Source organism: Gellertiella sp. DMC107 (assembly GCF_056313605.1).
Map to the genome: position 1 here is coordinate 280,320 of NZ_JBQUZZ010000006.1, position 57,671 is coordinate 337,990.

The following is a 57,671-nucleotide window of genomic DNA, read 5'->3' on the forward strand; positions in this document are numbered from 1 at the left end:
AATCGGTGCTGACCATGCATATCGAGGAGCAGACGAGCTGGGTGCAGAATTTCAACCCGTTCGACCTGGGCGGACGCCGGCAGAGCACCATGGATTTCATCTATGAGCCGCTGGTGATCTTCAATCCCGACGATGGCGGCAAGCCGGTCTATCGTCTGGCCACCGCCTTCAAGTTTTCGGACGACCTGAAGTCCATCACCTACACGCTGCGCCCGGACGTGAAATGGTCGGACGGCCAGCCCTTCACCTCGGCCGACGTCAAGTTCACCATGGACCTGATGCTGAAGAACCCGGCCGTGGATACGGCAGGTCTCGCCGACATGGTGGCCTCGGTGGAAGCCCCCTCGCCGACGGAAGTGGTGATTGCGCTGAAGGACGTGAATTCCGAGTTCCCGGAGGCCCTTTCGGATCTGGCCGTGGTGCCGGAACATATCTGGAAGGACGTTTCCGATCCGCTCGCCTTCAAGAACGACAAGCCCGTGGGCACCGGCCCCATGACCGAAATCCGGCGGTTCACGCCGCAGGTCTACGAACAGTGCCGCAACCCCAATTACTGGGATGCCGCCAACCTGCATGTGGATTGCCTGCGCCTGCCGCAGATTTCCGGCAACGACCAGATGCTGGCCCAGCTGCCGGAAGGCAATCTGGACTGGATCGGCTCCTTCATTCCCGAAATCGACAAGACGTTCGTGGCGCTCGATCCCGAGCATAACGGCTACTGGCAGCCGCCGGCGGAAACCGTTGCCTTCCAGATGAACCTGAAGAGCCAGAACCCGGTGCTGGCGGCGGCCTTCAACGATCTGCAGTTCCGCCGCGCCTTCAGCCTGGCCATGGACCGCACCGCCATGGTGAAGGTGGCCGGTTTCGGCTATCCGGTGGAGAACCTGCATGCCAGCGGCCTGCCGCCACGCTTCGAGGCCTGGCGCAACACGGATGCGGAAGGCGACCGCGACCAGTGGATGGTCTATGACGTCGAGAAGGCCAATGCCCTGCTGGACGAGGCGGGCTACAAGAAGGGCGGCGACGGCCTGCGCACCACGCCGAAGGGCGAACCGATCGCCTTCACCATCATCATCCCGAATGGCTGGACGGACTGGATCGACGATGCACAGATCGCCGCCGAAGGGCTGCGCGCGATCGGCCTGAATGTTTCGGTCAACACGCCGGAATACGAACAGTGGCAGAAGATGCTGCTGGATGGCAGCTTCGAGGTGGCGCTGAACTCGCGCGCCGATGGGTCCACGCCCTTCCGCGGCTACTACCAGTCCATGTCGACCGCCTTTGCCGGCAAGATCACCAGCGCGGCGTCCCGCTACACCAATCCCAAGCTCGACGAACTCTTCAATGCCTATCGCAAGGCGACATCGGAAGAGGAGCGCAAGAAGCTCTTCGGCGAGATCCAGGTCATCGTTGCCGACGACATGCCCATGGTGCCCGTCTTCAACGGTCCCACCTGGTACCAGTATTCCTCGAAGCGCTTCACCGGCTGGGTCACCGACAAGGAACCGGTGATGAACCCGGAAAACCACGACAACAACCGCATGCGCCTCATGCACCTTCTCCGCCTGAAGCCCGCCGCCTGAGCGGGGAAGGACCTCGATCCGATGCGCCTGTCTTCCAAACGCCTCGGCGTCTACGGCATCGCCTTCGCCTTTGCGATCGTGATGAATTTCACGCTGCCCCGGCTGATGCCGGGGTCGCCCGTCGATGCCATGATTGCCCAGCTGGGGTCGCGCGCGACCCCGGCTGCCATTGAAGCCATCCGCGCCCGCTTCGGCGCGGTGGAACAGCCCGTTCTCTGGCAGTTCGTCGATTATCTGAAGGGGCTCGCCACGCTCGATCTCGGCCAGTCGGTCAAATATTATCCGGCCACCGTCACCGAGGTGCTCGGGCGCTCCGCGCTCTGGACCCTGTTCCTCGTCACGACCGCCATTCTCTTCTCCCTCGCCGTCGGCGTGGTGCTGGGCGCCGTGGCGGCCTGGCGGCGCGGCGGCCGCTTCGACACGATCGTCTCGCCGCTGTCAGTGGTGATGATCGCGGTGCCGCCCGTCATCATCGCGCTCACGGCGCTCTTCCTGTTCGGCGTCACGCTGCGCTGGTTTCCGGTCGGCTATGCCTATGATCCGAACCTCGATCCCGGCCTCGATCCGCATTTCATCGGCAGCGTGTTCTACCATGCGATCCTGCCGGTGCTGACGCTGTCGCCCTATCTGATCGGCGAGTTCCAGACGACCATGCGGTCCTCGATGATTTCGGTGCTCGGGGAGGATTACGTCACCATGGGCCGGGCGAAGGGGCTGAAGCCTGCCGCCGTGCTCTTCGGCTACGGCGCGCGCAACGCGCTGCTGCCGGTGCTGACCAATCTGGCGCTGATGCTCGGCGCGGTCTTCGGCGGCTCGATCGTCACGGAAATCGTCTTCAACTATCCGGGCCTCGGCCTGACGCTCTACACCGCCAGCGTCGCCCGCGACTATCCTGTCATCCAGGGGCAGCTTCTCCTGATGACGCTCGCCACGCTCGGCGCCAACCTGATCGTCGACATTCTCTATGCCTATGTCGATCCGCGGCTGAGGGAGCGCGGCTGATGTCCCTGATCAAGCTTTTCCTGCACCAGAAAAAGGCCCTGACCGGCCTCGTCATCATCGTCGCGCTCTGCCTCATGGCGCTTCTCGCGCCCATTCTCGCGCCGGGCTCTCCCTCGGCCCGCGTCGGCCGCTCGCATCAGCCTCCCACCGTTGAACATGTCATGGGCACCACGAAGATGGGTCGTGATGTCTATACCCAGTTCGTCTGGGGCGCGCGCAATTCGCTGTCCGTCGGCTTTGCCACGGGTGTTGCGATCACTGTGCTCGGCACGGTCATCGGCCTCGTGGCGGGCTATGCGGGCGGCCGCACCGATGCGGCGCTGGATCTCGTGACCAATGCGGTGCTTGTCATCCCCAACCTGCCGCTGCTGATCCTGCTCGCCTCCTTTTCCGGCACGGTCGGACCGGGCATCATCATGGTCATCATCGCCCTCACCTCCTGGCCCTGGGGCGCCCGCATGACCCGGTCGCAGACGCTGACGCTGAAGGAGCGGGATTTCATCACCGCCGCGCGGATGGTAGGCGAGCCGGCCTGGCGCATCCTCTTCGTCGAGCTCGTGCCGAACCTCATGCCGCTGATCGGCATCAACCTCGTCGGCAGCATCATCTATGCCATCGTCGCACAGACGACGCTCGAATATCTGGGCTTCGGCGATCCGTTGCAGGTCAGCTGGGGCACCATGCTCTACAATGCGCAGAATTCCTCCGCCATCATCCTCGGCGCCTGGTGGGATATCGGCGCACCCGCCGCCGGCATTGCGCTGACCGGCCTTGGCCTTGCCCTCATCAACTTCACATTCGACGAGGTGGCAAACCCGCAATTGAGGTCCGGCCCCGCGCTGGGCCGCTGGCTTCGCCTCACCCGCCGGCGCAACCGCATGCTGGAGACCCGCGCATGACCGATACGCTGATCGATATCCGCAATCTCGAGGTCGATTACCTGCTCGACCGCGGCGCGTTCCACGCCGTGAAATCCGTGAGCTTTTCCATCGCAAAGGGCGAGATCTTCGGCCTCGCCGGCGAAAGCGGCTGCGGCAAGAGCACGATTGCCTATGCCATTACCCGGCTCGCCAAGCCGCCGGCCTGGGTGTCGGGCGGGGAAATCCTCTTCGAGGGCGAGGACCTGCTGAAAATGCCGGAAAGCCGGCTTCTCGACATCCGCTGGAAGCGCATCGGCATGGTGTTCCAGAGCGCGATGAACTCCCTCAACCCGCTGATGCGGGTGGAGGACCAGTTCCACGACGTGCTGAAACGGCATGACGGGTTCACCCGCGAGCAATCCCGCGAGCGCGCGGAAGACATGTTCCGCCTCGTCGGCATCGCGCCGCACCGCATCCATGATTATCCGCACCAGTTTTCCGGCGGCATGCGCCAGCGCATCGTCATCGCCATCTGCCTGGCGCTGAAGCCCGACCTGATCATCATGGACGAGCCGACCACCGCGCTCGACGTGGTGGTGCAGCGGGAAATCATGGAACAGGTGCTGGATCTGCAGGCGCTCTACGGCTTTTCCGTGCTGTTCATCACCCATGACCTGCATCTGATGTCCCAGACCTGCCATCGCATCGGCGTCATGCTGAAGGGCGAGCTGGTGGAAGTGGGCGATGTCCGGCAGGTCAGCCGCCATCCCCGTCACGATTATACGCGCAAGCTGTGGAACGCGATCCCGCATCTGCCGGCCTCCGCCCGGCAAGGATGGTTCGCATGAACGCCCGTCCCCTCACCCTCGACGAACCGGCCGAAGCCCTGATCGAACTGCGCAACGTCGAGCGCCGCTTCGGGGCGGTGGAGGCGCTGCGCGGCATTTCCATCACGCTCCGGCCCGGGCGGGCGCTCGCGCTCGTCGGCGAAAGCGGCTGCGGCAAGACCACCTGTGCCCGCATCATCGCCCGCATGGATCATCCGAGCGAAGGCGCCTTGCTCTACCGGGGCGCCGACTGCACCCGCAAGGGCACCGCCGACGAGGAAAAGGCCTATCGCCGCGCCGTGCAGATGGTGTTCCAGGACCCGTTTTCCTCGCTCAATCCGGTCTTCTCGATCGATCATCACCTCACCCGGCCGCTCCTTCTCAACGGTCATGCCGCCAGCAGGCGGCAATCGGCCGAGGCCGTCGAGGCGCTGCTTGCCGATGTGGGGCTCGATCCAGCCCTGACCCGCGGGAAGTTTCCGCACGAGCTTTCCGGCGGGCAACGCCAGCGGGTCAACATCGCCCGGGCGCTGGCCGTGCAGCCCGCGGTGCTGGTCGCGGACGAGCCCACCTCCATGCTCGACGTCTCGATCCGCCTCGGCATTCTCGAACTGCTGGCCCGGATCAAGAAGGAGCGGCAGCTCGCACTTCTCTACATCACCCACGACATCGCCACCGCCGCCCATGTGGCGGAGGAAATCGTGGTGATGTTTGCCGGACAGATGGTGGAATGGGGGGATACGACCGCCGTGACCACCGACCCGCGCCATCCCTACACGCGACTGCTGCTTTCGGCCGTGCCGGACGGCGAGCGCCCTATCCTGAGGGGCGACAGCAACCGCTTCCTGAAGATTGCGGAGGAAGTGCGGACCCTTTCCCGCCCGCGCTCCGACCGGGTGGAAGAAATCGGCCCCAACCATTGTGTCCGGATGCCCTGAGACCAAGGAGACTGTCCCGTGGACTATATCGTCAACCTCACCCCGCTGTCCGAGGATGCGGCCGTTGCGGAAAAAATGCGGCAGGCGGGAATTTCGATCCGCCGTCCGCTGGCGCCCGAGGCACGGCTCGTCACCGAGTGGATTGCCACCCGCTTCGGAAACGGATGGGCCAGCGAAATGGCGGTTTCGCTGGCGCGCCAGCCCGTGGCCGCCTTCATCGCCACCCGCAACGGGGAACTGATCGGCTTTGCCTGCCATGAATCCATCGCCCGCGGTTTCTTCGGCCCGACAGGCGTGGCGGAAGAGGCCCGCGGGCTCGGCATCGGCCATGCGCTGCTTCTCGCAAGCCTGCTCGATCTCAAGGCCATGGGCTATGCCTATGCCGTCATCGGCGATGTCGGCCCCTCCGCCTTCTACGAAAAAACGGTGGGCGCCATCCCCATTCCGGGGTCCGAAAACGGCATCTATCGCGGCCTGCTGAAGGTCTAGGATGGTTCCCGGACATGCCTGGCCTCGGTTATGCATCAGGCCCGCTGGTTGCTGGGCAGCCGGGCGACGTTCCCGCCCTCATTGGGTCAGCCGCAGCGCGCTATTGTCCATGGCCCGCTCGACCAGAGTGAGAAGACCCTTCTCGATCTCGTCAGGCGCCGATGCGGAAAGGTAGAGTTCCGGATTGGTGGCGCAGGCGGCAAGCGCGCTGGGCAGATAATCGATGCCCGTAATGTTGGGCGGCGAGGGCAGCGCCGCACCCCAGTACTCGCTGTAATTCGAATAGCTGAGCGGCAGGCCGAGGCTGTTGTCGAAGAAGATATCGCCCCGGGCCGGCACATAGCGGGTATAGACCACCGCCAACCGGGCGCCCTGATTCTTCACCGGATCGCACCAGGCGGGATTGAGCGGGGAAATCCACTGCAGACCGCCGAAAAGCCAGGATTGCGACGACTGCACGCCATCGGTGAGGAAGAGAACGGCCTTTTTCGGGCTGGAGGACGAACGGCCATCCCCGGACGGGCCGATGCTGCTGGCCAGCGTCTTCAGCGCCCGGAAATCGCTGGTATCGTAGCTGCTTGCCGAAGACAGTTCCGGGTTCGTCGCGAGCGCGGCCCGGATCATCGCCGTATCGGCGGTCGGGCCGATCACCTTGCGGATCGAATCCGCCGGAGAATAGCCGTCATTCGCCATGCCATGGGCGTCGTAATAGAGACTGTAGGCATCCGCATTCGCACCGAAGGTGTAAATGTTCAGCTTGATCAGCCTGTGCCTGGGATCGACCCGGTCGATGGCATCCAGAAGGACGTTCAGCGCCTGGAACTCCACATCCAACCGCAGCCGGATTTTCTGGGCGCGGGCGAATTGGTAGAGCGTGTCATAGGTTGCGCCCCGATAGGTCACGGTGAAATCGGGGCTGTGGCAGGCAAATGCGCAGTTTGTCGATCCCTCCGTTCCATTCTGGACGATGACGGCCTCCGACATTCTCTGCTGGTCCGCCTCCGAGGCCGCGAGCAGCATGGAGGATGTCTTGTCGATGACGACGCTGAGTTCGTAATGCTCGTCGCTGGTGGAAACGATCGAATGGGCAGCAAAAGACACCCGGTCGACGCCCAGCAGCTGGACGAAAAAAGGTTCGACCGAGGCGCTGGCGTCAATCGAAAGGCCATTGGAATCGATCGCCGCGAAATCCACCTTGTCCAGCTGGTAGGCATCCGACTCGGCATCGCGCGCCTGCAGGCTGGTGGTGGCCACTCCGATCGCCGCGGAAATGTTTCCATCGTCCATCTCGGAAGCGGCCATCATCGCCGTCGCATCCACGTCATATTGCAGCATCTCCTTGCCGGTGACCATCTGGGACACATCGATGGCGAGGCCCACCACCCCGATCAGCGGCACCAACATCAGCAGGGTGGTTATGGCGAAATTGCCCCCCGTATCTGCCAGCAGTCTTCTGAGATGTGATATAAACATCATTCAATACACCAAATATACGGATCTTATTCTTATATTTTCATATTTGAATCTTCTTTCTTATTGGTGTGCGAACGGGCCGCCGTCAGCCCGGGAACCGCGTCGCGCGCGCTTATTTTAGATATTAGCGTTACCAGATTTTTTAAGGTTGCCCGGAAGGGCCGGCTTTAAGGCCCGTTGCCCGTTCTAGGCACCGCCGCCCGAAGGGGGCGTCGGCCGGATCTTTTCCCGCTGCAGGGCGGCCAGCACGGCCCTTTCGGATTTCAGCAGATAGGCGTCCATCTCCTCGAGCGCCCGCGCCCGGTCCCCGCTCTTCAGCGCCGCGACGAGCGACGCATTCATGGCGATGTAGGGGGCATGAAGATGGGCGCCGTCGGCAAGCTGGCCGAAGACAAGGCGCAGTTCCGCCAGCAGGAGATCGAAGCTCTGGCTGAGACGGGGGCTATCGGCCAGCGCCACCATGGCGCGGTGAAATTCCATGTTGAGGGTTGCGACGCGCTGCCAGTCATCCGCCTTTCCCGCCGCCTCCGATTGACGGGCCATTGCCTCCATCGCCGCCATGGCGGGATGGGTGGGATCGGCAACCCGGATCGCCCCCTTCTGGATGACGGCCCGGACGCGGTAGATATCCACCACATCGGAGGCATCGGGCGCGGCAACCGATACGCCGCGATTGGGCACATAGAGAAGCAGCCCCTGACTGGTGAGCAGCCGGAAGACCTCGCGCAGGCTGTTGCGCGAAATCGCAAAACGCGCCGCCATCTCGTTTTCTTGAAGCCGTTGACCGGGCTGCAGCTCGCCGGCGGTCAGCATCGCCCGCATTTCTGCGGCGACCCGGGACACCAGGGATATGTCTTCCTCGCCCGCCTGCGCTCTTGCCATGCCTTCACCCCGTCCCTTGCGCGCCGATCCATAGCAGCAAAATAGACTGCGCGTCAGCAAATGGAATATTGTTCAACAATCCATATCATGTTATCCAACAATAAATCCGGTGAAGGAGGGATGCCATGTCCGTGATCGATCTCAACAGCGACCTTGGCGAGAGCTTCGGCCCCTGGCCGATGGGCGACGATGCCGCCATGCTCTCGCTCGTCACCAGCGCCAACATTGCCTGCGGCTTTCATGCGGGCGATCCGGCAGGCATCCTGAACACGCTCAGGCTTGCGGCGGAGCGTGGCGTTTCCATCGGGGCGCATGTGGGTTATCGCGATCTCGTCGGCTTCGGCCGCCGCAACATGGACCCATCGAGCGCCGAGCTCATCGCCGATACGATCTACCAGATCGGCGCGCTGCAGGGGCTCGCGCATGCCGCCGGCACCCGCGTTTCCTACGTCAAGCCGCATGGCGCCCTCTACAACACCATTGCCTCCGATGCGCGGCAGGCCGCCGACGTGATCGCGGGCATCAAGGCCATCGATCCCGGCCTGGTGCTGATGGCCCTTTCCGGCGCGCCCATCGTCGAACAGGCGCGGGCAGCCGGGCTTACCGTCGTCTGCGAAGCCTTTGCGGACCGCGCCTACAATGCCGATGGCAGTCTGGTGAACCGGCGGCTTCCGGGCGCGGTGATCCACGATCCCGAGGCCGTGGCGGCCCGCATGCTGCGGCTCGTCCGCGAGGGCGTCATCGAGACCATCGACGGACAGGATATCCGCCTCGAGGCGCAATCGATCTGCATTCACGGCGATACGCCGGCGGCGGTCGCCATTGCCCGGCATCTGCGCCAGCAGCTTGCCGCAGAGGGCGTGACGCTTCTTCCCTTTTCCGGACGGCAGGGCTGATGGCGCGGCTTCGCCTCCTGCCCGCCGGCAGCGGGCTTCTGATGGTCGAGCTGGACGACCTGACGGCCACGCTCGCCCTCATGGATCGGCTGATCGAAACGCCGCTTGCCGGCGTGACCGAACTGGTGCCCGCCGCCCGTACGGTCATGATCGCCTATGATCCCTTTCTCACCGACCGGAAGACGATTGCCAGCGCGCTTGCCCTGCTGGACCTCAGCCGGGCCAAGCCGCGCGAGGGCCGGGAGATCGAAATTCCCGTCACCTATGACGGCGAGGATCTGGAGGATGTCGCCGCCCATCTGGGCTGGAGCGTGGACACCCTGATCCGCCGCCATACGGACGCCTCCTATACGGTCGCCTTCACCGGCTTTGCCCCGGGTTTTGCCTATATGGTCTCCGACGATCCCGCCTTCGACGTGCCGCGCCGTGCCTCGCCGCGCACCCGCATCCCGGCGGGATCGGTGGCGATTGCCGGACGCTTCGGCGGCATCTACCCGTCCGACAGCCCGGGCGGCTGGCAGCTTCTCGGCCTCACGCCGCTGAAGCTCTGGGATACGCATCGCGAGCCGCCGGCGCTGCTGCAGCCGGGAGACCGGGTGCGCTTCCGCGACACGGCACGGGACGGCTTCGTCTCCGTTCCCGAGAGCCTGCCGCCCGAAACCGCCTCCGAGCCGTCGGGCTATCCGGCCTTCAAGGTTCTCCGGGCCGACAGGCCGGCGCTCTTTCAGGACGATGGCCGGCCCGGACGGGCGGGCCAGGGCATTTCCGCCTCCGGCGCGCTGGACCGCGCCGCCCTGTATCGGGCGAACCGCGCGGTCGGCAACCCCGCCGATGCGCCGGCGCTCGAAATCACCTTCGGCGGCTTTGCGCTCCGGGCGGAAGCCCCGCTGGCGCTTGCCCTCACCGGCGCCCCTGCCCCTCTCACCCTCACCACCGAAACGGGCAGGGCCCTGCCCGCACCGCATGGCCAGGCCTTTGCGCTCGATGCGGGCGACCGGCTCACGCTTTCCGCCCCGCCGTCGGGCATGCGCAGCTATCTGGCGCTGCGCGGCGGCTATGCCGTCGAGCCGGTGATCGGCTCCGCCGCGACCGACACGCTGGCGCGCATCGGCCCCGCCCCGGTTGCGGCTGGCGACCTCCTGCGCGCCGCCCACCGTCTGGTACGCGCCGTCGATCCTGCCCCGCTTGCGGAACCCGCGCTTCCGAAGGCCGGCGACGTGGTGACGCTCGACGTTCTGGCCGGGCCGCGCACCGACTGGTTCACGGAAGCGGGCCTTGCGACGCTGACGGGCCAGGACTGGCGCGTCACGCCGCAATCGAGCCGCGTCGGCATGCGCCTTGCCGGCGAGCGGACGATCGAGCGCGCCCATGACCGCGAATTGCCCTCGGAAGGCACGGCGCTCGGCGCGATCCAGGTGCCCCATAATGGCGAGCCGGTGCTGTTCCTCGCCGATCATCCGCTGACGGGCGGCTATCCGGTCATCGGATCGGTCGCCGCGCACCATCTCGATCTCGCCGGCCAGATCCCCATCGGCGCGCTGATCCGCTTCCGCATGATCGCGCCCTTCGACCCCGCATTCATCGAAACCACCCCTTCCGGAGACACAGAGGCATGAAAAAGCTGCTGATCGCCAATCGCGGCGAAATCGCCATCCGCATCGCCCGTGCTTGCCGCGACAGGGGCGTTCTCTCGGTCGCGATCTATTCGGATGCGGATGCGGATGCCCTGCATGTGACCATGGCCGACGAGGCCTATGGGCTGGGGGCCGGCAGCGCGGCGGAGACCTATCTCTCCATCCCTGCCATCCTCGACATCGCCCGCCGTTCCGGGGCCGATGCGGTGCATCCGGGCTATGGCTTTCTCTCGGAACGGCCGGACTTTGCCCGCGCCGTGCTGGAGGTAGGCCTCGTCTGGGTCGGGCCGAAGCCCGAGGTGATCGCTGCCCTCGGCGACAAGGTGATGGCGCGGCGGATTGCCGAAAGGGTCGGCGCACCGCTGGTCAAGGGTTCTCAAGGGCCGCTCGCCTCACCGGAAGAGGCGGTCGCCTTTGCCCGCGAGGTCGGCCTTCCCATCGCCATCAAGGCCGCCTTTGGCGGTGGCGGGCGCGGCATGAAGGTGGCGCGGGAGATCGGCGAGGTGGCGGAGCTGTTCCAGTCCGCCGTGCGCGAGGCGGAACAGGCCTTCGGCCGGGGCGATTGCTATGCGGAACAATTTCTCGACAAGCCCCGCCATATCGAGGCGCAGGTTCTGGCCGACAGCCACGGCACCATCGTGGTGCTCGGAACCCGCGACTGCTCGCTGCAACGCCGGAACCAGAAGCTCGTCGAGGAGGCCCCCGCCCCCTTCATCACCGCGGAGCAGCGCGCCCGCATCCATGAGGCCGCCCGCCGCATCTGCGCCGAGGCCGGCTATGAGGGCGCAGGCACGGTGGAATTCCTGCTCTCCGGCGATGGCGTGATCTCCTTCCTGGAGGTGAATACGCGGCTTCAGGTGGAGCACCCGGTCACCGAGGAAACCACCGGCATCGATATCGTCATCGAGCAGCTCAACATTGCCGACGGCCTGCCGCTTTCCATCCGGGAAACGCCTGTTCCCCGCGGCCATTCGATCGAATTCCGCATCAATGCGGAGGATCCCGGCCGCGGCTTCCTGCCGACACCGGGGCGGATTACGCGCTTCGATGCGCCCTCCGGCCCCGGCATCCGCCTCGACAGCGGCGTGGTGGCCGGCAAGACCGTGCCCGGGCTCTACGATTCCATGATGGCGAAGCTGATCGTCACCGGCCCGGACCGGCAGACGGCGCTTGCGCGGGCCCGCCGGGCGCTTGCCGAATTCGAGATCGAGGGCGTGGCAAGCGTGCTACCCTTCCACCGCGCGGTTGCCGCCGATCCCGCCTTTACCGCCGAGGACGGCTTCCGGGTGCATACCAACTGGATCGAGACCGAATTTTCCGGACTTCCCCCCGCGCCCCGGGTGGAGGAGCCCGAGGGCGGCGTCATCCGCACCTTCATCGAAATCGACGGGAAGCGCCATGCGCTGGCATTGCCCGCCGGCCTTCTGGCCACCGCCGCACCGGCTGCGTCCTACTCCGGAAAGGTCGCGTCGGCGACACCCGGCAATGCGGTTCTGGCCCCCGTGCCCGGCACGCTGCAGACCTGGCTTGTCGAGGCTGGGGCGACGGTGTCCGAAGGGGAAGCCGTCGCGGTGGTGGAAGCGATGAAGATGGAAACCCGCGTGCTTGCGCCGAGACGCGGCACGCTTCGCCCCGCCGTTGCCGCCGGCAGCGCCGTCGCGCTCGACGAAACCCTTGCCCTGATCGACTGAACGAGGACGCCCCCATGAAACCCGACCCCATCACCGAAAGCCCCGCCGATGCGGCGGCCCGCCGCGCCGTCAAGCCGGTGATCTGCTATCCCGTCGATACGTTGCCCCGGCCGGATCTTTCCGCCTATCGGGCGCTGCGCGACGATCTGGAACTCATCGACCGGGTGGTGATCCCGCCCCGCGATGCGGCGACCTGGATGGTGCCGCAGGGCCATTTCTGCCGGCTGGTCTGCCCCGAAGGGCCGCAGGTGGGCGATCTCAACCTTTTCAACGCGAAGGACCCGACGGAGCGCTTCTACTCCGGCAAGACCCGGGCGCTGAACGGCACCCATGTGGGGCTCGGCGACCAGCTGTTCTCGAACTTCCCGCATATGCGGCCGATTGCCACCATCACCCATGACACACTCGACTGGTATGGTTTCGACGGATTCGGCGGTTCCGTGCATGACGTGATCGGCACGCGCTGCGACCCCTACACCCATAATCTCTTGAGCCATGGCGGGCAGTATCACCACTGCTGCCATTCGAACCTCACCCGCGCCTTCGCCGCCCGCACCGGCAAGCCGCTGGCGGAGGCCGAGACCTATATTCACGACGTGCTCAATCTCTTCATGTGCACCGGCTTCACGCGCGATACCGGCCAGTATTTCATGAAAGCCTCGCCGGTGCGGGCCGGCGACTATCTGGAATTCTTCGCCGAAATCGATCTCATGGGCTGCATGTCCGCCTGCCCGGGCGGCGATTGCTCCTCTGAACATTCCTCCGATGCCGCCCGCTGCTATCCGCTGGTGGCCGAGGTCTATCGCGCCAAATCCCTCCCCGCCGGCTGGACCCCGCCGCCGCTCAACGGCTACGACCGCAGCCACGGGGCGTGAAGGAAGACGGGAGGATGGAGGACCGAATGACCGGAGTGCCCTCAGACAGGTCATTATGGTTCGCCACCTCCCGGGCCTCCATAGATTCATGGAGGCCTTCATCGGCAAATTGTCGCCATGATGTTGAACCCATGGTTCAGCGGCAAGACAGGATGAATTGCTGACGGGAGATATCCGCCGCAGACGATGCAGAGGCGGGCAGTTTTGGGAGAGGCCTTGGCCTCAACCCTCTTCCCATAAAAGCGAGGAAATGCGCCATCCTTCGGCAACGAGGCAGAGCTGGATCACCTTTTTGCCGCCGCCTTCAAAGGGCAAGTTCTCGCGACGGCCATATTTCCGGTACTGCGAAAAACGGCTCGCCATCCCCCCGAAAACGGCAGTCTCGGCTCCGGTCTCCCATTCGTGAAAATCCACAAGCGTTCCATCGGAAAGCCAGGTGATCCGCGGCTTCAGGAAGGCCTCCAGCGACCAGGCCTGAACGCCATTCTGCGATCGGTAGAAGATACGGGCATCCGCCAGGAAGATTTGAGGAACCAAAGCGAGATCCGGATACCGCCCGTCACGATTATCGAAAAAGTTGTAGAAGCGCTCGGCGAGCTGGTCGATTTCATCGGAGGACGACATGGCAAAGCCCCTGTTTCGAACAGGATAACGGGCCGATCCCAAAGGAAAAGTCCAAGAATTCGCGAGGCTGCACGTCCCATGCCCTTGACCCGCCGCTCCCCTACGGGGCGCCCCTCTGTCCCAAGGCCGTCGAGACGATTTCGTACCGCCCTTCTTCATAAAAATGCTTGCTAAGCACTGCCCATCAATGCAACCTTAAGCGTGTCTTTCCGTAGCTTTGCCAATGATCGGCCCAAATACCAATGGTCTCATCCAAAGCTGTTCGTGCGGGCGCTGCCGCAAACGGCCCGTCGAGCCAGCCGATCGGCATCCATTCTACCGGGGGTATAGGACGTGAACTATATCGAAGCCGAAACAGTGGACGATCCGGATGCACCCCAACGCAGGAAACTGATCATATTTGCTGATGGCACCGGCAATGCCTTCAGCACGCAGGAATCAAATGTCTGGCGACTGTACAAGGCGCTGGATCGATCCAAGCCCGATCAGAAGGCCATTTATATCCAGGGTGTGGGCACTTCCGGAAATGCTGTCGTGGCCAAGATTGACGGCGCGACGGGGTTTGGGGTGCCTTCGAACGTACGGAAGCTCTATTCCTTTCTCTGCTGGAACTGGCGACCGGGTGACGAGATCTACCTGTTCGGCTTCAGCCGTGGCTCCTTCACCATCCGTTGCCTCGCCGGATTGGTGGCGAGCCAGGGTCTCATGCCCAGCCATTTCGAGGGAAGACCGACCACGACGGCAGATCTTAAAATGAACGCCATGGGCGCATGGCGGGCCTATCGGTCGGAGACGGCGCCGTTTCGCTGGAGCCACGTGCTGGAGGATATAAGAACCCTCAGCCCCACGGTCGCGCTTGTCCGCCATTTTCGCGACCTTGCCATTTTCGTCTGTCGCCGCCTGCGGCGCAAGCCGACCCATGCGGAAGTTCTCGAAACGATCAGCAAAAGCCAACCGGAGCGGGCACCCGGCCAGGTGCCGATACGCTTCATGGGGCTCTTCGATACGGTGGAAGCCTATGGCTTGCCGGTGGAAGAATTCCGGTCGGTGGTCAATTGGGCCATCTGGCCGATCTCGTTCAGAAACCGCCGTTGCAGCCCCATCGTGAAAACCATCCGCCATGCGCTTTCCCTCGATGACGAACGCACGACATTTCACCCGATCCGCTTCGACCAGAGCCGTGACGCGACTGTGACCGATGCCGCCTCGCCACGCACGCGCGAGGTCTGGTTTGCCGGCATGCATTCGGATGTCGGGGGTGGATATGCAGATGATTCACTGGCGCTCGTGCCGTTTTCATGGATGGTCGACGAGGCGATCCAGGCAGATTTGCGGTTCGACCCGGAAGAAATTGCCAGACTCAAGCGACAGGCATCCCCGCTGTCGCCGATCCACGATTCCCGACAGGGGCTTGCAAGTTTCTATCGCTATGACCCGCGCCGCATAACATCCGATCCGGTCCAGGATGGAGGACCGCCGGTCATCCACCACAGCGTCGCGCAGAAAATCGTGTTCGGAACCGGCGGCTATGCGCCGCTCGGGCTTCCCCCTCAGGTAAGTGCGCTGGCCGCCAATGGCGCAATCCAGAGCATTACGGGTAGCAACACCAAGCCGCTGAAAAGCACCGCCTCCTCGTTTACCCGCACACCGGATCAGGAGGCCATTCATGTGCTGCAGCTCCATCCGCCGCGGAAAGACCTCATGGAGCGCGTGAGCATATTTGTGGTCTGGCGAAGAATAACCTATGCGCTTCTGGTGCTGGTTACAGCGGTCATTGCCCTCATGCCCATGGTCGGGCCGCTTGTGGAGGGGCAATTCGATTCCATCCATCAGGCGACAGTGGCCGTCAACGTCAATGCGAGCGTGGATTCCCTCGTGGATTTCGCCGGGACCTGGGCAGGCATGGTCTTGCCGGGATTTGTGACGCCCTGGATCGACGCGCTGCGGACCTATTCCATTTCCATGGTCGTCTGCCTGGGCCTGTGGCTGGCCTTCTTTGTCATGAACATGAAGTTGCACGACCGCATCAGGGACTATGCCTACGAGGCGTGGGTTTCCCATGAGGGCTCTTCATCGCCCCTGTCTCCTTTTGCACGAGCCTTGATGGCGGTAGGCCAGCAGCTGGCAGCGCCCGCATGGAAGATCACGCATCGCATTCTCTCGCATTACATCGCCCCCACGGTATTCAGCCTGGCCTTGGTCCTGGCCCTTGGGGTGGTGTTGAGCCGGGGAGCCTTTGGCGTTCTGGAGCGCGCCGGCTCCATATGCCAGCCTGCCGTCGAAGGAAATCGGCAAAGGCTTCCGCAAGCCCTTCAGCCCGGTGAGGCGCGGGTGCTGAATGAGTTTTCCCCCGACAATCTCTGCCAGGACATGCGGACGACCTTGCTGAAAGGACAGGCCTACACTCTCTGGATTGATCCCCTGGAGCCATTTGTGGACCAGACCACCGTTTCGGAACCCGGCGGCTACACCTCGCAGTCCGCCCTGATGTTCGTCATGGGCAAGACCCTGCGCCGCCTGACGAATGCCGACTGGTTCCAGCCGGTTGGCCAGATCGGCTATGGCGCGGATGCCGTTTTTCCGCTGGAGTCAGCAGATGGTCAGCACCCCTCGCCGGCGGCCCCGTGGAAGGCTCTTCCCAGCATACAGGATACCTGGGAGGCTCTGGATGAAGCCGAAAAACAAGCCTTTCAGAAGCATCGGGATGACATCGTCAAGCAGCAGATGCTGATGGCGAAGAGGACCTTCGTCACCCATTTCATTGCTCCCTCCGATGGCCCCTTCTACCTCTATGTGAACGACCTGGTCCCCTCGCTGCCCCTTATCGGGACTTTCGACCTGTTTTACAGTAACAATACGGGCAAAGCCCGCGTGACCATCAAGCGGGATCCTCTGCCCGCGGCCGCTCTCGACCGCAGCCAAGGCCGTTAGGCCAGGACACCAAGAAAGCATGGGGGGATGCTCCACCATACTTCCTTCCTCATCCATTCCTAAATGCGTCAGCCTTGCGCCTTGTCCACCAAAGCGGCCCGGATGGCGCGGACCCATTTTTCACCTTTGCCGAGGAGGCCCCACGCAGTCATGGCTGCAGAGGCGGGAAAGGCCGCAGAAATAACCTGATGCCAGAGTCCCGGGTCTCCTGCCTGACCCGGAGCTCCGGCCGTGCCAACGGCGGAAACGAGTTTGGCAACGGGTGCGAGCTGCGGGAAAAAGATCGGCAGAATGGTTGTGACAAGCATCCCCAAAATGCCGATCAGCGTCTTGCGGCCGTCCAGCGCCTTGCCCAGCGTGCTGCCCAGCATTCCGTTGATGGGCGTGAGTTCGGGGTCCCGGGCGGAGCTGAGCGGATCGTTCTTCGCCTTCTGGCGGATCGCTTCCTCAAGAGCCTTTTTTTCGCTGTCCAGCATCGCAAGCCGCTGCTGGAGATCCAGCGGTTCCGCTCCACTCACCGCCTTATAGCTCGTCGTTGCAGGTTCTGTCGGATTGGGAGCTGGCATGGGAACCTCCTTCGGGATATCGCTTACATCCACCAGCACGTAGTAAAAGGTATCCTGGCCGTAGCGCTTCAACAGGCCGTCCACCAATGTCTTGAATTCGTTCCATTGATGCGGGGGGACCGTCTGGCATCCGAGGCTTGAGGTCGTCGTGTTGCCGCCACGGTGAAGATTGATCCAGAACCGGCTATTGGCCGAATCCGTATCTTCGCCGATTTCGTCCCGGATCACGGTGCAGTCACTGTCTTGCCGGAACGCGGGATAGGGGCCGCCTTTCCGGTTAAAGCCGTGCATGCCCGGCCGATACCGTACCGCCTGGTGCGATTTCAGCCGCGCCACCCCACGCGCGAACTTGCCGGGATCGGTGTTGCCATTGAAATTATGAACGTTGTTGGGCTCCAGCACGAAGATCGCGTCGTCATAGACACCGCGATCATTGGTGGTCTCGTTGCCCATGGTCTTGAGGTAGTAGCCGCGTATAGCCACGACTGCCACGGCATCCTTGCGGCGGTCCGCAGGGATGAGATCCGAAAAACGGGCGTATATCGCGCGCGTCACCCCGTCCTCCTGCGCAGGCCGATTGGCCGGCAATAGGCTGGACGAGGGGTTTGCAAGCAGCTCGTCGGTGGTTTGTTCTTCTTCCGGCGGAGCATTCGCGGGGATACTGAACAGTGCCTCGATCTGCGCGACGCTGAAGCGCTCCTCGTGCCCGTTCTTGGTGTCATAGACGCCCACCGAGGGGTTGCCATAGTCCCCGTGCCTGAACATGGCCGTTTCCCGCTCGCGACGGGCAATCAGCCCGTCAAGAACCTTGCCCTTGCTCTTGTTCCAGCGCTGGAATTCGGCGGCTGCGCCGTCATAGTCACCGGCGTTCAGTTTCTGCGTCAGGGTTGCATGTCCAATCGCACCGGTGTTGAAATGCCAGGACACGAGAGCATCGAACTGGTGCTGCGACAGCGCCACCTTCACCTCTGAAGCGACGCCACGCTCGTATGTATCCAGATCGTTGCGGAAAATGTTGATCGCTTCCGTAAGCGATATCTTCAGGCCGGGGCTCGGCTTGGGTGCCCCCCCCACGGCGGTGTGGCCGGCGCCGATCGTCAGCGTGCCGGTCCCATCGTCATATGTTGAAAGAACTATGGCTTCTTCGGCCAGCATCGAACAGATGCCCTGCAGGCTGACTTTCATTTCGCCCCCCGACACAAACGCACCATGATGGATTAGCAGCAGTTCATGCAGAATTCGGAGCCGGCGCTTGAGCGTCTCTCCTGCTCCTGCCGCTCATCACGATAGGCCGATTTAGAGGAAATGCAACCTTATTATGTGCAATCATTCGATTTACATCTTAAAATTATCAGCTAGCATTTGCCCTCTCGGCAAGCCAATCTCCCCGGCAATATCGGAGTTCGCCCGAGGCGTGGAAACAGTGTGATCTGTCCCCGGAGGGAAGAGCATGGCCTCGACGTCAAGACCCTTGTACGCACTCGCTCCTCTGTTACTGGCTGCTGCGATCATTCTCGTGGGGCTCAGGCAAAATGACCAGGCAGCCCTGGTTCTCGACGGGTTGAAAGCCGCCGACATCGCATGGATCACCCTGACCGTGCTGTGTGCCGGGATTGCCCTGAAAGGTATCGCTCCTGCGCCCATGTCACCCTGGAGCGGTCTTGACCGGGTCGTCGGCTGTGCGCCGGCTTTCGCGCTGGTCTTTGTCTGGCTTCAGCGCGACTTTTGGCTTGCAGCAGCATTTGCTGCCGTCTGCGCCTTTGCCCAGTTCCTTTTGATGCCCCGACTGGTTGTTCGCTTCACCGGTATTCGGCCTGCAGTGGTCACGCTGGCTGTAACGGTCGTGCTGTGGGTCCTGGTGTATGGCGCCATCACCCTCAGTCCCGTATCCCTGCCCCGTTCGCTTGGGTCAGCCACGTTAAGTTTTCTTTTCTTCGCCTTCATCGCCATCAGCCTGCAGGCTTTCGTGCGTTTTCCGTTTGCGCTTTTGCCCGTCTTCGTGCTCGTAGGGAGCAACTTCTTCCTCTATGAGAACGCGCACCATATCGAGGTTCTCGAATATGATCTCGCCAACGTGGAAACATCCACCGGTAGCGTGAGGCGCTACGTTTCGGTCCCCCAGACATTCCAGACATGGCTTCTCAGCCGAAACGATCTGGATGATTATCGCCGCCGTGGCATTCCGTACCCCGTCTTCCTCGTCGCATCGCAAGGCGGCGGCGGTTATGCGGCGGCCCATGCAAACCTGTTTCTCACCAAACTCCAATCAAAATGTCCGAACTTCGCCCAGCATCTTTTCGCAACCATTGGCGTTTCGGGCGGCGCAGTCGGCAATGCCATGTTCATGGCGAAGCTCGGGGACAAGACCAATCTGGCAGTAAGCCACGGGTGCAGCGCTGCCCAGACCGATGACCGACTGCTACAGGATGCGGCGGCGGATCATCTCTCCCCTCTTTTGGCTGCGCTTTTCTTTCGTGATTTCCCGAACAAGATCCTCTTTGGGCTGTTCGGGGGGGCGGACCGGTCTGCCGCGCTCAAGGCCTCGATCATCGATACGCTCGGGAAGGAAGCCGTTGCCGACCCGCTCTCCTGGGATCAATACTGGACAACGGACAAGGATAAGCCCGGCTGGACTCTGGGCGAAAAGCCCGCGCTGATTGCCGTCGCGACCAACGCCACCTCCGGCCGTCGTTTCGTCTTCGCGCCTTTTTCCTTCAGCGCTCCAGACGGCCGCTTCGAAGAGGTGCTCCAGAGTCTCAATACAGTGAACGAGCATGATAGCTATCAAAGCGGAGACGTTCATGTGCTGGACGCCGCGATTGCAAGCGCGAGCTTCCCGTACGTTACCCCAAGTCGCGCGCTCGGCGGGGTTTCCCTGGTCGATGGCGGCTACATCGAAAATGATGGTGCGGAGACCGCAAGGGACCTCCTGGCGGAACTACAATCCCCTAATCCTGACTTCGATGGCGCCAACATCATGCCGCTGCGCATGCCCGCTTCCTATCTGGAGCGGAACGGTATGGCGAATTGCAGCGAAGCCCGGCTGGTCTATGTGCCGGTGGATGTCATGCCGCGGGAGAGCGCGGCAGATGACGCGTGCCGCCTTGAGTTCGCGGTTCACGTCATATCCATCCGCTCAGAAGTGCCTCAGGAGCTGACGGACTCGCCGCAGAACTTCTTTCTCGATCCGGTGACCTCCCTGCTGAGCGCAAGGGCAAGACGGGGCGAAACCGCGCGCTTCTCCCTGCTTTCGCAACTCTGCGGCGCCTATAACTGCCCGCCGCAGGCAGAGGACGCCACCGTTTGGCGGCTGCACGAGAGTGTCATACGCCCGGATCAGCTGGGATTGCCGCTCGGCTGGTCCCTCTCCGCTGATCGCATTGCCGCCTTGTCTGACTGCGTCGCTCCCGATCCGAACGAGGAATTCGACATAGACGATGGCCCCTCAGGATCCGGGCAGAGCGCCATCCTTGAATGGCAAAGTCGCAAGTTTAGCACCATGAGACTAAACCCCTACATCATGGCCCAGATATTCAAGGCTCTGGACCCTGAAGGAAAGGCATCCTTTGATTCGTCAAAAACCGTGGAGGGGCGTTGCAAGGTCATATCAACAGCCACGGCTGGCATGGAGTGATGTCGCCTCCGTGAAGTCGCTTTGTGGAACGGGCGCTCACCGGATGAGTTCTGCGATCAATAGTGGAACACACCACAATCCGGGGCGAACGGCAGGCCAGACATTTGTATTTCACCTCGTTAAAGTCCTTCACGAGGCCGCTAAACGAATCAAGATGCGAGGATTGTTCCATGCCGAGAAACAGGCGCGCTCCCGAAGAAGAGCGTCGGCGGGAACTCATCGATGCGACGCTGGAATGCATCGCTGAACTCGGCATACAGGCAACGAGCCTGCGCACCGTTGCCGCGCGTGCAGGCGTGACAAACGGCCTCATCCGCCACCATTTCGAGAACAAGGCGAATCTGATCGTCGCCGCCTACCAGCGTGCAACCGCGATGATTTCAGGGCCGGGACTTGCCGTTCTCGAAAAGGCCGAGGGAACGCCCGCCGAACGGCTCTCCCTGCTGGTGAAAACCCTTCTGGGAGCCGAAGAGACCGATTACCGACACCTTGCGCTCTGGGCGACCTTCATCAGCCAGAGCCCGGTCGACCCGATGATCGCGGCGGTGCGGGAAGAAAGCTACGACGCCCTGCGGCAGGCGACGGAACGGCTGATCGCGGAGCTTCTCACAGCGCAGGGGCGCCCCTTTTCTGCCGCGGATCTGGACCGTGCGACCCTGGAGACCCATGCGGTTCTCGACGGTTTCTGGATTGCCGCCTGTCTCGAACCGGACAGGCAGAAGGCGGAAGGCCTGGCGTCCATCGCGCTCGGGGCGATCGGGAAGGTCCTGGGCGTCGCCCTCCCCTGAAGGTCCGGCGAGAGCCCGTTTTCCCCTTTCCTCTGCGCCTCCTTTTCCCTCGTCCAACCATGCGGGTTCCCGGGACCGCATTCCCTGTACCCTGAAATTTACTATGCAACTGCATAATAATGATTGCAGGCCCTCTGCATTTCCGACAGGATAGGCGTCGTGGAGGGCTGCGACGTGGGAGCGTCGCAAGACCAGAGGCCGCAACAGGCCGGGAGCCGTCCCCGACGACACCAAAAAACAACAAGGGGAATGCCGCGTGGATACCACCGATCAATCTTCCGTCTGGAGCCGGTTCTGGACCTGGCTCTGCATTGCCGCGATCTTTGCCAATTTCCTGATGGACACCATGATTGCCCCTGCCCTTCCGGCCATGGGCGAAACGCTGAACATCACGCAATCGCAGCTCGGCTTCGTCTTCACCTGCGGGCTGCTGAGTTCGGCCATCGCCCTGCCGCTCGGCGGGCGGATTGCCGATCTCTATGACCGCCATGTGGTGCTTGCAGCCATTCTTGCGCTCAGCCTGGCCGGTTCCGCCTGTGCAGCTCTTGCCCATTCCTTCGCCATGGCCGCCTTCGGCCAGGCCCTGCTTGGCACCGGGTCGGTGTTGCTGCCGCTCGGCGTCGCCATCGCCACCAGCCGCGGCGGGGGCGAGAAATCCAGCGCCATGGTGTTCGTCTCCTCCGGTGTCAGCGCCCTCGCGGGCCTGTTGATCGGCGGCTATATTCTCGAGCGCTACCCCTATCAGACGCTGTTCTGGATGGTGTTTGCCCTCAATGCCGTGCTGTTTGCGCTGGCACTGGTCGCCATGGCCCGGTCCCCGTCCAGCCGTCCGGAAGCGGCACCGGGCACCCGTCTGGATCTCGGCGGCGGGCTCGTGCTCGGCGCATCGCTTGCCCTCTTTCTCTATGCCTCCAGCCAGCTGGGGCGGGAGGGGATCTCAAGCCCGTATACGGCCTTGCCCCTTGTCCTTTCCGGGGCGCTGGCTCTCGTCTGGTGGCGTTTTTCGCTGAAGACAGCCTCGCCACTCATCGATCCCCGGCAGCTGCTGGACCCGGTTGTCGCGCGCTTTGCGCTGATCCAGCTGGCAACCGGCTTCAATGCCACGGCCGTTCTCGTGGCCATTCCGATGATCGTCACCTCGGCCGTTGCCGATGGCGGGCTGGGGCTCAGCGAGGCGGTCTCCTCCTATCTCTTCATCCCCTCAAGCATCGTGCTCTTCATCGCGCCGGTGGTCACCTTGCCCCTGCGCCGGGCGATCGGCGAGCGGGGCGTGGTGCTGACCGGCAGCACCCTGATTGCCGCGGGAACCGGCCTGCTGGTCGTCACCCATACGGTGCCCGCCCTCCTGGTCGGAACGGTTCTCGGGTCGATCGGCCTCGGCCTTCTGCTGACCCAGACCTTCGATCTTCTCGCCGTCTGGATCGAGGCGGACCGTGTGGCGAGCGTCAGCGGCTTCGTTCTGGTGCTGAAAATCATCGGCGCGGCGCTCGGCGGCCAGCTTGCCGGAAATCTGATGGAATTGCTGCCGCCGGTGACAGGCTTCCGCACCACCATCCTCATCGCCACGCTTGTCATCGTCGCCTCGCTGCCCGCCGCCATGGGCCTCAGCCGCAGCGCTGCAGCGCGTCCGTAAATGCCCGAGGCCACGCTCGATCTCGCATTCCTCACATCGGATTTGCCTATGACGTCACGCTCAGAAATTCTAAACATTCCCAACGGGCTGGGAAGTCACCATTCCCTCCAGATCTGGCGCTTCGGTATTCCGGGGGGCCGCCCGCGGGTCTATATGCAGGCCGGTTTGCACACCGAGGAACTGCCGGGACCCCTCGTCCTTTGCCATCTCAGGGGCCTTCTGACGGAAATACCGTCCGTCGACTGGCGAGGCGAAGTCATCATCGTGCCATTCGCCAATCCGATCGGTCTGGCGCAGGCAATATCCGGAAACCCGATAGGCAGGATGGAGCTGGCGTCGGGCATGAATTTCAACACCGGCTGGCCTTCGCGTCCGGCAGGCGTCGCCGAAGAAACGGGGGAGTGGCTGCATAATGCGACGGCTGTAACCGGGCTGGGGGGGACCCGGCTTGCCCTTCTCCGGGCTGCGGAAGGAGCAGATGTCGTGCTGGATCTTCACTGCTGCATGGAGCCCTCTGTTGCCTTTGCGTTCATCATGGAAGGGCAAGAAGCGGAAGCCACCCGTTTGGCTGGCGCCATGGGGCTAGACGCACTGTTCGCTTTCCCTCCCTTTGAAGGTGGGAGCTTTATGGGCGCCGCGCGCGAGATCGCCGCGGAGACCTTGATCGCCACGATCGAGCTTCGCGGCTATCAGGATATCGAGGAAAGCCGCATCGAACAGGACGCCCTCGGACTGGAAGCGTATCTGCGCGCCATCGGTGTCCTTGCGCCCCGCGGGGACGATACCGCCGGGTGGAAGGGTATCTGCACGAGTTACGATGATGCGCTTGCCTTGCCCGCTCCGCTCGGCGGAATTTTCAGGCCTCGCGCGGGCATTCGCGATATTGTGCAGGAAGGTGATCTGATTGGCGAAATTCTATTGCCCGTCTCGACGGGGGGAAAGGACCGTGTAGCGATCCTGTCCCCGTGCAGGAGTATGATCCTCTCCTTTGCTGACCCGGCGAAGATCCTCCATCCCGGCGCATCCAGCCATGTCATTCTCCCGCTGGCGCCTCTGCCTGCACCGCCGCCCAAATATTTCGACGTGCCAGACGATTGGGCCTGAAGCCGTGCGATCAAATTCGTTCCTTCGCGAGCGCTGCCGCGACAAGGGGGGACGGGCTCACGGCTTAAACGATTGCCGCGATCAACGCGCTTCATCCTGAAACGACATTGCGGTCGCAATGAACCTGGACACCGAAGGACGCGTCGGTTCGCCATTGGTTGCGATCGCCGTCTGAAGCCTGACGTCCATATCCTCCACGGGGCGAAACACCAGCTCGATGTGCGATCCGCCGGAAAGGCTCTCGGGCACGAAAGCCACACCCAGGCCGCAGGCGGCCTGATCGAGCATCGCCAGCCAGCTGTCCCGCTCCTGCCGAAGACGCGGCTGGAAGCCCGCCCGGCCGCAGGCGGCGAGAATATCGTGATACATGAAGGATCCGGTGTCTTCCGCGCAGACGATCAGCCATTCCGCGGCAAGATCGGACAGCCTCAGATCAGGCTTTCCGGCAAGCGGATGATAGGCCGGCAGCGCTGCCACGATCGCCTCCTCACCGGCAGGGCGCAGCAGCAGGCCTGACATCAGGAGCGGCGGATGGAGAAAGGCAACATCGATCGAGCCCGTCGCCAGCGCCATGGCCTGCTCGTTGGTCGCCAGCTTTTTCAGGCTGATGTCGACCCCTGGATATTGGGCGCCATACCGCCGGATGATCGCGCTCATGCCGCCCGCATCGGGCAACTCGCAATAGCCTATGGCAAGCGCGCCGGCATCGCCTCGCGCGGCGTCCTGAGCCTGCTCCACGGCCCGATTGACCTGATTGAGGGCCGCGCCGAGTTCGCGGGCAAGAATCGCCCCCGCTTCCGTAAGCACGACCTTTTGCGGAGACCGGTGCAAAAGCGTGCAGCCGATCTGCTCCTCCAGCTTGCGGATCTGATGCGAAAGCGCCGGCTGGGTCAGGTGGAGCCGAGCCGCCGCCCGGCTGAAATGCAGTTCTTCGGCAAGGACGCAGTAACTGTGGGCATATTTGAGCATAGGAAATAATAACAAATTTCTATCTTGGAAGGCAACAAAATAAATTTCCCATCAATCAACGTTCATCCTAACGTCCCGCTCGATCCGCAGAGGCTGTGCGGATGCAACAAGGGGAGGAACGAAAATGGTGACAGGGTCCGGTTTGATGGCGAGGGCAGTTGCAGTGTCGCTGGCGGTGGGTCTGTGGGTGCCGTCCGCGCAGGGTGCCGAAGACCGCGCGGCTCTGATGGCGGCCCATCGCGGCGGGGCGGTGCGACTGGTGGCCAAGTCGGCCGGCGGGACCATCGATCCGCACATCAATTATGCGCCGCTTTACTGGAATTACTTCCCCGGCATTTATGACGGCCTCGTTACCTTCCGCAAGGCGGGCGGGGCGGAAAGCCTCGATGTGGTGCCGGATCTGGCCGAAGCGCTTCCCGCAGTCGAAAATGACGGAAAGACCTTCGTGTTCACCTTGCGCGACGGCATCCTGTTCTCCAACGGCAAGGCACTCGGCACGGATGACGTGGTTGCCTCCTTCCAGCGGATCTTCAAAGTGTCCAGCCCCACGTCCGGCACCTGGTTCAACGGCATCGTGGGAGCCGATGCCTGCCTGCGCGAGCCGGCAAGCTGCACGCTCGAGGGCGGCGTGGTGGCCGACAAGGCACGCCGGACCATCACCATCAACCTGACGGCACCGGACGCCGAGTTTCTCTACAAGCTCGCCATGCCGCATGCCTCGATTCTTCCGGCGGAAACTCCGGCACGCGATGTGGGCATCGATCCCGTTCCGGGAACCGGTCCCTATGCGATCGAAAGCTACGATCCCAACCGGGCGCTGATCTGGAGCCGTAACCCGCATTTTCGGGAATGGAGCGCCGAAGCACAGCCGGACGGATTTGCAGACCGTTTCGAGCTCGATTTCGGGCTGACGGCGGATGCGCAGGTGAATGCCATCATCAACGATCAGGCCGACATCATGGTGGATCAGCCGCCTGCCACCCGGCTCTCGGAAATCGGCACCCGGTTTGCAGCGCAGGCCCACCTCAACCCGCAACTGGCCCTCTGGTATCTGCCGCTCAACGTCAACATTTCACCTTTCGACAATCTGAAAGCACGGCAGGCCGTGGCCTATGCGGTCGACCTCAAGGCCGCGGTCAATTTCTTCGGCGGACGCAACCTCGCCACGCCCACATGCCAGGTTTTGCCGCCGGATCTCGAAGGCTACCGGCCCTTCTGCCTGCACACACGCGACCCGGGTGAAAAATGGTCCGGTCCCGACCTCGAAAAGGCGAAGGAACTGGTCAAGCAATCCGGCACGCAGGGCCAACCGGTGACCATTCTGGTGGAAGACGGCGACGTCGCCCGCAACATCGGGGCCTATCTGCAAAGCGTCCTCAACGAGATCGGTTATGTTGCAACCGTCAAATCCATCTCGTCCAACATCCACTACGGCTATATCCAGAACTCCAACAACCGGGTGCAGATTTCCGTTACCCAGTGGTATGGCGACTATCCGGCGCCGAGCGATTTCCTGAACGTCCTGCTGGGGTGCGGCTCTTTCCGCAAGGGCTCGGATTCCTCACCCAATATTTCCGGCTTCTGCGACAGGCCGTTGCAGGCCAAGATCGACCAGGCGCTTGCCCTGCAAAACACAGACGCCGCGGCTGCCGGCGCGCTCTGGGCGGACATTGACCGGGAGGCGATGGAACAGGTTCCGCTCGTGCCCCTGTTCAACCCGAAACAGGTCACATTCGTGTCGAAGCGGGTTGGCAACTTCCAGTACTCGACCGCGACAAATGCCTGGGCCTACACACTCGGCTGGGTGAGGTAAGGCGCAATGGATCATGTGCACGTTCATGCGGGAGAGACGCTCGATCCTCCCGCACCGGGGCCATGGGCTGCCGCACTCGGCGCACTGTGGCGTGACCGGTCCGCGATGGCGGCGGCTGCCGTTCTGCTCATCATCGTCACGGCCTCCCTGATCGCACCGGTCTATGCGGGCTTCGTCACCGGGCTTGATCCCTTCGCCTCCCATCTGGAGGCGGAAGTCATGATCAACGGCGAAAGCGTGCCCGTCCTTGGGGCCTCTACCGAAGGGCTCGGGCTCGGCGTCGTTCCGATCGGCCCAACCTGGGATCTGCGCGCCTACTTCCTCGGCGCGGACGAACAGGGGCGCGATGTGATGGCGCGGCTGCTCTACGGCGGAAGGGCCACGCTTCTCATTGGCGGGCTTGCGACCGTACTGACGCTTGGCCTCGCAGCCCTCATCGGCATTATCGCGGGTTTCTTCGGCGGCTGGATCGATCAGGTCCTGTCCCGGCTTCTCGATATCCTCTGGGCGTTCCCGATCTACCTTCTGGCCATATCGCTGTCGATCGTTCTGCTGACGGCCCGCATCACGCTGGGGCCCTTCGTCATCGATTCCGGCAGTCTGGTGATCCCCATCACCATCATCGGCATTATCTATGTGCCCTATGTCGCCCGCCCCGTTCGCGGTCAGGTCCTTGCGCTTCGCCGCAGCGAGTTCGTCATGGCGGCGATCGGGCTTGGCGTTCCCGCCCACCGCATCCTCCTGCACGATATCCTGCCCAATGTGATGACCACCCTGATCGTGTTCGTACCGCTCATGATGGCGCTCAACATTTCCACGGAAACCGCACTTTCCTTCCTTTCGCTCGGCGTCCAGTCGCCGGGGGCCAGCTGGGGAACGATCATCCGCGACGGACAGAGCCTGCTCTACAGCCGGCCCTGGGTTTCTACAGCGCCGGGACTGATGATCATCGTGACCATCGTCGCGCTCAACATCCTCGGCGACGGCGTGCGGGACGCCTTCGACGCCCGCGCCAGATCGAGATCCTGAGGCAGTCATGGCAATCGTTCTTTTTCAGCGTCTCGCTCAAATGGCCTTCGTGATGTTCGGCATCAGCGTGATGGTCTTCCTCATCTTCTTCGCAACGCCGGGTTCCGATCCGGCAGCGCGCATTGCCGGCAAGAACGCCGCACCGGAAACGCTGGCGGCAGTGCGCCATGATTTCGGCCTCGATCAGCCCCTGCCCGTTCAATATGCGGTCATGATGAAGAAGCTTTTCGTGACCGGCGATCTGGTTTCCTTCGTGAACCGGGGGTTGAAGGTCGTGCCGGCCATCGCCGAGGCAACGCCGGTCACCCTGTCGCTGGTCTTCGGGGCGGCCCTGTTCTGGGTCGCAGGCGGGCTGGCCGTCGGGATCATGGCAGCCGCGTTCCGCGGGCGCCTTGTTGACCGCCTGCTGATGATCCTGTCGCTGACCGGTGTCGCGATCCCGGTCTTCTGGCTGGGCGAGATGGTGAACCTGATCACGCAGAACCGGCTGCACGATACGCTCCTGTTTTCATGGGTTCCCGCGCTCGGCTACGTCCCCTTCGGCAGCGATCCCGCGGGATGGGCGAAGGCCCTGCTGCTGCCATGGCTGACGCTCGCGCTTGGCTTCGTCGGCCTTTACGGCCGTGTCCTGCGCGCCAGCATCGTAGAGCTCTATCAGGAGGATTTCATCCGCACGGCCCGCGCAAAGGGCCTGTCGGAAGGCCGTATCCTGCTGCGCCATGCGCTGCGGATGTCGCTTGTGCCCTTCGTGACCATGTTCGGCCTCGACTTCGGTGCGCTGGTGGGCGGTGGCGCGCTGATGACCGAGGTGGTTTTCGGACTGAACGGCGTTGGCAAGCTGACCTACGATTCGCTCCAGAGCCTGGACCTTCCGGTCATCATGGCGAGCGTCCTTTACGCCTCGTTCTTCGTGGTGGTCGCCAATGCCATCGTCGATATCGCCTATCTGCTGCTCGATCCGCGCATGAGGAGCCATTGACATGACCCAGACGCTACTTGAGGTCCGCGATCTCTCGGTTTCCTTTGCCGGGCGCAAGGGCAGCACCGCCATTATCGAAAATCTCTCCTTTGACGTCGGCGAGCAGGAGACGCTGTGCATCGTGGGCGAGTCCGGCTCCGGCAAGACGGTGACGCTCATGAGCATGCTCGGCCTCATCGATCCGCTTTCGTCGGCGGTGAAAGGCACGGTTCTCTTCAAGGGCAAGGATCTGATGCAGGCCAGCCGGAAGGAGCTGCAGCAGATCCGGGGCCGCGATATCGCGCTCATTTCGCAGGATCCGATGACCGCGCTTACCCCGGTCCATACGATCGGATGGCAGATCGTCGAGCAGATCCGCACCCATACGGACGTTTCCGCCCGCGCCGCCAGGCTCCGCGCGGTGGAGCTCCTCGGCGAGGTGGGCATAGCCCGGCCGCAGAGTGTGGCGGACCAGTATCCCCACCAGCTGTCCGGCGGCATGCGGCAGCGGGTGGTCATTGCCATGGCGCTATCGTGCAATCCGTCGCTGCTGATTGCGGACGAACCGACAACCGCGCTCGACGTCACCGTACAGGCGCAGGTTCTCGATCTCCTGCGCCGGCTGCGGAAGGATTTCGGTACGTCCATCGTGCTCATCACCCATGACATGGGCGTGGTCGCGGAAATGGCCGACCGTATTCTGGTCATGTATGGCGGGCGCATCGTCGAACAGGGGCTGACGGACGACATCTTCCGCGATCCCTGGCACCCCTACACCTGGGGCCTGCTCGATTCCATTCCGCCCCTCGACGGACCGCGCCCGGAGCGGCTCTTTTCCATCCCCGGTGCGCCACCCCTGCCGGACCGTCGTCCGCCGGGTTGCGTGTTCAGGCCCCGATGCCGCGCCGCGCGTGCCGGGTGCCAACAGGTGCCTCCAAGGCAGGTTGCTTCGGGCCGTGAGGTTCTGTGCCTGCTGGACGCCAGCGACCGGAATGCCGCCCGTTCATCCACCTCCGTCTGCGAGGAGCAGCCCGCATGAGTGCTTTACCGGCAAGTTCACAGCCCGCCGATTTCAGACCCTTGCTCCGGGTCGAAAACCTCAGCAAGACCTTCACCATCGGGCAGACTTTCCTGCCCGGCAGCGGCCGCCGGCTCCAGGCGGTGGACGATGTTTCCTTCGACGTCTTTCCCGGCGAAACGCTGGGGCTAGTGGGCGAATCCGGTTGCGGCAAATCCACGCTCGGACGCTGCCTTATGCGCCTTTACGAGGTCAGCTCCGGCCGGATCCTGCTCGATGACGTCGATCTCGCTCCGCTCTCGCTGCGGCAGTTGCGGCCCTTGCGCCGAAAGATGCAGATGATTTTCCAGGACCCGGCCGCCTCCCTCAATCCGCGCCGGCGCGTGGGCGATCTGCTCGCCGAACCTCTCCGCGTGCACGGAATGGCCGACCAGGCCGGCATCACGCGCAGACTGCGGGACCTGATGGACATCGTCAGCCTGCCGCTTGCGTTTCTCGACCGTTATCCGCACGAATTCTCCGGCGGCCAGCGCCAGCGCATCGGCATTGCACGGGCCCTTGCACTCGAACCGAAGCTGATCGTGGCCGACGAACCGGTTTCAGCGCTTGACGTCTCCGTGCAGGCGCAGATCGTCAATCTCTTTGCCGATCTGCGGAGCCAATTGGGCCTGACCACCCTTTTCATCGCCCATGATTTGAGCGTGGTGCGTCAGGTCTGCGACCGTACGGCGGTGATGTATCTCGGCTCTATCGTGGAAACAGGCGCGTCAGACCTTCTGTTCGAGCGACCCGCCCATCCCTATACGCAGGCCCTTGTTTCGGCGGTTCCCGTTCCCCGTGTCGGTCCCGACGCCCGGCGGGATCGCATCATCCTGAGGGGAGAAATACCGAGCCCGCTCGATCCCCCCTCGGGATGCCGCTTCCATACCCGTTGCCCCGCCGTGCAAGACCGCTGCCGCATCGACCGCCCGGCCCTGAGGCGGCAGGCAAACGGGCGGCAGGTAGCCTGCCACTTCCCGATTGCGCCCTGAAACGGCCGTTTCGCTGCACCCTAGACTTCTCCCGACCGACAGGACCGATCATGTCCGGAATTCCGACCTTCTGCTTTGAACCCTTTTCATCTTCGGCGCTGCGCGACCATCCAGAGGCCACCCTCATCGTGTTTGTCGACGAAGCGATGACGCCCGCGACGGAAACGGCATCCCTGCTTGCCGGGCTGGACTGGCCGCTCCTCCGCCGCGCGGCAGGCGAAGAAGGCTTTCGCGGCAAGAGCGGGGAGTCCATGGCGCTGCTTGCCGGGCAGCGCAGGCTCGTTCTGGTCGGAACGGACGGCGGCAACCCGCACCCGTTCGAGCGGGGACGGGAGGCTGCGGAGGCCGCGGGCTATGGTGGTTCGCTGATCATCCTCTGGGACCTGCCTTCGGGGCAAGGGGGCGAAAAATCCGCCGCGGCAGAGATGGCCCTCGGCTTTCGTCTGGGATGCTATCGCTTCGACACCTACCGGACGCGCAGGAGAGACCCCACCCTGCCCGAGAACCGGGTCGTCACCATCCTCGCCCCCTTCCCCGAGGAGGCCGCCTCCGTCTACGCACTTTTCGAAGCGCCGGTGGCAGAGGGCGTCGAGCTGGCCCGTTCGCTTGTGAACGAGCCTGCCAATGTGTTGACGCCGACCGGTTTCGCCCGCCGTGTGCAGGCGCTGCGAGAAACCGGCCTGGATGTGGAGATCATCGGCGAGGCGGAACTGGAAAAACGCGGCTTCCAGGCGCTTCTCGGCGTGGGCAAGGGCTCTTGCGAGGAAAGCCACGTGGCGATCCTGCGCTGGACGGGCGCTGCCGATGCCACTTCCCCTCCGCTGGCCTTCATCGGCAAGGGTGTTTGTTTCGATGCCGGCGGGCTGTCCATCAAATCAGCCGAAGGCATGGCCGACATGAAGGGCGACATGGCGGGGGCCGCCTGCGTGACCGGCCTGATGCTGGCTCTGGCCCGCCGCAAGGCGAACGTCAATGCCATCGGTGCCATCGGGCTCGTGGAGAACATGCCGGGCGGCGGGGCACAACGACCCGGCGATATCGTGCGCTCGCTTTCGGGCCAGACGATCGAGATCATCGACACGGATTACGAAGGACGCCTCGTGCTCGCCGATCTTCTCTGGCACGTGCAGGAACGCTTTCGGCCCCGCTTCATGATCGATCTCGCCACACTCACCCATGATATCGTCGTGGGGATCGGTCTTCACCGCGCGGGTCTCTTCTGCAACGACGACGCGCTGGCCGCCCGGCTGGAGGCTGCGGCCTCTTCTTCGGGTGAGCGGGTCTGGCGCATGCCGATGGACTCCGAATTCGACGAGGCGATGGACTCGCCGATCGCCGATATGCGCAACATGGATTCGCCCCATGGCGGAGCGTGCACGGCGGCAAGCTTCATCCAGCGCTTCGTCAATGGCGTGCCGTGGGTTCACCTCGACATTTCGGGACCGGCTCACGCGCTGCCCGATCCTTCACCCGGTTCCGGTTGGGCAACCGGCTGGGGCGTCCGCCTGCTGGACAGGCTGGTGCGCACGATCGAGGCAGAGGACCGCGCTTCGGTTCCTGCCGCCACGTCCGAACCCCTCCCGGAAAAAAGGAGCATCCCATGACCTGGATCATCCCGTTACGCGCCCCAAACACGCGGCTTGCGCCGCTGCTGCTTTCGGCAGTGCTGGCCTTTGGCGGGCCCGCGACCGGCAGCGCCCATGCGACCAACACCCACACCAACGACATCCCGCCCCGCTTCCAGTGGGAAGCGAACTACGGCTATTGCGGCGAAGTGGCCATGATCAGCGCCGGACTCTATTACGGCCAGTATGCCTCCCAATACGATGTGCGGGCGCTGGCAAGCCGCAATATCGACCAGACCCGGGAGGACAGCCAGTTGCTGCTGAGCGCGAACGACCTGCATGCCGCGGCCCGTATGCGACTGAAGGCTTCGGCATGGAAGGAGGCCGACGAACCCGATGCGCGCGCCTTCCTGACCTGGGTCAAGAAGAACGTGCTCGCGGGCCATCCGGTCATTATCGGTATCTATTATAATTTCGGGACCTTCGAGAACAATCCGTCTGCACTGGCGGGAGACGAGGATTACGACCACATCGTTCCGGTCACCGGCATTTCTTCCCGCCATCCGCTTGAGAGGCCTGTGACCTATCACGGCGACGACGTGTTGACCCTCAGCGACAACGGCTTCTGGGCTCCGGACGGTCCGCCGGTCTATCTCATGGACTATGGCTTCGATGCCATGCAGGCGAGCCGGGAGGAGGCCAATTCCGAGGCGCATCCGGATTATTCGCTGGCCGGCGCCGGGCGCCATTTCGGCGTGGCCATCACCGGCATTGTCGACAAGGACGGGCAGACCCTGCCCGTTCGCCTCACGACCGACGTAAACCACGAGACGCCGGAGATGAAACAGGGCCAGAAAGACCGGCCCGCCGCCTCTGAGGTAACCCTCACGGTCAACATTTCCGGTCTCAAGCCCGGCGCAGATTACCGGCTCTACAGATATGACAGCTTCGACAACGTGCCTGAGTCCGGCTTCAACGCCCTGGCTTACAAGGCCGCAAAGTCATGGCGGATCAGGGTGGAATCCGGGTCAGCCTATACGATCAAGGAACAGATCCGGTCAGACCAGGTGGCGATCTACCGCGCCGTACCCGTGACGGCGCCCTGACCGTCAAGGCTGGAACGGAAGAGGCGGCCGCTGCCCCGTGCACGCCCGCAAGTCTCTCCGAAAGCCGGGTTCCCGAACCGGATCCCGGCGCATCCCGCTCGACAGAATTCCAGTCCATGACGGACGAAAGCCCCTAACGCCCGCCCAAGATCTACCTGCCGCAATGGCTTTTCATCCGTGCCGCCCATAGGGGCGCAGTTCGCACGGATTCTCACGAACATAGGCAATGAGATAGCGCCGCTTTTCCTGGCCGCGCACCCCGAGATCGGAGAGGTCAGGTTCGTTGATGTTAAGCACCGATGGGGCAGTCTTTGCAGCGCGGGCATATATGGAGCGCCAGGCATGCTTGATGGTATTGGACGACAGCCCGATATCAGCGGCGATCTCGGTGTCCGACAGACCTTCCAGCGCGCGCAGCAGAACCCGCTTTTCCGCATGGGAAAAGCCGAGCTGTGGCCGGGCATAGGAAAACAGGCGCGCGGTCATGGAATCGGGAAACAGCGGCTGGGCCTCGGAACGGTCACGAAGCATCGCGACCCGCGCCGGACCGTCGCCGGCCGGGAACCGTTGCACCTCGCGCATGCCCGATTGCAGCAGCGTCTGCGCTACCGGCTCCGCATCCTCCCGCAGGATTCGGGCCAGATGATACCCTTCATGCGTTTTGATATAATGCTCGATGGCCTTGGCCAGCATGGGCCGAAGCAGATAGGGATCGGTAATGTCCGGTGACTTGCCAAAGCCGACGACGAAGAGATTCAACGTCCCATTGCGATTGGCAGCAGCAATTTCGCTCCTGTCGAGATGCAGACGTGATGTCCCGGCAATGATCCCGGAAAGGACATCCATGGCAAAGGGTCGCGTCCGCGGCTTCAGATAGGCCTCCACCGTCTCGTCGCTGACAAAGAGCGAAACCCCGACGGCGCCCATCTCCCATTCGCCTGCCGCATTCATCCATTCGATGCAACCGGCATTGAGGCACTCGGCCCGCAGCATGTCCTCGAAAACCTGTTCGAGAGCCGGAAGGAGGGTTGAAAAGGCAGGATCGGCCCAGGCAAGCGACCGGGCGACCGCAGGAGCATCCTGGACCCGGGCGAGCCGCGTCCGGATATGCGCCGCTTCTGTGCGTATTGCCATGAAAACAACCTGATGAAACCTGTGATTACACTTTCAAAATATAACGCTCATGACAAGTACCGCCTGACGGGTATCGCGTGGCAAATCTCTCCCGGCCACCACCCTCAGTGTGGTGGCCGGCTCCTGACCAGCGCGTAGCCCCCGGTCGGGGCGGGTGCGTTTGCCGCTGCGGTTCTCTAGGGCTTTACAGCAGAGCCGAGGCCCGACAGGCCGAGCAGCAGGCTGTTATAGCCCTGCGTTGCACCGAGGCCGAGGCCGGGACTTGTCTTGCCATTCGACGGCGCCGGTTGTGGAAGGCCCGCCGGCGGAACCGAATTGGCCGCGGGAGACAGGACATCGCCCGCCCCCGCGCCAGCACCGCCAAAACCGCCGCCTGTTGCCGGAATTGGCACGGTCGGCTGGAGGGCCGGGTTCGGACGGCCGTCCGGCAACTGCTGCTGCAGGCCGGTCGCGCCAAGGGGATCGACCATCGATGACCCATTTCCGCCGCCGCCTGCCGGAAGCGGAACCGTCGGCTTCAGCGCCGGGTTCGGGCTGCCATCCGGCTGCGTGGTCTGGACACCGGTCTGGCCCAGCGGATCAACCTGCCCTCCGACAGCGGTTGCCGGAAGCGGCACGGTCGGCTGAAGCGCGGGACTGGAGCTGCCATCGGGCTGCGTGGTCTGCACGCCGGTCTGACCGAGTGGATCGACCCCGCCCGGTGCGGACGCCGGAGCCGGCGCCTGGCCGGGTGCGGGTCCGGAACCGGGTGCAGGGGTTTGCACGGAGCTGCCATTCGGGGTGAATTTTCCGCCGGCCTTGAAATGGGCTTCAACGACATTCTGTTCGGCATTGCCGAGGTTCCTCAAAGCCCTCTCGTAATCTGCCTGGTTCTCGGGGGTCGGGTTCGCCTGGGCGCGCGAGCCGGCTTCAGCCGCACGGCGCGCGGCTTCCTGGGCCGTGGCCCTCGCTTCGTCCACGTCCTTCTGCCCGTATTGATAGCCGGGCGGCTTTTCGGGCAGGCCACGCGGAATGTCGCCCCCCGTCGCGGGCATCTGTCCCGTCGGGTCGAGTGCAGGGTTGGGCCGTCCGTCCGGGCCGGTCGTCTGCACACCCGTCTTTGCATTCGGATCGACCGGACTGCTGCCGCCAGAATTTCCTCCGCTGCCGTTTGCAGCCGGGTTCATGCCGGTCTGCGCCTTCGGGCTGACACCGCCGCTGCCATTCGGTGTCGGCATCTTCGGCGGATTGCTGTCACTGCCGGAACGCGACCAGGTATTCAGGCGATCCTGCATGGCGGCATCGTAGTCCCGCATGGCCTTTTCATAGTCCTGGCGGTTCTGGGGGGTCGGATTGGCATCCATGCGTGCCTTTGCATCATAGGCGCGCTGTTGCGCGCCGACGGCCCGCTCATGGGCGGCCTGCGCTTCAGCGGCAGAGGCGCGCGCGCTGCCCGGGGGCGGGCCACCGGGCGGTCCCTTTCCACTGCCGGGGGGCGGGCCTCCGGGTGGTCCATTGCCACTGCCCGGGGGTGGGCCGCCGGGTGGTCCATTGCCACTGCCGGGGGGCGGGCCTCCAGGGGGTGGGCCACCGGGCGGAGGGGGTGGGCCGCCAAAGCCCCCGCCACCGCCGTTTCTTGCTTCCCAATAGGGGTCGGTGCCGTAGCGGCTGCGCAAGCCACCTTCGATGGCGCCGCCAAGGCTTGAGGCACCGTTCAACAGGAAGGTCGTGGAAATGCCGGTCAGTTGGGCCAGCATGGCGCGTGACACACAGGACTTCGCGTATTTCTTGGCCCCGTCCTTCACCTCTTTCCAGTTCTTCGGAAGATTGGGATTGCCGGTCTCGAAGGCGTTCATCCCGGCATCCATGGCAGCGGAGGAGGCCATGCAGGCAATCTGCGACAGCAGCGTCTTGATGACCAGCACGAAAGCATATTCGACCAGCGCCTGCCCCCATCCTCTCGCCCCGTAGCCGAGTGTCTCGCCCGTGCGCGGATCGATCTTCCACCACACTTCGCGGCCCGGTTCGGCTTTTGGCGGAACAAGCACATAGGCGCCGGTGGCGAGGTCCGCCCCGAGTCGCGTCGCAAAATCCGGGTCGAGGCTGGCGAGCAGCGGGTCGGACCGGTCGCGCACCAGCGTCCACCCCTCTGGTTCCCGGTCGAGCGCGGTGGCGGCATTCAGCACGTCACCGCCACCGCCACCAAGCGCCAGGGCTTCGGTCAGCGTATCGTGAACACCCTGAACCAGTCTCGCCTTGAAGGGCTCGACGGTGGAGAACGGATCCACCGCCACGCCGCTCGAGACGATGTCGAGCGCCGCCTTCGTGATGAAATCGCCGGTGTTGCGATCCCGGCCAAGCTCGTTGTGAAGGGCCACCACCATCGGCTTTTCGAGATAGACCGCATCGCCGACCGGGCTTTGCGAAAAGCGCGCGCTGACGAAACCGTCGAGCACCACCGGTACCGGCTTCATCTTGCCGAGAAGTTCGACAATGTTCCCGGGTATCTCTCCGAAGGGATCCTTGGCGATTTCGTCGAGGATCGGCTTGTTCGCCACGATCTGTTCGGCCTGTCGGGCAAGGATCTGCCCGGCGGGCGGCGCTGCCGGGAGGATCAAGGCCTCGACCTGGCCGAGCATCGCCATCGAGCGGTCGAAGCGGTTCTTTTCATCCAGCTTGAGCGTGGCGTAATCCCCCTTCGCCCGAAAGGCGGGACCGGCGATATCGAACAGGGTGCGGCGGATCTCCTCCGGCGGAAGACCGGGCCGTTCGATCGAAAAATCCAGCCATTCGGCGGTGAGTTCTCCCGCGCTGTCCACGGCAACTGCCTCGCCGGGAACGACCTGACCGGCCTCGCCCGGCAGGGACAGGGCGTCCACCACCTTGCTGATATCGCCTGCGACCGGGACGCCGATAACCGCAAAGGGATTGACGGGCGCCGGCGTGAGGTTGATATCGCCATTGTCCTTGATCGAACCCTGATTGAATTCCCGGTCGCCGATCGTGAGGGTCGGCAACCATTCCTTCTGGGTTGCCAGCGCGGCACGAAGCTTTGTCTGCAGATCGTCGGGCGTGGTTGTCGGCCAGGTCGCCGGCCATTGGGTCGGATAGTGATCGAGACGGATCATCTGCCCCACCATATCGGCTGCCCGCACGGTCTGCTCGAGGACGGTTCCCGTCAGGGCCTTGCCGCCCTTTGCCTGTTCGATGACCAGACGCACCGTCACGCGATGCCAGAGATTTTCCGGCAGGTCGGCGGGGGCAAGCGTTTCGGTGGCCACGGTCAAGGCATTGCCGAAGGCTGCGTCCGGCTCCAGCGGATCGGCCGCTTGCCAGCCGTTGTCATTGACCTCTACCCACCAGTGGTCGGCAAGGGCACGGCGAACCATTTCTTCGTCGACCTCCTTCTCGCGATCCGGAGGGAGGGTGCCGAAGGCCGACGCGAGGGCGGAAACACCCGTTGCCGTCATGTCGCGCAACCGGGTTCCGGCAACGGCCGCACGGGCCGCGCTTGCCTCGAGCGATCCAAGGATCGCATCGGGTTGCAGGTCATAGGAGGCCGCAAGCTCGTCGGGACGTTCGGCCGGGGCGGGACCGGCCGTGGCCTCCGCCGCCTGTCCGTCGGGCCATGGCTTGCGCCACCCGGCAATCAGGCGATCCATCGTCGGCGCATCGAGTGTGCCATGCGCGAGCCGCACCTCGAAGCCGGCCAGCTCGTAAAGCCGTGCAAGCAGCAGTGACTGGTCGAGACTGTTGCCCCGCTGGTCCATGAGAACGCCGACAGGTCCCCGTAGCGCCCCCTCATAGGGAACCCATCGCGTGCGGCTGCGAAGAAAACCATACAGCAAGGGCGCATCGATGCCGATCGTGTCCACCACGTCCTGCGGATCCCAACGGTCGCGCGGAATGTCCGCCAGACCGTCTTCCAGGGCCTGCAGGCTGCGCTGCATGGCAATGGCGTTGCGCGCGGCAACTTCCGTTTTGGCAGCCGTATCCAGCTCCTGCGCCGCCAGCGGGTGAAACGCAAGCAAGGCGGCAAGCGTCGCCGCCAGGCATTTCCGGCTTACCTGCACGACCGACTTCCAGCTTGTCATTCTGCTTCTCCTCATGGCGCTCTGTCCGTCATGGCCGGGCCAGTTCCACACGTGTCGTCCTGCCTTCATTCACCACGGTCTGCTCAAAGACGCGGTCTTCGCCGGGGCCAAGCACCACGCGATAGGTTCCGGCCGGAACAGGGACGGGTGCCCCGCCCACCGTTCCGGATGCAACGGTCGCCCCCGCCGCGTCGAGGACGCGGAACGGCTCGGTCACGGCCTGTTGCATGGCCTTGGCAAGACCGCCGGCATCCGCTGCATCGAGGAAGGTGCCGCCGCCCTTTTCTGCCCATTCGCGGAATGTCGTCTTCAGGTCCTCGTTGTCGATCGCAAAGCCGACGATGTTGACCCTTACATCCACGCCGGACGCCCTGAGCGTGGCAATCGCCTCTTCAGGATTGCCGCCGCAGGTCTCCTCGCCATCCGTCACGAGGACCACGAGCTTCGGTCCGCTGTTCGCGGTGAGATCGCCGGCAACGGCGGCAATGGACGCAGCGATCGGGGTCTTCGACAGATTGATCGAGCGGATCATGCCGATATTGGCGGCCATGAGGCCCGGGTCCAGCGGCGAGAGTGGCGAGCGCAGGTTGGTGTCGCAGGAATCGGGCGCAGTATCGCCGAAGACACGCAGCGCGGTCGGCGTACCCGCCGGTATGATGCCCGCCGCAAGCTGTTTCAAGATGTCCTGGGCGATCTCGATCTTCTGCCGGCCGTCAAGCCGCTGCAGCATGCTGCCGGAGGCATCGAGGATCAGCTCGAGGGCGGCCTGTCGCGGCCGCGTATCGGCGATGGCGGGGGCGGCGGGCAGGGCGGCCCCCGGAACCGGTTGGGGCGGCGCTGCCACTTCAATTGCGCCCGGTTGCGGTGGCGGCGCCTCCGACTTCGTCAGCGAGAGCGTGTAATAGGCCGGCCGCCGCAGGTAGGCAGCCACCCGTTCATAGACGACGTCCATTTCCGGCTGTGTCCGCGCCGACGCATAGACGCCACCATTGGCCGCCACCAGATCCTGCAGCAATTGTCTTTCCCGCCAGGGATGGTCGAACGCGCCGATATGCGCGGCAAAGATCCGGGTGCGGGTTTCGGCCAGCCGCTTCCAGAGCTGCGGCTGGAGATCGTAGCCGGAACTGGCCGCATCGGTAATGACAAGAATGGCCTTTGCACCCGTTCGGTCCGCCATGCCATCCATGGCGTTGAGAAGCGTGCGCTCAAGTCCGCTGGACGTGCCGCCGGGCGGCGAGCGCGACAGGGCGGCCGCTACCTCGAAGCCATGCTCGCTCCATTTTTCCATCAGGAACGGCAATTCGAACGGCATGATGTTGACCGCCTCGCGGCCGAGACGAATTCCATCCGAAAAATTGTTCAGCCCGGACAGGATGATGGGGAGGAAGCCGGCGATACTGCCACTGGCATCATAGGCGATTGCAACCGAGCGCGGCGGCTCGAACACCTTGATGCGATAGCGAAGGCCCGCCGTGACAGGCGCTTCGATCTGCTGGCGCCGCGGGCCGCTGGCAAGCATGCGCGGCACGATGATCTTTCCATCGGGACCGGTTATTTCGACAGCGGCCGCCAGCAACGGCTCGCCGGTCATGTCGAGCATGATCCGTTCGACACCGTCCGGCGCAGTGAAGTCGAACCAGTCCGTATCCGTATCGACCTGAACCGCATCGGCAACCGCCGTGGCGAGGGCAATCCTGCGCGGCGCGGTTTCACTGTCGCCATCGGTGAGGGTCGCCACAGGCGATGCCTTCACACCGTCTCCGTCACGAAAATCCGCCTGCGAAACCGGCTGGTCCATGCCCCACTCGCCATTGACGGGCAGATGCTCCGTATCGATCGGCGCTTCCGAAACCGAGAGGCGAACCGGCATTTGCAGTTTCGCGGCGGCGCTGCCGGCAGGCAGCGCGGAAAACTTCAGGAAGCGGACAGGGAGAGGCGCGGCGAGAGCGAGTGCCCTGCCAGCGCCCTCAGGTGCAGGCCGCATCACGCCGATTGCGGTGAAGGGTCCGAGCGCACTTTCCGTGCTTGCGCTCACCTCGATCTCGCCCGGACGGATTGCATCCGCGACTGGCGGCGCGTCCGTCCAGTCGATGCCGGTGACCACGGCCTGCCGGTCATCGACAAACCCGATCACGAATTCGGCGCGCTCCTCGGCCGCGACAGGAAGGGTCTGCGGCATTGACCCTTCCTTCAGCATGGCCGAGCCATCGTCATAGTCCGCTCCGATCTGGCTCGAGGACCAGACGAGATGCCCGCCATGGCTCTGTTTGCCGACGTCGATCGAAATGCCGGACGGAACACCGGGGCTCGCCACCACCTTGAACTCCCCGAGCCCGACGCGGCCCTTTCCCGCATGGCTCGTGAGCAGCGTGAGCCGCGCGGCAACCGCCTTGACCGGGGTCGGCAGGGCAAAGGCCTGCTCCATGTTCACGGGTTGCAGGTGCCCCTTCAGAACGGGCGTGAACGCTGTTCCGTCGGTGGAAAGCTCCAGCTGGAAATCCGCGAGCAACTCGTCCGGCGCCTGCGCGGAAGGGAAATAGGGATGCAGGAGGATACCCGAAACGGGTTGGGGCCCCTGCCCGCCGAGCGCAACCGTAACCGCACGCGGCCCGGCTGCAAGATCGGTGACGTAGCCATCCGACGCCATCAACCCGTCGAAGAGAAATGCCGCCGCCTGCGTCGCCGCGGGATCCGAGGGATCCTCGATCACATGGCCTCCGAAAGCGGGCGCTGCGATATCCAGCCCGCCACGCATCGATACGGGAACGAAGGAGAGGTTGGAACGGGTCTGGGGATCGACGTCGTCTCGGATCGCGACGCTGCTGGAGGCGGTGGATTGACGCCCATCCTCCGATTGCGCGCGCACGGTCAGCAGGACGGTTTCCGTTTTCCAGGAATCAGCCATCGCCACGGCCGAAACCGGAAGGTCGAGCGCCTGGCCGGGCGCAATGGATTTCGCCTCGCCGGGAAGATCGAGCAAAAGCTGATGCGCGGAGGAGCGCCCGTCAAGGCGGAGGGACAGAGCATCGCTGCCGGTGTTTTCGAGATGAAGCGTTCCGGCCGTCCTCTGGGCATGGGGCCAATAGGCGGCAAGGCGGGGTTGAGCGAATGTGAGGCTCATGACCAGCGGCAAGGGAGGAGGAACCGCATCGCCGCCGGCTGGCGGTACGAACGGATCCAGCAGGTCGAACGTCACCTTGTAGGCCGAGGGATCCCCTGCCAGCGCATTGAGCACGAGCTGGTAGGACCCGGGCTGCCAGACCGCATCGATCCTCGCTGCCTTGCCATCGGCGACGCCGGCAGGCTGATCCGGCCTTGCAAGGCCGCGCACCACGCTCCAGGCAATCTGCCGGCCTTCGGCGGGCGTGATCGTCAGGGCCGCATGAACCGGGGTCGACAGGGAAAAACGGTATCGGTCGGTGTCGCTGAGATCGGCCACTTCTCCGGATCGTTCCACGCCGAAGGCGAGCCGTTCGGCGCCGGTTTCGCTGTCATTCGGCTCTCGCTCCATTCCCGGCTGAGGCATTCCGGCAGATTCGACCGTGAGACGATAACGGGCATTCACTCCGGAAACGACGATCTGATAGGTCTGCGGAGACAGAAGCAGGCGATCGAGCACGATCGGCGCGCCATCCGCCGCGCCCTGTCGCAGGGCTCTCTGCTTGCCCTGCCCGTCCTCGACCGCGAGGCTGACGGGAGCGCCGGCCGCATCTCCCTTCCCGGCGACGACAAGGGCGATTTTCCACAGATGCGGCGCGCCGGCCGGCTGGAGCAGGAACCGGTCGGTATCGGTGCCATCGAGACGCCCGTCGATCTCTCCTTTTCCCGGAAAAGCGGCCTTTCCGGCAGATGCAAGAATATCGGCAAGACCGGGCGTGGTCGCCATGTCGTTCGGCTCCGTTTCCTGCCCCGGCAGCCGCTTGCCCGCCTGCCGCAGCAGCAGGCGATAGTCATCGGCAGGCGGCGCATCGCCGGTTACAACGGCCGCATAGTCTCCGGCCGGAAGAACGAGATTGCCCATCGAGACGCTCGATCCGGATTTGCACAGCAGGGGTACGCCGTCTGCAGCACTCAGGCAGAGCTGCCGTGCCTCTCCCGCCTTTCCTTCCAGCTGCAGTTCAAGCCGCCGGTCTGCCAGTTGCGGCGTTACGGAAAAACGATAGGCATCGACATCCGAAATCCGGCTGGCATGGCCGGACACAGCCTTTCCGGGCTTGAGGGGAAAGCCGTCCGCCGGTGTGTCGTTCGGCTCGTCTTCGGCTTGCGGCCGACGTGGCCCCTGCGGGACACGCGTCACGTGAAAATCAAAGGGAGAAGAGCCTGCCGCACCGATCTCGATCGCGACATTGCCAGCGGAAAAGCCCAGATCGTCGAAATGAAGCGGTGCCGTAACCGGACCATAGAAAGAGGTTTGCCGCTTGCCATCCTGCGATATCGCAACGGATGCGGCGGCACCGAGCGGAATATCCACATCGAAGCGGAATTGCCGGCGCGCATCGGCCTCACTGAACGGCCACTCGATATGTACCGGCTTCCCCGGTTCGGCGCGGCCCGATTTCCGGTCGGCGCCGGTCGGCGCGGCAGGCGTTGCGGCCAGAGACCACGACGTATCCGGTCCCGCATGGGAAAGACCGATGAGGTAGGTGCCTGAAGGGAGAAAGACGCGCTCCGCCTCGGCCCTGCCGGCCTGGGGTTCGGCAACGACGGTCACCAATGCGGGCCCGATCGCCCCTTCGAAATGCGGAATATAGCCGTGAATCTCCGCCCTCACCTGCGTGCCATATCCGCCGGTCAGCGTCAGGTTCCAGCTCTTGGCAGCATCGCTGTCGTACACAAACCACCGGACGAAATCCTGGTCGTCTCCGGCAAAGGCGCCTGTGACGCAGAAGGCGCCCTTGGTCTCCGCCCCCGGGGTCGTCTCGTTGTCCTCGGCATTTGCTTCCACGCAGGCAGGCGCAGCTACGTCGGCCACGGCCACGGCGTCCCCTGCTGCCGCCCGCGCAAAGGACCCGCAAGCCAGAAAAAGCGAAAGGGCAAGGCCCAGGACATCAAGACGCAAGGCCCGGCTATTCATCGGCGACAAACAGCCTGTAGGTCCGCAGGTCCGTCTCCGTCAGGAACGCGTCGTCGGCGCAGCGATTGGACTTGACTGCGGTCCACTGGCCGTTCGTCTTTTCCAGCAGGGCTTCGAGCACCCCATCCTCCGGGTCCTGCTCGCAGGGTCCCCAGACCGCCTCGCTAAGCGGTCGACCGTCGGATTTCTGCCGGGCCTTGCCGGCAAAATAGGCTTTCACGCCATCGGAGCGCAGCGTATCGACGATGAAGACGATGGGAACCTGGCTGCTGATATCCGCATTGGCCCGCCGGACCGCATCGAGAATGGCCTTTCGCTCGGGATCGTTCTTCCCGACATTGTGGACACCCTGGCGATCCTTCTCGGAAAGTTTGGAGAACCGCACCGGCGAGATCATGTCCGCCACGTCCTGGCTCGACCAGAAGGGTCCGCCCGTGCAAATCATATCCGGCGTATAGCCGCCCCGGCTGTCGAGATCGCTCCAGGTTCGATCATCCTTGAACCAGGAAAACGCAACCTGCATATCGGCCTCGCTGGTTGTTTCCGGGCAAATGCGCCGGTCGGGGCCATGCCCTTCCCCCGCCGCTGCCACCATGCGGAAGGACACGAAGGCAGCCGTCTCACCGGCGCGATCCTTGTATTTGCTGAAGGAAACGACCGAAACGGTGGGATAGTCGGATGGCGTCCGCGCAAACAAAAGCGACAGCAGCTCTTCCGGGCACGCCTCCTCACCCGCCTTCTCCAGAGCCTTCGGATCGGCGGGAACCGGAAACTGCATCCGGCAGGGTCCGGCTGCGGCGGCGCTGCCCGCCAGGGCGATCACCGCGAAGGCAAGAGCTGCGCCGCATGTCTTCAACCATGTCTTCATGTCATGTCACCTCATCATTCTGGGCCTTCGGGCCGGGCTTCATCGCCCGGACCAGGAGATCGGCAAGGAGGATCGAAACCACCGCCGATCCCGCCGCAACCGGGAGGACAGCGAGAGGCCAGGCCCCCCGCACAAGCCCGACCGCATAGAGACTGGCGAGAAGGATCGCCGGGAACGTGGCGGCAAGGAGGGCACAGCCTGCAATCGCCCGCAGACCGGCGATACCCCTCCGGGACAATTCTCCATGGAGCGTCGCGACCAGAAGGGCCGGAAGAGTGCCCAGCAGATAGGCGGGCGCCGCAAGAGCGGCCAGCCGGCTGAAACCGTCAAACCGTCCGCCGAAGGCGAGCATGAAGCCGCATGCCGCGAGCCCGGGCATGGCCAGCACCACGATCCAGAAGTGCCGGCGCCGGTCCCGCCCGTCCAGGGCGTCGAAAACCATGACCGTCGCTCCTCACGACGGTGGCTTGACATCGTCATAGCGCACACGCGTCTCCGTGCCCTGTTTTTCCGAGACGAGGCGATGCGGCAAGCCGTCGTCCTCCCCGATCCAGACCCGTTGCGGCCCGAGGTCGCCGACACCGTTCACAGGCGGCATGGAATAGGAATATTGCCTTGCCTGCACATCATCGACGGGTTCCACCGCACCGGCCGTGCAATCCCTCAGCGCGTCTGCCGTGGGCATGATGGAGGTCTGCAGGGCCTTGCGCGTCCCCTCGCCGAGGGACTGCTTCGACCAGGTATCGCCGTCCTTGCTGTAAAGATCGTTCCCCACCATGACCTGCTCGGCAATCACGGCCCCCTTCAGGCTTACGGTCTGTCGATAGCCCGGAGCCTCAGAGAGCCTCGTATAGGAATCGAAGATGGTCTTGCAGGTTTCGTCCGCAAGGGCAGGCCCGGTCAGACAGACCTGGCAGAGAAGGACAAGGCCTGACAGAACCCGGTTCATCGGTGGATCTCCTCCTGATTTTCGACCGAGTATCGGCAGAGGAGGCCAAGTTGGATACTACCTTAAAAGGTGGCACCGCTATTGGCGGAGCGCTTCGGCGAGCACGAGGGCCCTGGTTCCATCGTCCAGTCACTTGAGCGGCAGCCGGCCGGTAATGATCGAGATATTGTTGGGATTGGTGAAGCTCGGAATCACGGACAGAGCGCTCGTGTTTGTACCGGACTACATCAAGCGATCGAGATTGGGCGCCAGCCCCTTTTCGATCGCTCGTTCAATATATCCTGGTTCCGATCCGTCGATGCACAGCACCACCACGGGCCGGTCAGGGCGCTTGTAGCGGCGCCCGTTCACGACGATCTCAAGATCATTTTTGACGGAGGTGTTCATGGATAGCTCCTTATGCTGCCGCAAGGATTGCTTCGCGGCTGCCGATAAAGTTGCGGCCGCGCTCGCCCAAAAGGGCGTCGTTGATAGCGCTTCGCCAGCTTTCGCGGGTCACGCCATAGTCCGTCGCTTTGGTAGACACCCCTAAGCTCGCCAGAAATGCGTCGAGATCACTCGCGCCACGGAGAAGGTCGCTTCCGAAGATGCGTTTGAGAGCGGCATCACAATCCGCGTTTTTCCCGATGACACTGCGCAGGATCATCGGCAAGGTGAAGGAACACGCGACCCCATGGACCGTGCCGTGGTGGAGCGTGAGGAAATAGGAAAGCGAGTGCGCAAGCGCGGTCTTGGTATTCGAGAAGGCAAGGCCCGCAAGGAGGCTCGCCTGGGACATCCGGGACCTGAGATCGAGATCATCGGGACGTCGCAGCAATTCGGGCAGAACCGTCATGATCTCATGCGCGGCGAAAACGGCGTGGCTTGACGAAACCGGGTTGGCATTCACGTTCCAGATGCTTTCCAAGGCATGCGACAAGGCGTCGAGCCCAGTGCTCAACGTCAGCCCGCGCGGGATGCCGAGGGTAAGTTCCGGATCAAGAATGGCGTGTTCGGGATAAAGTCTCTCGTGGGCGAGTGAATATTTCTGCTTCGCGTCGGTATCCCACACAGTGGCCCAGCAGGTCACCTCGCTTCCGGTGCCGGACGTCGTTGGTACGGCAATGATCGGCAGACTGAGCAGAGAGTCTGCACCAGCACCTCCCTGGATATAGGCCTGGACACGGGCGAAATCATTGCCGGAAGCGGCCAACACCTTGGCTGTATCGATGACCGAGCCGCCGCCAATTGCAACGATCACCTGCGGTGCCTCCTCGGCCGCCCCGAATGCGGCGCACGCGGCGCGCAAGCCCCGGAAGCTCGGATTAGGCTCGACGTCTCGCACCAGAACCGATGGACGGCCTGCCTCTTTTGTGACGCGATCCACCAGTGCATCGAATGCAGGATGGTCGTTGTAAGTCAGCAGGCAGTACCTGCGCCCGGCAAGCTTTTCGCCGATCCTGGACAGGGATCCGGCTCCAAAAGTGACGCGGACCGGGTTGGCGTATTTCCATGATTGCGACATCGCATTCCTCCGAACTTGTCTTCCTGAGGCCATAAGGGCGCCGCTCGTGCCATTTGTCCAATTGATAGTTTATTTATTTTCCATTCAATAAACCTATGGACAGCGCGCGCGGATCAGGGGAAGATGAACATCTTCATTTTGGTAGGAGCATGCAGGTGGCCATTGTTTTCACGCACCTCCGGTCATTTCATGCGGTAGCCGAACACCGCGGATTTACAGCCGCTGCGAACGCGCTGCGTGTGAGCCAACCGACAGTTACGACCCAGGTCAGGGAGCTTGAAGAGCGCTATGGCGTGGAGTTGTTTCTCCGGCAGGCCCGTCGTGTAGAACTGTCGGAGACAGGGCGCGCGCTCTATGAAATAAGCACGCGCATCTTGAAGTTGCACGAAGAAGCCGAAGATCTTCTTTCTAGCAGCGGTCAACTCACGAGAGGGCAATTGAAGATTGCCGCCGTGGGGCCATTTCACGCAACAGAAATGATCGCACGGTTTGTAGCGCGTTATCCCCTCTTTAAGGTCAGCATGCTGCTGGGCAATTCCGATCTCACGCTCTCGCGAATTCTCGATCTTGAAGCCGATGTCGCGGTATTGGCCCATCTCATAGACGACCCCAGGGTGCACACCGTACCCTTTAGTACGCATGAGGTCGTGGTTTTTGTAAACTGCGACCATCCTTGGTATGATCGAGACGCGATCAACATCAAGGAGATTGAAGGGCAGGCGCTCATTCTTCGTGAACAAGGCTCTACAACCCGCCGTGCGCTGGAGAAAAGTGCCGAAGCTGCGGGCGTGGCCCTGCACCCGTTCCTGGAAATCGGCAGTCGCGAAGGCGTGTGGAAAGCGGTCGAACGAGGGCTCGGTATCGGCGTCGTCGCCGATTTTGAGTTTGTTTCTCACCCCCGCCTGAAAACCATTCGCATTTCCGATTGCGCCGTGAGGACGGAGTATAGGCTTGCCTGCCTTCAGGAGCGACGTTCCTCGCGCAAGATCAATGCTTTTCTGGAGGCAGTGCTGTAAGAAATGCCTCTAGGTTCACCGTGCCGCCGATCCGCTGTTCCGGACCTTATCGCGGATCGGTTTCCCTGGGGCCGGAAAGTGCATCCAGCTTTGTTTTCCTGAGTGAAAGCGGGCTCTATACTGCAATCGGCGAGTACGCCAGTGTCACAACAGCGCGATACTCAAGTCGGATTGATTTCCGTGTGTCGCGAAATGAATTCAACCAGATACCGCCCCCCCTCGGACAAATCCGATTGGGCGTAGAACCCGATATCGATGCGAATTGACGCCGGCAAATCCGACGATTTGTCGAGAGGTCGGCAACCCTCTGGCACCGTCGCCGCAATCATCGGAGCGACACCAATGCCCACCCGCACTGCGGTGGCCGCAGCCACCAGAGTGGAGGCGATACAGGCCGTATTCCACTTGATGTTTCGTTGGGACAAGGCGGCGATGATCAGCAAGTTCCAGGGGCAGCTGTCTTCAAACAGGATCACCGGCAGGGGTTTCCCTGCATCCACCAGAATGTCCGATCGCACAGTCCAGACCAGATATTCGGTCCAGATGAGCAGCGGCTTTCTGGCGAGGCAACTGATATCGCAAACGACAATATCCAGCTTGCCGGACTCGAACAGATCCGCCAGACGGCGGTTGGGCTCTATAATGATGTCGATCTCGACCTTGGGATTCTGATCCCGGAAATCGCGCAGTATATCGATCAGGCGCGTTGCAGCGAAATCTTCGACAACGCCGAGGCGGATGCGCCCCTCGATTAACTTCCCGGTCAGCCGCCGCTCGGCCTCGTCGCTGAGAAGGACGATCTGCCGGGCATAGGCCAGCAGGGTCTGTCCATGTGCGTTGAGTTCCAGACCCTTGGAAGACCTGGTAAAAAGTGTCACACCTGCAAGTTGTTCGAGCTTGCGAATTTGCATGCTTACGGCAGCCTGCGTCCGGTGCAGTTTTGCAGCAGCGCCGTTCACCGTCCCGATTTCCGCAACCGTCATAAAGGCGCGGAGCAGGTAGGAATCAAGGTCGAGCATCCGAGAATCGCATTACCGTTGCCGTCTTCCAACTGGTGTAGCCGGAAGCGTGGGTGAAGGCGATCCCATCAACGACCGCGATATACAATGAGCGATCTTTCAGCCTTCTGCAATACAGCACGGTCGATCAGCGATATTGCCGGGATCGTCCCGCATTTTCCTCAAGAATGAAACAAACCCAGACCAACCACGGTATCGAAGCCGACAAGACGGTCAAGGACCACGATCTTTAAGGCGGTGATGCCGGTCAGTACCGTGGCAGCCGCCGCCATTGTCGGATCGGATGCGGCCCGCATGTTGATGGCCAACGTAACCAGCAGGTTTGTTGTCGCGGTATTGCTGAAAACAGGCTGATCGACACGTCAGATCCGAAGGTCAATGCGATTGCATGGTCTTCACCAGCTCAGAGGACAGCGCTTCGGGAAGGGGATGATTCTCGCTGGGCTATAAAGTTTTCTAAATGTGGACGGCAGGCATCGACCCTAGGGCAAAAGTCCTGTTCTAAGGGGGCATCAGAAATCCTTATACCCACTCTCGAATTTTCGAGGTTCCAAGGCGCGCATGCGCTGTTGATGATGCTGGCGACAGCATGAGACTGGGAGCCTGTCTTGACTATTGACCGCGATTTTCTGGAAGACTTGAGAAGGCGCTTCGGCAACGCGGCGGGCGGAGAAATGGAAGATCCGCACTTTCGCAGCGTGGCCGCGAGCGTTTTCAAGGATGGCGATAGCCGGAAATGGCCGTTTGCCGATCCCGCAACCTTCCTGGACGCACGCTTCATCGAGAACGGCTTGCGACCGGACGTCCTGAACGGGCTGGACGTCGCCCTGATCGGCGTACCCATGGATCTCGGCGTCACCAATCGGGCCGGCGCCCGGCTGGGGCCCCGCGCGGTCCGGGCGGTCGAGCGGATCGGACCCTATGAACATGTTCTGCGTGTCGCCCCGATGGGAGCCCTGCAGGTCGCAGATGTCGGCGACGTTCCGATGCGGAGCCGCTTCGGATTGGCCGAGTGCCATGCCGACATTGAAGCCTGTTACCGGATGATCGCCAGCACAGGCGTTATCCCCCTTTCCGTCGGCGGGGACCATTCCGTCTCTGGCGCTATCCTCAAGGGCTTCGCGGCAAGCCAGCCAGTCGGCATGATTCACATCGACGCCCACTGTGACACTGCCGGACCCTATGAAGGCTCGAAGTTTCACCACGGCGCACCGTTCCGCGAGGCGGTTCTTGCAGGCGTGCTTGATCCCAAACGCGCGATCCAGATCGGCATTCGCGGAGGCGGCGAGTATCTCTGGGAATTTTCCTTTGCCTCGGGAATGACCGTGATCCACGCAGAAGAGGTGGCGAAGATGGGCCTTGAGGCCGTGATCGCCAAGGCCCTGCAGGTGGTCGGCAACGGCCCGACCTATCTGAGCTTCGACGTGGATAGCCTTGACCCAGCCTACGCTCCCGGCACCGGCACGCCCGAGGTCGGCGGCCTTCAGCCAAGGGAAGTGCTGACCCTTCTCCGCGGATTCTGGGGAATAAACCTCGTCGGCGGCGACGTTGTGGAAATCGCCCCACAATATGACAGCACCAGCAACACCGCGCAGATCGCCGCTCAGGTGCTGTTCGAGCTTCTCTGCCTTGCCACGGCCAGCCCGGCAGTCCGCGCAAACAGGCCTGTGAATTCCGCTGAAAAAGGCTGCCGGTAGCAGGCGCGCCGCTTACCAAGCTCGATCGAACAACATATCAAAACAAGGGGAACGACATGCGTGTTTCGAGAAGTCTACGCCACATCGTCACAACGGCAATTGCCATGTTTGCCGTCATGGGTGCAGCCGCACAGGCCGATGATCTTACAGATATCAAAGCCGCCGGCGAAATCAACGTCGGCATTTTCTCCGATTTTCCGCCCTTCTCCTCCGCAAGTGCCGATATGAGCATCAAGGGATATGACGTCGACGTCGCGCAGAAGATCGCCGACGGTTTCGGAGTCAAACTCAATCTCGTCAGCGTTACCGGTCAGAATCGTATCGCCTATCTCAATGACAAGCGGGTCGATTTGCTGATGAGCGTCGGTTTCTCGAAAGAGCGCGCCGAGGTTATCGACTTTGCCGCCCCCTACGCGCCCTACTACATTGCCGTTATCGGTCCGCAAGCGCTAGAGGTGACCGGTAAGGACGATCTTGGCGGCAAGACAGTGGCGGTGAACCGGGGAACGCTCGAAGATACGTCGCTCACGGAAGCGGCTCCCAAATCGACGGTGATCCAGCGTTTCGAGAACTATAATGCGGTCATTCAGGCGTTTATTTCCGGGCAGACGCAGCTGATGGTGGTCGGCAACGATGTGGGCTCGCAGGTGCTGGCCCGCCAGGATGCCCTCAAGCCGGAGCAGAAATTCCAGCTTCTGAGCTCGCCCTCTCATATTGCGGTGCGCAAGGGCGAGGATGGTCTGAAGAGAGCCGTCAACGACAGCATCGCTGCCATGATATCCGACGGCTCGCTCGACGCGAGCTCGAAGAACTGGCTGAAAACGCCGCTGGATCTCGACACCCTGAAGGATTGAAAGCAAACGCTCGGCCGCCCCCACAGGGCCGGCCCGAACGGTCTATCCCTCCCCCTTCCGATCGAACAGGACGACGATGAGATACAGCCTGGACTTCAACTGGCTCTGGGGCGGAATGGGGGACCTGGTCCATGGTGCGGGCGTCACGATATTTCTGACGGCCTGCACCGTGGGGTTTGGGATTATCCTGAGTATTTTCGGCGCGGCCGCGCGCCGGGGGCGCTTCATCTGGCTTGGAAAGGCTGTGGGTCTGTATGTGGAAATCATGCGCAACACACCGTTCCTCGTGCAATTGTTTTTCATTTTCTTCGGTTTGCCCAGCATCGGCATTCTGCTCAATCCGATAACCGCTGCCATCCTGGCCATGACCCTCAATATGGCCGCCTACACCATTGAAGTCATAGGCGCCGGGCTGGATGCGATCCCCAGGGGACAGAGAGAGGCCGCCTTAGCGCTGGGATTGAAGCCGCTGGTGGTGTTCTTCAAAATCATCCTGCCTCAGGCGCTCGCCGTCATTTATCCAGCGCTCACAAGTCAGATCATTATCATGATGCTGGAATCGGCGGTCGTTTCGCAGATCTCCGTCCGCGAACTGGCCCAGGAGGCGGATCTTCTCCAGGCGCGGACTTTCCGATCCTTCGAGACCTATCTGGTGGTCACCCTGATTTATCTTGCGATGTCGGCCGTGCTTCGCCGGCTGCTGATCGAGGGGAAGCGCCGTTACCTGGGAGCCGGACTCTCGTGATCGAATTCACCTTCTGGGACATTCTCCGCAATTTGCTTTTTGCGACACGCTGGACCGTGCTGCTGTCGATAACCGCATTTGCGGGCGGCTCGACCGTGGGTGTGGCCATTCTCCTTGCACGGATCTCGAAGAAGACCTGGTTACGCAGCATGGGATCGGGCTATATCGCGCTGTTTCAGGGAACACCGCTGCTCATGCAGTTGTTCCTGATGTTCTTTGGCCTGCCAATGCTGGGTTTCAGGATCGAGGCCTGGACTGCCGCCGTCTGCGGCCTGACCCTTTATGCAAGCGCCTATCTGGCGGAAATCTGGCGAGGCGGTGTCGACTCCTTACCGCGCGGACAATGGGATGCCGGGGCCAGCCTTGGCCTGCACCGGTTGCTGCAACTTCGCCTGGTCATCCTTCCGCAGGCGTTCCGGATCACTCGCGCCCCGACCGTCGGCTTCCTTGTCCAGCTCGTCAAGAGTACTGCGCTGGCATCGATTTTGGGTTTCGAAGAGGTGCTGAAGACAGCAAATGCGATCAACAATGCGACTTTCGAACCCTTCAAGGTGTATGGCCTTGTCGCTCTGATCTTCTTCGCTCTCTGCTATCCGTTGACGCAGTATGCGAGATGGCTGGAAAAAAACACCCGGTTTGGCTGAGCTTTCGGAGCTCAGCCAAATCGATTATCTGCCAGCAGAAAACGATCGTTTCTCGACAAAGCCACGAGACCTTCCGCATACTGTCGAAACTGCGGCGCATGCTCTTGCTCGTCCGTGAAGGGACATCCCCGTCACGGCAGGTGAAGAGGGTTGGACCAGGCGATTTTCCCGGCGGCATCGATGGCAACGACCCGGCACCAGTCGCCTGCAAACTTCTTGAGCGGAAACTGAGCGCGCGTCATGTCCGTGCCCCATTGCTTTTCATTGCGCGACCCCCGGCCAACGACGGAGATTTGATGAATCGGAGAGGTTTCAACGAAAATTGTGCCGTCCTCGATCCGCATATCCAGCAGTCGGGGTCCCTGAGATGAATAGTAATTGCCGCGCTTGAGTGCCGCGACAAGGGCATCGGGCTCGTTGGCTTCGGCTTTCACCATTACCCAGCCACCGAACGCATCTCTCTCCTGATCCTCTCCGGCAACAAAATGCGCGTCATCGCAAGCAAGCGCATGGATGCGACGCCCTGCATTAAGGAGAGCATCGAGAAAATAGGAACCGCCGCCGCGCGCGTTGAGCACATGGCTGGTGTGATTGTACACCTCAAGCGCATGCGCACCGGGAAGGGATGCGGCATCGGCGATCGACAGCGCATACCATTCAGGATGGGGAATGGCCACAAAAGCGCCGGCATCCAGGCAGCGCTTTGCGATTTCCGGTCCGGTCTCGTTCACACCATTGGGCGCAAAATCCAGCGGCAGCCCCACAGCGAGGATATGCCATATTTCGCCATGCTCGGTGGCCGGGGCATGACATTCCGCGCCAATGATGGTCGTGAAGTCTGCCGTTCTGAACGGCCGTGTATCTGCGAGCGGATAATTGTAATGCGCCTGGAAGTGATCCGAAAGGCAGAGGAAATCATAGCCCCGCTCTCTGTAGCGCTTGCAGACTTCCTCGGGATCGAGTTTTCCATCCGAAAGCGAGGAGTGCGTGTGGAGATTGCCCCGATAGAACTGGCCGGGCGCTGCGAAAGCCTCAATTTGCATGCATTCTAGTCCTTTGCGAGAGTTGTTCCGACGCCATCGAAAACGCGGCGAGCAGCTTTTTCGTGTAGTCCGACGTGGGATTTTCCAGCACCGTTTGTGTGGAACCGTAGTCGCGGATGCAGCCGCGCTCCAGAACGAGAATATCGTCTGACATCTCCGCGACGACAGGCAGATCGTGAGAGATGAAGAGATAGGCCGTACCGTGTTCCCGCTGCAGGCGCTTCATAGCCTTGAGCACCGAAGACTGAACCGTAACGTCCAGAGCCGAGGTAACCTCGTCACAGAGCACGAGGTCAGGTTTTCCGGCGAAAGCCCGGGCAATGGCGACGCGTTGCTGTTGCCCGCCGGAAAGCTGGCGGGGTGAACGGGAGAGGAAGCTGGCGTTGAGGTCCAGTTCTTCAAGAAGCGCCACGGCCTGGTCACGGGCCTCGGTCCGCGTCAATCCGAAGAAGAACTGCAGGGGTCGGGTAATGATCTGTTCGACCGTATGCTGCGGATTGAGGGACGATGCCGGGTCCTGAAAGATCATCTGGATACGCCTGCGCACATTCTGGTCCCGGCGGGTGGCCAGCCCGTCAAGTGGCTTGCCTAAGAATTCCATCGCGCCTGGTTTGCAATCGATCAGTCCCGCCACGAGAGACGCGAGCGTGGATTTACCGCTGCCGGATTCGCCGACCACGCCGAGCGTCCTGCCCATGGACAGGGAAATGGAGATATCGGAAAGGGTCCTCGGGGGGGTGTTGCGCAGGAACAGGCCGGAAATGGGGTTCAGCCCTCGTTCCTTGCTGTAGGAGAAATCAAGCCCCTTGATGGTCAGCGTCGCGGGTCCGGCTTTCAGAGGCGCGGATGGCGATGCCGGACGGGTCTTGAGTTGAGGTATGGCTGCGATAAGGGTTCTGGCATAATCCGTTCTGGGCCGGGTGAAGACCTGTTGTGTCGGCCCGTCTTCGAGGACCATGCCGTCCTTCATGACAAGAACGCGCTCGCACATGCGGGTAATGACGTTAAGGTCATGGCTGACATAGATCAGTGTCGTATTGTTTCGCTTCTGCAGCCTTCCAACGAGATCGAGCACCTGGGTTTCCACGGTCTTGTCCAGCGCAGTGGTAGGTTCATCGAGAATGATCAACTCGGGTTTCGAAACGAGGGCGGCGGCGATGACCACGCGCTGCCTCTGTCCGCCGGACAGTTGATGCGGGTAACGATCGAAAATGGCCGCCGGGTCCGGCAACTCCATCCCAGCGAGAAGTTCGATCGCCGCATCCCGGGCCTGCTTGCCATGGCTCGCCTCGTGGAGCCGGATCAATTCTGTCAGTTGCTGACCGATCTTGAGGTGGGGGGTGAGAGAGGACAGCGGGTTCTGCGGGACCATGGCAACGCGCCGGCCGCGAAAGTGGAGCAGTTCATCGCGACCGAGAGAGAGAATAGCGGTGCCGGAGATATCGATCTCGCCCGAGGCGATGCGTGCTCCCGGCCGCGTATAGGCAAGGAAGGCGCGTGCCAGCGAGGACTTTCCACAACCACTTTCGCCCACGATGCCGACCGTCTCTCCCCGTCGGATGGTGAAATTGACATTGTTGACCGCTGGCTTCTCTGTCTTTGGTCCCGTCCTGTAGACGAGGGCAAGATTGCTTACCGTAACATGTGGTTTGTCGGCCATTCTCAAAGCTCCGCCGTGGTTATGCCAAAGGCACGGGCAAAGCCATCGACCATGAAATTGACCCCGAGGATCAGGCTTGAAAGCATGATGGCGGGCAGCAACAGAAACCACGGATCCGTGTAAATCACGCCCATCGCTTCCTGGACCATTAGACCCCAGTCCGGTGTCGGCTGGCTGATTCCCAGACCCAGGAAGGAAAGAGCGCTGATGCGAAGAACCGCGGAAGAAATCCTGACCGCCAGTTCCACGCCGATCAGCCCCGTCAGATTGGGCAGTATCTCCCGCAGCATGATGGCCAACCGGGATTCCCCCCGCAGTTCCGCTGCCCGTACAAAATCCAGGGTGGACAGGCTGACCGTTCTGGCACGCACCACACGCACGACACCCCAGGTGTAGACAACCGCGATGACGGGTATCAACATCAGGATATCCTTGCCGAGAGCCAATGTCAGAATGGCAATCAGAATGATATCGGGAATGGCCATCACGGCGTCGATGAAACGCATTATAACCTCGTCGATGCGGCCGCCATTATATCCGGCCACCATGCCGAGCAGCGTTCCGAACACGATCGCTGCGGCAACCCCGCAGAAGGATACGAGCAGTGCGATCCGTCCACCCTCGATGATCCGGCTGAAATAATCGCGCCCGATCTGGTCTGTCCCCATAAGGAACTCGGCGGAAGGATGCGCAAGCGGTGCGCCGACCAGCGCGCTTGAATCATACGGTGCCAGCAGGGGTCCGAGAAGTGCGAGACCCAGATGAAATATCACGAGCACGACGCCGATGAGGGTCATCGGTTCACTGAGGGCACGGCGAAGCTTCGGGTTCATGCGCCAGAGGGGCGCGGCCGTCTTGACAGTCTTTGCATCAATCATTCTGGAACCTCGTGCGAACGCGTGGATCGAGGACAAGCACCGCAAGATCGGCCAGGAGATTGGCGACAACCACCGCCAAGGCCGCAAGAAACGCGATCGCTTGAATTGTGGGGATTTCGCGTTGCGCTATCGCACGGAGCAATTCGCCACCGGCACCGGGAAATTTGAAAACCGCTTCGACGACAATCGAGCCTGCAAGCAGGCCTGCGACGAAGGTGGCCGTTCCATTGAGCATCGGAATCAGAGCGGATGGCAGCGCATGACGCAAGGCGATCCGCCAATCCGGTATCCCAGCCAGCCTCGCGCGCTCGACATAATCGCTGTTGAGCGCCTCCACCATGCCGGCACGCAGAAGGCGGAACTGATAGGCCGCTCCATGGACACACAGTGCCACGACGGGCAGCACGGAGGCACCAAGGATCGCCATTTTCGGTGCATCCGTCGGCGCGAGAATGACAGCCGGAACCAGATCGAGCCAGACGGAAAAGACAATGACGAAAAGATTGGAAACGACAAAGTCGGGCATCGAATAGGTGAACAGGGTTCCACTACTGATCGTCGTGTCGAGGGGGCCGCCCGGTTTAAGGCTGGCGA

Annotated in this window: 45 protein-coding genes and 1 pseudogene (2 of these 46 cut by a window edge); 27 read left to right on the forward strand and 19 right to left on the reverse strand. The window is 62.7% G+C overall.

Features of this window, described 5'->3' with window-relative positions; translation table 11 throughout:
• The 6 genes in view from ACT54B_RS19345 to ACT54B_RS19370 are tightly spaced (at most 21 nt apart) and all read left to right on the forward strand, a layout consistent with a single transcriptional unit that may run on beyond the window.
• Nucleotides 1-1,583 carry the 3' portion of an ABC transporter substrate-binding protein gene (locus ACT54B_RS19345; RefSeq protein WP_476047311.1) on the forward strand. Its footprint begins 118 nt before the window's first position, so the window shows 1,583 of its 1,701 coding nt (coding positions 119-1,701); its start codon lies beyond the left edge, outside the window; its stop codon occupies nucleotides 1,581-1,583.
• A gap of 21 nt (nucleotides 1,584-1,604) precedes the next feature.
• Nucleotides 1,605-2,585 (forward strand): ABC transporter permease, encoded by a 981-nt coding sequence (locus ACT54B_RS19350; protein WP_476047313.1) that lies wholly within the window; start codon nucleotides 1,605-1,607, stop codon nucleotides 2,583-2,585.
• On the forward strand, nucleotides 2,585-3,484 hold the full coding sequence (locus ACT54B_RS19355; protein WP_476047315.1) for an ABC transporter permease: 900 nt from the start codon (nucleotides 2,585-2,587) through the stop codon (nucleotides 3,482-3,484). Before ACT54B_RS19350 ends, ACT54B_RS19355 begins: the two co-directional genes overlap by 1 nt.
• Nucleotides 3,481-4,293, forward strand: coding sequence for an ABC transporter ATP-binding protein (locus ACT54B_RS19360; RefSeq protein ID WP_476047316.1), 813 nt, complete (start codon nucleotides 3,481-3,483; stop codon nucleotides 4,291-4,293). The genes ACT54B_RS19355 and ACT54B_RS19360 overlap by 4 nt, the downstream gene beginning before the upstream one ends.
• A complete protein-coding gene (locus tag ACT54B_RS19365; protein WP_476047318.1) occupies nucleotides 4,290-5,210 on the forward strand; it encodes an ABC transporter ATP-binding protein in 921 nt (306 codons plus the stop codon). The genes ACT54B_RS19360 and ACT54B_RS19365 overlap by 4 nt, the downstream gene beginning before the upstream one ends.
• 18 nt (nucleotides 5,211-5,228) lie before the next feature.
• Nucleotides 5,229-5,699 carry a GNAT family N-acetyltransferase gene (locus ACT54B_RS19370; protein ID WP_476047319.1) on the forward strand — a complete coding sequence of 157 codons (471 nt, stop codon included), beginning with the start codon at nucleotides 5,229-5,231 and terminating at the stop codon, nucleotides 5,697-5,699.
• Nucleotides 5,700-5,777: 78 nt separating this feature from the next.
• Here ACT54B_RS19370 and ACT54B_RS19375 read toward each other — a convergent pair whose 3' ends face one another.
• Both ACT54B_RS19375 and ACT54B_RS19380 read right to left on the reverse strand, forming a co-directional pair.
• Complete coding sequence (locus ACT54B_RS19375; protein WP_476047321.1) at nucleotides 5,778-7,175, reverse strand: TadE/TadG family type IV pilus assembly protein; 1,398 nt, start codon at nucleotides 7,173-7,175, stop codon at nucleotides 5,778-5,780.
• 183 nt (nucleotides 7,176-7,358) lie between these two features.
• A complete protein-coding gene (locus ACT54B_RS19380) occupies nucleotides 7,359-8,054 on the reverse strand; it encodes a GntR family transcriptional regulator (RefSeq protein WP_476047322.1) in 696 nt (231 codons plus the stop codon).
• Between the two features lie 125 nt (nucleotides 8,055-8,179).
• Between ACT54B_RS19380 and ACT54B_RS19385 the strand changes: the two genes are divergently transcribed.
• From ACT54B_RS19385 to ACT54B_RS19400, 4 genes are read left to right on the forward strand one after another with little or no spacing between them, the layout of a single operon-like run.
• A complete protein-coding gene (locus ACT54B_RS19385) occupies nucleotides 8,180-8,950 on the forward strand; it encodes a LamB/YcsF family protein (RefSeq protein ID WP_476047324.1) in 771 nt (256 codons plus the stop codon).
• Nucleotides 8,950-10,566 carry a 5-oxoprolinase subunit PxpB gene (gene pxpB, locus ACT54B_RS19390; protein ID WP_476047325.1) on the forward strand — a complete coding sequence of 539 codons (1,617 nt, stop codon included), beginning with the start codon at nucleotides 8,950-8,952 and terminating at the stop codon, nucleotides 10,564-10,566. The genes ACT54B_RS19385 and pxpB overlap by 1 nt, the downstream gene beginning before the upstream one ends.
• Nucleotides 10,563-12,275 (forward strand): acetyl/propionyl/methylcrotonyl-CoA carboxylase subunit alpha, encoded by a 1,713-nt coding sequence (locus ACT54B_RS19395; RefSeq protein WP_476047326.1) that lies wholly within the window; start codon nucleotides 10,563-10,565, stop codon nucleotides 12,273-12,275. The genes pxpB and ACT54B_RS19395 overlap by 4 nt, the downstream gene beginning before the upstream one ends.
• 14 nt (nucleotides 12,276-12,289) lie before the next feature.
• Complete coding sequence (locus ACT54B_RS19400) at nucleotides 12,290-13,150, forward strand: urea carboxylase-associated family protein (RefSeq protein WP_476047328.1); 861 nt, start codon at nucleotides 12,290-12,292, stop codon at nucleotides 13,148-13,150.
• A 222-nt stretch (nucleotides 13,151-13,372) separates the two neighbouring features.
• On the opposite strand, the gene ACT54B_RS19405 is transcribed toward ACT54B_RS19400, so the two are convergent.
• Nucleotides 13,373-13,774 carry a hypothetical protein gene (locus ACT54B_RS19405; protein ID WP_476047330.1) on the reverse strand — a complete coding sequence of 134 codons (402 nt, stop codon included), beginning with the start codon at nucleotides 13,772-13,774 and terminating at the stop codon, nucleotides 13,373-13,375.
• A 333-nt stretch (nucleotides 13,775-14,107) separates the two neighbouring features.
• Here ACT54B_RS19405 and ACT54B_RS19410 point away from each other — a divergent pair, with 333 nt between their 5' ends.
• Entirely contained in the window at nucleotides 14,108-16,705 is a 2,598-nt protein-coding gene (locus tag ACT54B_RS19410; protein ID WP_476047331.1) for a DUF2235 domain-containing protein, read from the forward strand.
• A 68-nt stretch (nucleotides 16,706-16,773) separates the two neighbouring features.
• On the opposite strand, the gene ACT54B_RS19415 is transcribed toward ACT54B_RS19410, so the two are convergent.
• Nucleotides 16,774-18,456, reverse strand: coding sequence for a lysozyme (locus ACT54B_RS19415; protein WP_476047332.1), 1,683 nt, complete (start codon nucleotides 18,454-18,456; stop codon nucleotides 16,774-16,776).
• Nucleotides 18,457-18,721: 265 nt separating this feature from the next.
• On the opposite strand from ACT54B_RS19415, the gene ACT54B_RS19420 reads away from it, so the two are divergent.
• The 4 genes from ACT54B_RS19420 to ACT54B_RS19435 all read left to right on the forward strand — a co-directional run bounded on the left by ACT54B_RS19420 (nucleotide 18,722) and on the right by ACT54B_RS19435 (nucleotide 24,430).
• Nucleotides 18,722-20,905 (forward strand): patatin-like phospholipase family protein, encoded by a 2,184-nt coding sequence (locus ACT54B_RS19420; RefSeq protein ID WP_476047334.1) that lies wholly within the window; start codon nucleotides 18,722-18,724, stop codon nucleotides 20,903-20,905.
• Nucleotides 20,906-21,075: 170 nt separating this feature from the next.
• On the forward strand, nucleotides 21,076-21,693 hold the full coding sequence (locus ACT54B_RS19425; RefSeq protein ID WP_476047336.1) for a TetR/AcrR family transcriptional regulator: 618 nt from the start codon (nucleotides 21,076-21,078) through the stop codon (nucleotides 21,691-21,693).
• A gap of 256 nt (nucleotides 21,694-21,949) precedes the next feature.
• Complete coding sequence (locus ACT54B_RS19430) at nucleotides 21,950-23,326, forward strand: MFS transporter (protein ID WP_476047338.1); 1,377 nt, start codon at nucleotides 21,950-21,952, stop codon at nucleotides 23,324-23,326.
• Nucleotides 23,327-24,430: a M14 family metallopeptidase gene (locus ACT54B_RS19435; RefSeq protein ID WP_476047340.1), complete on the forward strand. Its 1,104-nt coding sequence runs from the start codon at nucleotides 23,327-23,329 to the stop codon at nucleotides 24,428-24,430.
• An 81-nt stretch (nucleotides 24,431-24,511) separates the two neighbouring features.
• Here ACT54B_RS19435 and ACT54B_RS19440 read toward each other — a convergent pair whose 3' ends face one another.
• On the reverse strand, nucleotides 24,512-25,414 hold the full coding sequence (locus ACT54B_RS19440; protein WP_476047342.1) for a LysR family transcriptional regulator: 903 nt from the start codon (nucleotides 25,412-25,414) through the stop codon (nucleotides 24,512-24,514).
• Between the two features lie 130 nt (nucleotides 25,415-25,544).
• Between ACT54B_RS19440 and ACT54B_RS19445 the strand changes: the two genes are divergently transcribed.
• The 7 genes and pseudogenes from ACT54B_RS19445 to ACT54B_RS19475 all read left to right on the forward strand — a co-directional run bounded on the left by ACT54B_RS19445 (nucleotide 25,545) and on the right by ACT54B_RS19475 (nucleotide 33,919).
• Complete coding sequence (locus ACT54B_RS19445) at nucleotides 25,545-27,212, forward strand: ABC transporter substrate-binding protein (protein ID WP_476047344.1); 1,668 nt, start codon at nucleotides 25,545-25,547, stop codon at nucleotides 27,210-27,212.
• A 6-nt stretch (nucleotides 27,213-27,218) separates the two neighbouring features.
• Entirely contained in the window at nucleotides 27,219-28,241 is a 1,023-nt protein-coding gene (locus ACT54B_RS19450; protein ID WP_476047346.1) for an ABC transporter permease, read from the forward strand.
• Nucleotides 28,242-28,248: 7 nt separating this feature from the next.
• A complete protein-coding gene (locus ACT54B_RS19455; RefSeq protein WP_476047348.1) occupies nucleotides 28,249-29,220 on the forward strand; it encodes an ABC transporter permease in 972 nt (323 codons plus the stop codon).
• A 1-nt stretch (nucleotide 29,221) separates the two neighbouring features.
• Nucleotides 29,222-30,238 carry an ABC transporter ATP-binding protein gene (locus tag ACT54B_RS19460; protein WP_476047350.1) on the forward strand — a complete coding sequence of 339 codons (1,017 nt, stop codon included), beginning with the start codon at nucleotides 29,222-29,224 and terminating at the stop codon, nucleotides 30,236-30,238.
• Entirely contained in the window at nucleotides 30,235-31,248 is a 1,014-nt protein-coding gene (locus ACT54B_RS19465) for an ABC transporter ATP-binding protein (protein ID WP_476047352.1), read from the forward strand. The genes ACT54B_RS19460 and ACT54B_RS19465 overlap by 4 nt, the downstream gene beginning before the upstream one ends.
• Before the next feature lie 50 nt (nucleotides 31,249-31,298).
• Nucleotides 31,299-32,774: pseudogene (locus ACT54B_RS19470) on the forward strand (leucyl aminopeptidase); the annotation flags it as partial.
• 74 nt (nucleotides 32,775-32,848) lie between these two features.
• On the forward strand, nucleotides 32,849-33,919 hold the full coding sequence (locus tag ACT54B_RS19475; RefSeq protein ID WP_476047353.1) for a hypothetical protein: 1,071 nt from the start codon (nucleotides 32,849-32,851) through the stop codon (nucleotides 33,917-33,919).
• A 171-nt stretch (nucleotides 33,920-34,090) separates the two neighbouring features.
• Here ACT54B_RS19475 and ACT54B_RS19480 read toward each other — a convergent pair whose 3' ends face one another.
• The 8 genes from ACT54B_RS19480 to psrA all read right to left on the reverse strand — a co-directional run bounded on the left by ACT54B_RS19480 (nucleotide 34,091) and on the right by psrA (nucleotide 47,521).
• Complete coding sequence (locus tag ACT54B_RS19480) at nucleotides 34,091-35,053, reverse strand: helix-turn-helix transcriptional regulator (protein WP_476047355.1); 963 nt, start codon at nucleotides 35,051-35,053, stop codon at nucleotides 34,091-34,093.
• A gap of 176 nt (nucleotides 35,054-35,229) precedes the next feature.
• On the reverse strand, nucleotides 35,230-39,126 hold the full coding sequence (locus ACT54B_RS19485; protein ID WP_476047356.1) for a hypothetical protein: 3,897 nt from the start codon (nucleotides 39,124-39,126) through the stop codon (nucleotides 35,230-35,232).
• A gap of 28 nt (nucleotides 39,127-39,154) precedes the next feature.
• Nucleotides 39,155-44,098: a VWA domain-containing protein gene (locus ACT54B_RS19490; RefSeq protein ID WP_476047357.1), complete on the reverse strand. Its 4,944-nt coding sequence runs from the start codon at nucleotides 44,096-44,098 to the stop codon at nucleotides 39,155-39,157.
• Between the two features lie 94 nt (nucleotides 44,099-44,192).
• The gene (locus tag ACT54B_RS19495; RefSeq protein ID WP_476047359.1) at nucleotides 44,193-45,068 is read right to left on the reverse strand and encodes a hypothetical protein; all 876 of its coding nucleotides are present in this window, start codon (nucleotides 45,066-45,068) and stop codon (nucleotides 44,193-44,195) included.
• Nucleotide 45,069: 1 nt separating this feature from the next.
• The gene (locus ACT54B_RS19500; protein ID WP_476047361.1) at nucleotides 45,070-45,510 is read right to left on the reverse strand and encodes a hypothetical protein; all 441 of its coding nucleotides are present in this window, start codon (nucleotides 45,508-45,510) and stop codon (nucleotides 45,070-45,072) included.
• A gap of 12 nt (nucleotides 45,511-45,522) precedes the next feature.
• Entirely contained in the window at nucleotides 45,523-46,017 is a 495-nt protein-coding gene (locus tag ACT54B_RS19505) for a hypothetical protein (protein WP_476047363.1), read from the reverse strand.
• Between the two features lie 222 nt (nucleotides 46,018-46,239).
• Nucleotides 46,240-46,404 (reverse strand): hypothetical protein, encoded by a 165-nt coding sequence (locus ACT54B_RS19510; protein WP_476047365.1) that lies wholly within the window; start codon nucleotides 46,402-46,404, stop codon nucleotides 46,240-46,242.
• Nucleotides 46,405-46,414: 10 nt separating this feature from the next.
• A complete protein-coding gene (psrA, locus tag ACT54B_RS19515; protein ID WP_476047366.1) occupies nucleotides 46,415-47,521 on the reverse strand; it encodes an iron-containing alcohol dehydrogenase PsrA in 1,107 nt (368 codons plus the stop codon).
• Nucleotides 47,522-47,676: 155 nt separating this feature from the next.
• On the opposite strand from psrA, the gene ACT54B_RS19520 reads away from it, so the two are divergent.
• Nucleotides 47,677-48,537, forward strand: coding sequence for a LysR substrate-binding domain-containing protein (locus ACT54B_RS19520; RefSeq protein ID WP_476047368.1), 861 nt, complete (start codon nucleotides 47,677-47,679; stop codon nucleotides 48,535-48,537).
• A gap of 161 nt (nucleotides 48,538-48,698) precedes the next feature.
• On the opposite strand, the gene ACT54B_RS19525 is transcribed toward ACT54B_RS19520, so the two are convergent.
• Entirely contained in the window at nucleotides 48,699-49,556 is an 858-nt protein-coding gene (locus ACT54B_RS19525) for a LysR substrate-binding domain-containing protein (RefSeq protein ID WP_476047370.1), read from the reverse strand.
• A gap of 161 nt (nucleotides 49,557-49,717) precedes the next feature.
• Nucleotides 49,718-49,852, reverse strand: a complete 135-nt coding sequence (locus ACT54B_RS19530; protein ID WP_476047372.1) for a hypothetical protein — start codon at nucleotides 49,850-49,852, stop codon at nucleotides 49,718-49,720.
• Nucleotides 49,853-50,164: 312 nt separating this feature from the next.
• On the opposite strand from ACT54B_RS19530, the gene speB reads away from it, so the two are divergent.
• The 4 genes from speB to ACT54B_RS19550 all read left to right on the forward strand — a co-directional run bounded on the left by speB (nucleotide 50,165) and on the right by ACT54B_RS19550 (nucleotide 53,496).
• Nucleotides 50,165-51,253, forward strand: a complete 1,089-nt coding sequence (gene speB / locus ACT54B_RS19535; RefSeq protein ID WP_476047373.1) for an agmatinase — start codon at nucleotides 50,165-50,167, stop codon at nucleotides 51,251-51,253.
• Nucleotides 51,254-51,309: 56 nt separating this feature from the next.
• Nucleotides 51,310-52,107 (forward strand): transporter substrate-binding domain-containing protein, encoded by a 798-nt coding sequence (locus ACT54B_RS19540; protein WP_476047374.1) that lies wholly within the window; start codon nucleotides 51,310-51,312, stop codon nucleotides 52,105-52,107.
• A gap of 76 nt (nucleotides 52,108-52,183) precedes the next feature.
• Nucleotides 52,184-52,852: an amino acid ABC transporter permease gene (locus ACT54B_RS19545; RefSeq protein WP_476047376.1), complete on the forward strand. Its 669-nt coding sequence runs from the start codon at nucleotides 52,184-52,186 to the stop codon at nucleotides 52,850-52,852.
• Nucleotides 52,849-53,496: an amino acid ABC transporter permease gene (locus ACT54B_RS19550; protein WP_476047377.1), complete on the forward strand. Its 648-nt coding sequence runs from the start codon at nucleotides 52,849-52,851 to the stop codon at nucleotides 53,494-53,496. Before ACT54B_RS19545 ends, ACT54B_RS19550 begins: the two co-directional genes overlap by 4 nt.
• A 131-nt stretch (nucleotides 53,497-53,627) precedes the next feature.
• Here the strand turns inward: ACT54B_RS19550 and ACT54B_RS19555 are convergent, their stop codons facing one another.
• The 4 genes in view from ACT54B_RS19555 to ACT54B_RS19570 are tightly spaced (at most 2 nt apart) and all read right to left on the reverse strand, a layout consistent with a single transcriptional unit that may run on beyond the window.
• Entirely contained in the window at nucleotides 53,628-54,539 is a 912-nt protein-coding gene (locus ACT54B_RS19555) for a CehA/McbA family metallohydrolase (RefSeq protein ID WP_476047379.1), read from the reverse strand.
• Nucleotides 54,529-56,199 carry a dipeptide ABC transporter ATP-binding protein gene (locus ACT54B_RS19560; RefSeq protein ID WP_476047380.1) on the reverse strand — a complete coding sequence of 557 codons (1,671 nt, stop codon included), beginning with the start codon at nucleotides 56,197-56,199 and terminating at the stop codon, nucleotides 54,529-54,531. Before ACT54B_RS19560 ends, ACT54B_RS19555 begins: the two co-directional genes overlap by 11 nt.
• A gap of 2 nt (nucleotides 56,200-56,201) precedes the next feature.
• Nucleotides 56,202-57,077, reverse strand: coding sequence for an ABC transporter permease (locus tag ACT54B_RS19565; protein ID WP_476047382.1), 876 nt, complete (start codon nucleotides 57,075-57,077; stop codon nucleotides 56,202-56,204).
• A protein-coding gene (locus ACT54B_RS19570; protein WP_476047383.1) for an ABC transporter permease crosses the window boundary here: on the reverse strand, nucleotides 57,070-57,671 show its 3' portion. The gene runs 376 nt beyond the window's last position; the window shows 602 of its 978 coding nt (coding positions 377-978); its start codon lies beyond the right edge, outside the window — the gene reads right to left on this strand; it ends in the stop codon at nucleotides 57,070-57,072. The genes ACT54B_RS19565 and ACT54B_RS19570 overlap by 8 nt, the downstream gene beginning before the upstream one ends.

What these genes read in the sequence shown, in the direction of transcription:
- ACT54B_RS19540 (WP_476047374.1), top strand. Translation starts at nt 51,310, where the DNA reads ATGCGTGTTTCGAGAAGTCTACGCCACATCGTCACAACGGCAATTGCC.
- ACT54B_RS19480 (WP_476047355.1), bottom strand. Translation starts at nt 35,053, where the DNA reads ATGGCAATACGCACAGAAGCGGCGCATATCCGGACGCGGCTCGCCCGG.
- ACT54B_RS19350 (WP_476047313.1), top strand. Translation starts at nt 1,605, where the DNA reads ATGCGCCTGTCTTCCAAACGCCTCGGCGTCTACGGCATCGCCTTCGCC.
- ACT54B_RS19435 (WP_476047340.1), top strand. Translation starts at nt 23,327, where the DNA reads ATGCCCGAGGCCACGCTCGATCTCGCATTCCTCACATCGGATTTGCCT.
- ACT54B_RS19450 (WP_476047346.1), top strand. Translation starts at nt 27,219, where the DNA reads ATGGATCATGTGCACGTTCATGCGGGAGAGACGCTCGATCCTCCCGCA.
- ACT54B_RS19375 (WP_476047321.1), bottom strand. Translation starts at nt 7,175, where the DNA reads ATGATGTTTATATCACATCTCAGAAGACTGCTGGCAGATACGGGGGGC.
- ACT54B_RS19545 (WP_476047376.1), top strand. Translation starts at nt 52,184, where the DNA reads ATGAGATACAGCCTGGACTTCAACTGGCTCTGGGGCGGAATGGGGGAC.
- ACT54B_RS19425 (WP_476047336.1), top strand. Translation starts at nt 21,076, where the DNA reads ATGCCGAGAAACAGGCGCGCTCCCGAAGAAGAGCGTCGGCGGGAACTC.
- ACT54B_RS19445 (WP_476047344.1), top strand. Translation starts at nt 25,545, where the DNA reads ATGGCGAGGGCAGTTGCAGTGTCGCTGGCGGTGGGTCTGTGGGTGCCG.
- ACT54B_RS19360 (WP_476047316.1), top strand. Translation starts at nt 3,481, where the DNA reads ATGACCGATACGCTGATCGATATCCGCAATCTCGAGGTCGATTACCTG.
- ACT54B_RS19460 (WP_476047350.1), top strand. Translation starts at nt 29,222, where the DNA reads ATGACCCAGACGCTACTTGAGGTCCGCGATCTCTCGGTTTCCTTTGCC.
- pxpB (WP_476047325.1), top strand. Translation starts at nt 8,950, where the DNA reads ATGGCGCGGCTTCGCCTCCTGCCCGCCGGCAGCGGGCTTCTGATGGTC.
- ACT54B_RS19405 (WP_476047330.1), bottom strand. Translation starts at nt 13,774, where the DNA reads ATGTCGTCCTCCGATGAAATCGACCAGCTCGCCGAGCGCTTCTACAAC.
- ACT54B_RS19380 (WP_476047322.1), bottom strand. Translation starts at nt 8,054, where the DNA reads ATGGCAAGAGCGCAGGCGGGCGAGGAAGACATATCCCTGGTGTCCCGG.
- ACT54B_RS19395 (WP_476047326.1), top strand. Translation starts at nt 10,563, where the DNA reads ATGAAAAAGCTGCTGATCGCCAATCGCGGCGAAATCGCCATCCGCATC.
- ACT54B_RS19525 (WP_476047370.1), bottom strand. Translation starts at nt 49,556, where the DNA reads ATGCTCGACCTTGATTCCTACCTGCTCCGCGCCTTTATGACGGTTGCG.
- ACT54B_RS19510 (WP_476047365.1), bottom strand. Translation starts at nt 46,404, where the DNA reads ATGAACACCTCCGTCAAAAATGATCTTGAGATCGTCGTGAACGGGCGC.
- ACT54B_RS19475 (WP_476047353.1), top strand. Translation starts at nt 32,849, where the DNA reads ATGACCTGGATCATCCCGTTACGCGCCCCAAACACGCGGCTTGCGCCG.
- ACT54B_RS19530 (WP_476047372.1), bottom strand. Translation starts at nt 49,852, where the DNA reads ATGCGGGCCGCATCCGATCCGACAATGGCGGCGGCTGCCACGGTACTG.
- ACT54B_RS19415 (WP_476047332.1), bottom strand. Translation starts at nt 18,456, where the DNA reads ATGAAAGTCAGCCTGCAGGGCATCTGTTCGATGCTGGCCGAAGAAGCC.
- ACT54B_RS19420 (WP_476047334.1), top strand. Translation starts at nt 18,722, where the DNA reads ATGGCCTCGACGTCAAGACCCTTGTACGCACTCGCTCCTCTGTTACTG.
- ACT54B_RS19400 (WP_476047328.1), top strand. Translation starts at nt 12,290, where the DNA reads ATGAAACCCGACCCCATCACCGAAAGCCCCGCCGATGCGGCGGCCCGC.
- psrA (WP_476047366.1), bottom strand. Translation starts at nt 47,521, where the DNA reads ATGTCGCAATCATGGAAATACGCCAACCCGGTCCGCGTCACTTTTGGA.
- ACT54B_RS19455 (WP_476047348.1), top strand. Translation starts at nt 28,249, where the DNA reads ATGGCAATCGTTCTTTTTCAGCGTCTCGCTCAAATGGCCTTCGTGATG.
- ACT54B_RS19495 (WP_476047359.1), bottom strand. Translation starts at nt 45,068, where the DNA reads ATGAAGACATGGTTGAAGACATGCGGCGCAGCTCTTGCCTTCGCGGTG.
- ACT54B_RS19560 (WP_476047380.1), bottom strand. Translation starts at nt 56,199, where the DNA reads ATGGCCGACAAACCACATGTTACGGTAAGCAATCTTGCCCTCGTCTAC.
- ACT54B_RS19505 (WP_476047363.1), bottom strand. Translation starts at nt 46,017, where the DNA reads ATGAACCGGGTTCTGTCAGGCCTTGTCCTTCTCTGCCAGGTCTGTCTG.
- ACT54B_RS19485 (WP_476047356.1), bottom strand. Translation starts at nt 39,126, where the DNA reads ATGACAAGCTGGAAGTCGGTCGTGCAGGTAAGCCGGAAATGCCTGGCG.
- ACT54B_RS19555 (WP_476047379.1), bottom strand. Translation starts at nt 54,539, where the DNA reads ATGCAAATTGAGGCTTTCGCAGCGCCCGGCCAGTTCTATCGGGGCAAT.
- ACT54B_RS19465 (WP_476047352.1), top strand. Translation starts at nt 30,235, where the DNA reads ATGAGTGCTTTACCGGCAAGTTCACAGCCCGCCGATTTCAGACCCTTG.
- ACT54B_RS19355 (WP_476047315.1), top strand. Translation starts at nt 2,585, where the DNA reads ATGTCCCTGATCAAGCTTTTCCTGCACCAGAAAAAGGCCCTGACCGGC.
- ACT54B_RS19385 (WP_476047324.1), top strand. Translation starts at nt 8,180, where the DNA reads ATGTCCGTGATCGATCTCAACAGCGACCTTGGCGAGAGCTTCGGCCCC.
- ACT54B_RS19365 (WP_476047318.1), top strand. Translation starts at nt 4,290, where the DNA reads ATGAACGCCCGTCCCCTCACCCTCGACGAACCGGCCGAAGCCCTGATC.
- ACT54B_RS19500 (WP_476047361.1), bottom strand. Translation starts at nt 45,510, where the DNA reads ATGGTTTTCGACGCCCTGGACGGGCGGGACCGGCGCCGGCACTTCTGG.
- ACT54B_RS19565 (WP_476047382.1), bottom strand. Translation starts at nt 57,077, where the DNA reads ATGATTGATGCAAAGACTGTCAAGACGGCCGCGCCCCTCTGGCGCATG.